We start from the raw sequence: 54740 nt of genomic DNA on the forward strand, positions 1-54740 counted from the left end.
GCTTTCGTACTGGAACACGCCGAGATCGGCGAGCACGAATTCGCTCCAGTCCTGATGCAGATTGCCGAAGAACATCAGCCGCAGCCGGTCGCACAGCGCGCCGACCGTCACGCGCAGCACCCGGTCGCCGGACTGCGCGCACCACGCGTCGAGCGGTTGCGCGACGTCGTGCGCGGGCCGCAGCCGGTCGAGCCAGTCGGCCTTGCGTTCGCCCGCATGCGCGGCGAGCGACGGAAAGATGCGCAGCAGCTCGGCCTTGGTGGACAACGCGAACAGCGCGTCGAGCGTGAGCGCCGGGGCCGGATCGACCCACCCGACGGCGACGAGCGGCGCGACGGCGTCGAGCGTGCAGCCGATCTCGTCGTACACGAGCTTGCTCGCACGGAAATCGGACCCGTTGCGCATCAGCATCCGCACGAGCAGCGCGCGCGACGCCTGCGGCAGCGTCGCGAACTGCCGCACGAACGCGTGCTCGTGCGCGTCGAACAGGTCGTCGTAACGCTCGCCGAGCCAGGCCAGCGCGCGTTCGAAATTGGTCAGGTAGTAAAACGCCGGAGGCGTCGGCGAGGCAGGCGTCACGGGGATCGATCACTGTACATTTGTACAGGTCGAAATCATATCAAATATGACGGGCAATGCCGCACGCGGCATCGCCCTTCCGCTGCCCGGCCCCGGTCAGAACTGGTAATTCACCGACATGTCGAACACGCCGTTGGTCGACTGCTGCGTGATCGGGCTGCGCGCCGCGCGGCCGACGAGCTGCTCGATCGCGCCGTCCATCGTGACGAACCAGTGCTTGTTTACGAACCACACCATCGTCACACCGAGGCCGGCCGATTTGATCCCGGCGCCTGACGAATAGGCCGGCAGCCCCGAGCGCGCGGATGCGCCCGGGTTCACGCCGAACCAGCTGTTCATGTAGCGGGAGTCTGCGAACGACACGGTCGGCCCCGCGAACCAGAAGAAGTGTTCGTTGCTGCCCGGCATCGGCATGTACGCGGAAAAATCGCCGGTCCAGCCGTTCGACCCGCCGATGCTGCGCCGGACGTCCGCCCGCAGCACGAGCGGGAAATCCTTCGAGACCACATAGTCGGCCGCGAGCTTCATCACGGGCGCCGCGTTGATGTTGTCGAGGCCGTTCAAGTGGCCGAGATCGTCGGCCGAACGGCGCCCGAGGTCATAGCCGACCGACAGGCTCACGCGCCAGTTCGGCCCGCGCAGCACGTTCGCGCCGAGACCCTCGCCCGTCGACAGGAAGAACAGGTCGCGATAGCGGATGTCGAAATTCGGCCCGCCCATCACGCGATAGCGGTCGGAGCCCGCGTAGCGCGGCTGCAGCGTCATCGCGGCGCCGACGCTCACCTGCCAGGTGGGAACATTCGGATCGAAGAGTTTCTGGAGCGGGATGCCCGCCGTGTATTGCCATTCGCCGAGCGGCGAAGGTGTCTGGGCCGACGCCTCGCGAGCGCCGGCGGCGAGCGCCGCGACTGCGGACAGGCCGGATACGAACCGGCGGGCGCCGGGTGACAGCAACAGGCGAGCAACTGTGGTCAAGGCGGTCTCCGTCGGCTGCACGAAACGAACCTGAAGGAAAGCGCGTCGCGCTTCATCGGCTGCAACAGCCCGCAGCCTGCTGCGCGAACGTAGTGTGCGCTGAATTAACGGACATCCTACGCGACACGCGCGCAGACGCAAAGCGCCCGTTGTGCACGGGCACTTTGCCGGAATCCGGCACGAGCCGGGGGATGATTGCGGAATCAGAAACGCTCGACGTGGTAATCGCCGGCGAGCGCGGCCGGACTGCGCGTCGACATCATTCGCGAGAAGCCGTCGGCGAGCCGGCCGAGCGCGAGCTGTTTCTGGCTCGCGTCCCAGTGCGTATAGGTGTCGTACGCGGCATCGTCGAACGAAACGGTGACGGCGACCGGGCGGCCGCTGGCGCGAAAGCCGATCTGCAGCACGCCGCCCGGTAATTCCTCGATGTGATAGTGCAGCGAACGCGATTCGAAATAGCGGCCCAGTACCTGAGCGATCGCGCGCTTGTCTGGCGATTGCACGTGAATGTCCATGACGGTCCTCCTTTTCTAGTTTCGCGCGGCCGGTTGCGGCGCACTGCCCTCGCCCGGCATCCGCATCGGCGGCGGGTTCGACGGCGGATCGCCCTGCGGCAGCCCGTCGGGCACGGGCGGATCGACCGGGTCGTCGTGCCCGGGCGGCGGCGGATCCGGATCGACGTCGGGTGTCGTCGGTTCGGGGCGGTGCAGCATGGATGGCGTCTTCATGTCACTCCTGCGCGACGGCGCGCGCATCTCGATGGCGAAGCGACCGCCCGCAAGCGCCGTACCCGCTATCACGCCATGCCCCGCGGCCGCCGGGTTCAGTCGTCGTAAGCCGCCATGACGAGCCATATCCTGCGCCCCTCGGCGCTCAGCTGCACGGCCAGCGCGAACGGGTCGGACGGTTCGCATCGCGCAACGAGCACCTGCTGCGCGCGCTCCGGGCCGTCGTACACGGTGTCGTTCAGTGCGCGTACCTCGTCCTTGCCGTCGAACATGCGCCGTTCCGGCCGATAGACCCGCGATTCGCGCTTCCACGTGTCGAAACGCTCGCGCACCTGGCCGAAATCGCCGCCGCATACGTTCGCGTCGTAACGTATTCTTTCCCTGGCTGCATTCATCACGATGTCCTCTCGTCCATACCGGACGCACGCGCGTCGTACCCGCATGCCCGGCCGGTTCTCGCCGGCTTGCAAGCGCCATGCCGCGGCTGCCGCGGGTATGTCGCTTGCGCCTTCATCGACAAGGAGGTTCGACCATGACCGTTCACGCCCCCGGCCGCCGCGACGCCGTGTCACCGGCTGCCGGACTGCTCCGGCTCGCCACGTCGCGTCCGCCGTCCGAAGACAAGACGGAGGAGCGCATCGACGAAGGGCTCGAGGAGACGTTCCCGGCCAGCGACCCGCCCGCCGTCGGCGGTGCGAGCCGTATCGAACCCGCCAAGCCGTCCGGCGAGCGCGAACGTCGCGCGCCGCACGCCCCTTCCCCGCCCCGCGATCACGGCTGACGGCGGCACCCGGCGCGCGGTGCGTGGCAGTGCACCGGCGCGCCGGCGAAATCAGGAGCGATCCGATGAAAGTCCTCGAACGCAGATGGCATGAAATCAGCGGCGCGGCCGGCGTCGCGGCGCTGGCCGCGATCGAAAGCGCGGTGGTATTGGCAATCGTCACGATGACGGGTATCGGTCACTGACGTCCCGCACCGACCGGCCGCGGCTGCCGCCGTGGAAGATGTACAAGCAGGGTGGCAAATTTGTCCGTCGCCCGGCCGCCCAGGCCCGGCGTGCGCGCGTCGTGCGCGGCACGCGGCCTGCTCCCGTATCGTTCCGCTCACGAAGGAGGCGTTCATGTATCGCGTCAACGAGATCATGTCGCGCGACGTAGTGTGCGTCGCGCCGACCGACACGATTCGCCATGCGGCCGAATTGATGCAGCGCTTCGACATCGGCGTGCTGCCCGTTTGCGAGGGCACCGAACTCGTCGCGATCGTGACCGACCGCGACCTCGCGGTGCGAGCGCTGTCGCACGGCCATTCTCCCGATACGCCCGTGCAGGCGGTCGCGTCCCGACCCGTGCAATGGTGCGTCGAGGACGACGGCGTCGGCGACGTCCAGCAACGGATGGCCGACGTGCAGTTGCACCGGCTGCCGGTGCTCGACCGCCACCTGAAGCTGGTCGGCATGGTGTCGCTCGGCGACATCGCGACCCGTGCCGGCGGCCCGGCGCGCGACGAACTGGCCAATACACTCGAGGACGTATCGCTGCCGCGCCGCCGCTGACCGGCGGGCTCATCCCTTCGCGGCCTGCTTCCCCCGGCGCAATACCGGCGCCATGCATTCGCGTGCGGACCGGGTTGCCGCTTCGATCAGGAGGTTTTCGATGACAACGGACAAACCGTCGCGCGACGCCGCGCGCATCGTCGGCACGAATCCGCGTACGGCCGTCGGCGGCCCGGGCCCCGACGTGATGGCCGCCCGCACGTTCGAAGGCGATCGCGTGCTGACGATGGACGGCGACGACATCGGCAAGATCACCCACATCATGCTCGACGTGCGCGCCGGACGCGTGGCGTACGCGGTCGTGTCGTCGGGCGGCCTGCTCGGAATCGGCGACAAGCTGCTCGCGGTGCCGTGGAACGCGCTCGTCCTCGATGCCGGGCGCGAATGCTTCGTGCTGCCCGTCGACACCGCGCGGGTGCGCGAGGCGCCCGGCTTCGACAAGGGTCGGTGGCCGGCGATGGCGGACCCGGAATGGGCTGAAGCCCTGCACGCGTACTACGGCCGTTCGCCGTACTGGCTGATCGAGGAAGGCGAGACGGCGCTCGATTCGCCGCCATACGAGGCGTCGCCGGGCGGCCCCGAAGACGGCACGCGACAACACTGAAGCCTGCCGGCCGAAAGGCGGGTCACTGCGCGGCGGCCACCGTCTTCGCGAGTTGCCGCGCGGCGCTCAGGTGCGCATTCAACGTCGGCAGCGTGCGAGCGGCGAATGCGCGAAGCTGCGGGTCGCGGCCTTCTTTCGCCTCCGTTTCGTAAAGCCGGACCGCCGCTTCGTGCGCGCGCGGCCCCGCCAGCGCCACATACGCCGTATCGAACGCGCGCCCGTCCTTCGAACGCAATGCCGTCACCGCCGGATCGACGAGCATCCGCGTCTGGACCGGCACGCCCTTTTGCGCACCGATGTGCCGCAATTCTTCCGCGATATGCGCGTGATCGTCGACCATCCGGCGAGCGAAGGCCTTCACGTCCGCGTTCGACGAGCGGTCGAGCGCGAGCTGGCCGGCCTGCCGCTCCACCTTGCCGATCATGCCGGCCTTGTCGACGAATTCGGCATCGATACCGATCGGCCGTTGCGTCATGCCGGCCTCGTCGGCGGTCGGGCCGGGGCGCACGACGCCCGGCGCGACCTGCGCGGACGAAGCGGGCGGCGCCTGCGCGTGCGAGAGCGCGAACGCCAGCGCGCCGGCGGTGGCGGTCAGTACGATTGCCACCGTTCGGCGCCCACATTGCTTCATCCAGTTCGTTTTCGTCATCGGGGCCTCCGTGTCGGGCGACGGAGCGGGCCGTCACGCGGGACGATGGGCCGACGTGAAGAAATCGGTCCATGCGCCGTTGTGCCATGCGCCCTCGGTGCGCTCCACCGACAGCGCGCCGGCGGCGAGCATCGTCCGCTCCGCGAACGTGATCGTGCGCCGCGTCACATGCGCGGCGAGCACGACGCCGTTTTCGCATTGCTTCAGCGCGCCATGCCCCTCCGGCGCATCGCCGCGCATCCGGCCGAGCGCGCCGCACAACGCGCCGACGTAGCCGCCGACGAGCGGCACGCCGATCCACGCGAGCGGGGAATGAAGACCGCCCAGGTAGAGCAGCGCGGCCCCGGCGAGCCCGACGATCGCGCCGATGGCCACGCCTTCCAGCGCGCCGAGGCCGCCCGGCCGCGCGGCGGAGTCCGCATAGACGTCGCCGCCGAGCCAGAACAGTGCGTGCTGTCCGGGCGGATTGAGAAAGAAGACTTTCACGTCGTCCCGGTGGATGGCGTGGCCGCGCAATTGCTCGGCGCAGCGTTCCGCCTGCTCGAGCCGCGAGAAACGGCCCGCGATGATGGTGTCCATGTCGAACCTCCTGCCCGGTGACACGCAGGGCCGCGGGCGCGCGACGCCCGATCGGCCCGGCGCTGGCCCGCGCATCACGTTACTTCCGGCGGATCTGCAGCTTGTCGCGCACGCCGCTCACGCCGCTGACGTCGTGCGCGATGCGGATCGCGGTCGCGCGTTGTCGCTCGTCGGGCACGTTGCCCGTCAGTTCGACCACGCGATCGCGAACCTGCACGTCGATGTCGCCGGAGGCCAGCCCGCGTTCGGCGACGAGCGCGGCCCTGACTCGGCACGCGAGCGTCGCATCGCAGATCTGGGCCCCCGACGGCCGACGCCTGGCTCGCCAGCTTCGCACGCGTGCCCTCCTCGGCCGATGCGTAGCGGGTGTCGCGATCCATGCACACGACAGCATCAGTATGCTCGCGATCGGCACGACCGGCGTCCTGCGTCTGGTGCGTGCCCGCTTGCCGCCGGTACCGTCGCGCCGCGTGCTTTCCGTTGCTCCATCGTGTCTCCTTTCCCGTACGCGGCCAGGCGGCCGGACTGCCGCGCCGTACGTGCGCCGCTACCGCTCGCGCGGTTTTCCGTCGCCCACGTCGTTCGGTACGACGTCGACGATCACGCTCGCGAGCGTCGGCATGTCGACCGGCTTGCACAGATACGCATCGAACCCTGCGGCCATCACGCGGTGCCGGTCGGTCTTGCCGGCATGCGCGGTCACCGCGACGACCGGCAGATGTCCGCCGCCGTTCGGCAAATGCCGGATTCGGTCGAGCAGCCAGTAGCCGTCGCCGTCCGGCATCGCGAGATCCGACAGCACGACGCTCGGCTGCTGCCGCTCCACCGCGTCGAGCGCATCGTGCCCCGACCGCGCGGTCGATACCCGCGCGCCCATCGTCTCGAGCGCCGCCGCGAGGCTGGTCCGCGACGTCGCGTCGTCGTCGACCACCAGTACGCGCTGGCCGTCGAGCGCGGCCGTAGCGGGCTTGTCCTTCGCGCTCGACGGCTGCGCCACCGGATCGTCGTCCCAGCCGGCCGGCAGCGTCACCGTGATGGTCGTTCCGCGCCCGGCGCCCGCGCTCGTCGCGACGACTTCGCCGCCGTGCAGTTGCGCGATGTTGCGCACGATCGACAGGCCGAGCCCGAGGCCGCGCTTCGGGGACGTGAACGCGCCTTCCGGCCGGCTGAACGTGTCGAACAGGTGCGGCAGGTATTCCGGCGCGATCCCTTGCCCGGTGTCGGAGACGGACAGCCGCACGCGCTCGCCCGCGCGGGTCAGCGACACGTTGACCCGCCCGCCCGGCGGCGTGAACTTGATCGCATTCGACAGCAGGTTCGACAGGACCTGGCGCAGGCGCTCGCCGTCCGCCGGGATCACGCAGGCCGGCATCGCATACGCCGTCGACAGCACGAGCCCGTTCGCCTGCGCCGTCGCGTCGAGTTCGCGCGTGGCGTCGCGCACGATCCGCACGAGATCGACCGGCACGCGTTCGAGGCGCAGCCGGCCGGTCGCGAGCGACGATGCGTCGAGCAGGTCGGCGACCATGTGCGACAGCGACCGCGCGCTGCGATCGATCGCGTCGACGGCCTGCTGCGCGAAGCCCTGCCCGTCGGCGTTGCGCAGTACCTCGACCCAGCCGTAGATCACGTTCAGCGGCGTGCGCAGTTCATGCGACACCGTCGCGAGCAGCTCGTCCTTCAACCGGTTCGATGCGTCGGCCTGCACGCGCGCGTCGCGCGCACCGCGCAGCGAGCGAAGGTGGTAGCGTTCGTTGCGGCGGCGTTCGCCCGCTTCGCGCAGTGTCAGCGACAGGCCCGCGCAGTTGCCCTGCGCGTCGAGGATCGGCGAGGCGACGAAGGTGGCGCGAAAACGAGCGCCGTCGCGGCGCACGCCCAGTACGTCGAGCGGCCCGACCGGCGCGCGCAGGTCCGCGAACGACGCGGGCACCGCATGCCGGCGCAACCAGCGCGGTGCGATCATCGTGACGACGTCGCGTCCTTTCGCCTGGGCCGCATCGAGGCCGAAGATTCTTGCCGCGGCCGGATTCCAGCTGGTGATCCTGCGCTCGGCGTCGGTCCCGACGATCGCATCGGACGACGCGTCGACCACGCGGCGCAGCAGCCCGTCGTCGGACCCGCCCGCGACGGACGACGGCTCACGGTGCGGCGGGTACGGGTCGCCGTCGTCGTCATCGATCTCGCGCAAACGATCGTTCGCGAGCAGCGGCTTCACCGTCGTCACCAGCACGCATTCGACGAAACCGATCGCGACGAATGCACCGGCTTGCGCCAGCAGCGTCGCCAGCGGCGCGTCACGCCACCACAGTGCGGCGATCACGCCGACGCTCGCCGCGGTCGCGACGAGGCCGCCGCCGAACGACGTCAGCCATGCGGCAGCCGCCACGCCGGCATAAAAAGGCAGCGGCGCAAACGGCGCGTGCTCGCCGACGGCCTGAATCGCCCACGCCTGCAGCGCGGACGCCAGCCCGACGGCCAGCACGACCCATGCACCCTGCCGAAACAGCTCACGGGTCAGAGTCCTCATTGCATCCTTGCATCGCGCCGGCTCCCGTCATGGGCGGGGAGATGCCGTTTCGCGGCATCCTGCATCCCGCCGGGCGAGCGTGAAGGCATCAGCAAACAACGTACCCGGCGCCGGCTGCGAGCGCGTGCGCGGTCACGAATGGCCGCGGCTTAGTCCGCGTCGGCCGCGAGCCGGGCGGATGACTATCGGCCTCGCCGCACGCACCGCCGCAGTGGATCGGTAGCCGCTTTTTTTCATCAGGTTTCTGTAAAAAACGCCGGTTGTGCCCGGATCGCGGCAGCGCACCAAGGGCGTGCGGAAGGCTCATCGCCTGTTCCTCTCGCTCATGCCGCACACATTGGAATTTTCTATATAGCGGCACCTTCGTGGTCGTTTCGCTGTCGATGATAAATATTGCAATCAACGGAGCGCGCGATGCCGTTTTTCAAAACGGCCCGTGAACGCCTATGGGTGAATCTGCAAACCGGACGAAGCATCGCGCAGACGGTCGCCGGCTATCCGGCAGGTCCGCCGCGATGCGTACGCTGCTCGGCCGTATCGAGAAAATCGCGCCGACCCGCGCGAGCGTGATGATTGCCGGCGAAAGCGGGGTCGGCAAGGATATCGTCGCACGCCGGCTGCACGATCTGAGCGCGCGGCATGATGGCCCGTTCGTGCCCGTGAACTGCGGCGCGATTCCGGCCGAGCTTGCCGAGGCGCAATTGTTCGGGCACGAGAAAGGGAGCTTTACCGGGGCGACCACGCAGCGCGAAGGTTTCTTCGAAGCCGCGCGCGGCGGCACGCTGCTGCTCGACGAGATCGCGGAAATGCCCGCGGCGCTACAGGTGAAGCTGCTGCGGGCGATCGAGTCGAACACGATCGTGCGCGTGGGCGGCACCGAATCGATTCCGCTCGACGTGCGGTTCGTGTCGGCCACCCGCCACAATCCGGCCGACGCCGTGCGCGACGGCCGGTTGCGCGAGGATCTGTTCTACCGGCTCGCCGCGTTCGCGATCTACGTGCCGCCGCTGCGCCAGCGCGACGGCGACGTCGAGACGATCGCGCAGGAATTCGTCGACACGCTGAACGCGCGGCATCGCTCGCACAAGCGGCTGACCGACGCGGCGATCGCCGCGTTGCGTGCGTATTCGTGGCCCGGCAACGTGCGCGAGCTGCATAACACCATCGAGCGCGCGTACATCCTGTCGGACGAAGGCATCGACGTCGCGTTGCCGAAGCAGCCGATGCCGCCGGTCGACAGCACGTCGGACGGCGCGATGGCGCTGCCGCTCGGCGCGACGCTGCACCATGCGCAGCAGCGCTTCATCGTGGCGACGCTGCGTCACTTCGACGGCAACAAGCCGCGCGCGGCCAAGGCCCTCGGCATCAGCCTGAAGACGCTCTACAACCGGCTCGCGCTGATACGCGACCAGGGCGGTTCATGAACGGCGCGGCCCGCCAGCCGCGGCTGCGTCAGGCGACCTTGAACTGACCGACCGTCGTCGCCAGCGCGTTCGCCTGCGACTGCAGCGCGGTGGCCGCCGCGGTCGACTGTTCGACGAGCGCCGCATTCTGCTGCACCATTTCGTCGAGCTGCGTGACCGCGCGGTTCACTTCCTGGATGCCGCGCGTCTGCTCGTTCGCCGCGTGCGTGATCTCGGAGATGATGGTCGTCACGTTCGACACGTTGGACACGATCTCGCGCATCGTGTCGCCGGCCTGGCGCACCTGCCCGGACCCGGCCGACACGCTCGCGACCGTCGACTCGACCAGTACCTTCACTTCGCGCGCGGCCTGCGCGCTGCGTTGCGCGAGGCTGCGCACCTCCTGCGCGACGACCGCGAAGCCGCGGCCCTGTTCGCCCGCGCGGGCCGCTTCGACGGCCGCGTTCAGCGCGAGGATGTTGGTCTGGAACGCGATCCCGTCGATCACGCCGATGATGTCGCCGATCCGGCCCGACGCTTCCTCGATCTTCCCCATCGTCGCGACCACATCCGACACGACCACGCCGCCATGCGACGCGATCCGCGACGCGGCTGCCGCGCGTTCATCGGCCTGGCCGGCGGCTGCCGCCGACTGGCCGACGGTCGCGGTGATCTCTTCCATCGACGCGGCGGTTTCCTCGAGGCTCGCCGCCGCCGATTCGGTCCGCGACGACAGGTCCTGGTTGCCCGCCGCGATCTCGTTCGCGGCCGTGCGAACCGATTCACTGGCATCGCGGATCTGGCGCATCACGTCGTTCAGCTTGTCGACGAAGCTGTTGAACGAGCGCGCGATGTCGGCGACTTCGTCGCGGCCTTCGGCCGGCAGGCGCTGCGTCAGGTCGCCGGCGCCCGAGCCGATCGCGGCCATCGCCTGGCGCACCTGCGACAGGCGGCGAAACGCGGTCGCGGTGATCGCGCCGATGATCAGCGACGCCACGCCGACGATCACGATCAGCGTGATCAGCGACGCGGTCAGCAGCGAACGCATCCCGGCCGTCGCTTCGGTCTTGTCGAGCAGCACCAGCGCGTACCAGTCGGTGCCCGGCACCGGTTTCGCGCGCACCAGCTTCGCGTCGCCGCCGACGGCGACCTCGACCGGCGTGTTCGCCGCCGCGATCGATGCCACGCCCAGCGAGCCGAGTTCGGGCGATACGTCGGCGACCGGCTTCAGCGTGAGCTTCGCGTCCGGGTGCGCGACGACATGGCCGTTGCTGTCGATCAACATCCCGAAGCTCGCCGGCGTCGGGCGGATCGACTTGACGTTGGCGATCACGCTGTCCATCGACACGTCCGCGGCGACGACGCCCTTCAGCGCGCCGTCGCGCAGGATCGGCACCGCGAACGTGACGACGAGGTTGCCCGTGCCGGCATCGACATACGGAGGCGTGACGACCGGCTTGCCGGCCTGTGCGGCCTGCTTGTACCACGGGCGGCCGGTCGGGTCGTAGTCGGGCGGGATGCCGGTCGGGTCGGAGAAGTGGAACGCCTTGTCGGCGTAGCCGGCATAGACGTTCGTGAAGCCGCCGGCCGCGGCCATCTGCTTGAACACCGGCAGCGGATCGGGCGTCAGCGCGGCGTCCTGCAGCGACGCGATCATCCGGCTGCGGGTCGCGACCCAGTCGGCGATCCCGACCACGTGACCGCTGGCGACGGAGGTCAGATTGCGGTCGATCGCGTCGTCGTTGTATGAGTGTGCGATGAAATAGTTGATCAGCGTCGTGGCGACGAGCGCGAATACGACGATGGCGACGCACGCAGCGAGAATGCGGGCGCGAATGGACGAGAACATGGCAACGACTCTGTAAGGGAGCGGGAACGCCCGGTGGAAGAATTCACCGGGTAAACGGCAAATCGCACCGCTTACTTGAGCTCGTCGTGACAATTCAATGAAACGTATGACGAAAGGCGCCGGCGACTGTCGGCGAATCGTCAGGATGGCCGGGTTCGACCGGTGTGCCGCGCGCCTGCGCGGTGCCCGGCCACCACCCGCTACAGCCGACGACCCGGGCGCGGATCGGTGTCCGCCGGCGCCGCATCGTCCTGAGTGTCGCGATCGAAATCGTCCTTCTGGCGCATCCGTTCGCGCAGGTGCCGGATCGCGAATACGTGGATGTAGTCGTGCACGCGCGCATCGGACGACAGCGCGCGCACTTCGTCGTCGAGCATCGCACGCAACTGATCCGCGCCGATCGCGCGCTGTTCGGCGGCTTCCTTGAGTGAATCGAGCATATTGTCCTTGGACATCGACGGACTCCTGACGGTCGAGGAACGAAAAAGATGACGTTACTGGAAGTTTAGGACTGGACGGACGCGCGGCGTACGATGCGCCGACGCGTGTTTGCGCGCGATCAACGGCACGTTGCGTGCCGCCGCGCCGATCCGTTTCCGACCCGGCCGCGCAAGGTTCGCGGTGCACATGGCCCGCGAACGAAACTGGAGATCCTGCCACGCCACCCCGGGCGCGGCACCGGCGACGGCGACGGGTGGAAGGCCGCGCGATGCCGATGCAGTGGGGAAACTTAGACCGGCCGAAATCATGCGTCAAGCGCCCTGCCATTCGTCCGACGAACGCGTCGGATCGGCCGGTCGGCCGCCGCGCGTGTCAGCGGATTCCGATACGCGTCGCGCAATTTCCTGACAGCGACTTCAGCGCGCGCCGCTTGGCAGTACGCCATCGCCACACGATACTGATCACATGAACCAGGCGTTCATACCCGAACATCGCTCAGCCGGCCATCGAGCCGGCACGCGGGGTTCGGCGCAGGAGACCAACCATGGCACATCGCAACTTACCGGGCCGGGACGGCCAGCGGCGCGCGTCGGGCAACGCGCGCGCCCTGCCCGCCCGGGCCGCGTCGGCCGACAACCGTCCGTCCGACGACCTCGACACCTTGCTCGCGCTCGCACGCGAGGCCGGGTTGCTCGTCACGCTCGACGGGCAGATCGGCCGCGAAAAGTATCAGAGCGTCGTGGGGTCGGTCCTCGCTTTGCAGCGGTTCGCCGCGGCACTCGACGCGCGAAACGCGGCCGACGTACCGGCCGGGCCGGAGCTGCGTCGCAAGGCGCGGCCGGGCTGGCCGCATGCGAATCGTTTGCGCAGCCGCACATACAGTGCCTGCGCGCCGCTCCATGCCGTGCGTCCGCATTCGCGGGTACGACGCGGCGCGGGCCGCCGACACGACCTGCGATCGATTCTTCGTGCACTCTGATCGGCGCACGTAACCGGCGTAACGGGTGTACGTAACCAACGCACGGCATGCGGCCGTGCAATGGTTGCGCGCGCGTTGATGCGCTGCTCGACGCAGCCGCATTCGACATCATTCCTGCGGGGAAGTGAATTCGACGGGGCCACGCGGAAAGCGGACGGGGTGACTTGCACCCCGCCCGTCCTCCAAGGCAACCGTCGGTTGCCTACCCTCGTGCCAGAGAGTTCCCGGTCGGATGACGCGCCGGACAAACGCGCGGCGCAGCTCCTTAAAATGATGTGACGGCGGCGAGTGCGGCAGTGATCGCTTGTTGCATGCAGGCGCGGCCGGGATCGCGCATGCACGACAGGCCTGCCGCGTCGCCCGACGTTCCTTCACTGTCTCACGCGACGTGCGCAGCGTTTCTGATGCAGGTCAATCCAAACCCGCTTCGACCGCGATAACGCGGGATTCATTCCGCACCACGCACCAGCAGCACGGGCACCTGCGCGAGATGCGCGACCCGCCGCGCGACGCTGCCGATCAGCCAGGCGGCGATGCCGCGACGGCCATGCGTGCCGACCACCAGCAGTTCCGCCCGCCAGTGCACGGCCTCGCGCATCAGCGCATGAGCCACGTCGTCGCTGGTCGGACGCGTTTCGACGATGCCGCGCTTGGTCGGATTGCCCGTCGCGTGGAACAGCGGGCCGATCTTCGCGAGCGCATCCTCGCCCTCCGCGCGGTACGCGTCCTCGAGCGCGCGCACCGGCACGACATCGGTCAGACGCACCGCGCGATCGATCACGTACGCTGCATACAGCAACGTCGTCGGCGCCGCGAAGCCGAGGCCGACGCGCAGCGCGTGCAGCGACGGCTCGCTGCCGTCGACCGCGAACATCAGCCGCTGCAGCGCACCGTCCGACGGCCGTGCATAGGCACCGGGCACGATCAGCAGCGCGCAGCGCGCGCGTTTCGTCAACGTGTCCGACATCGCGCCTTCGACGAGTCGCAACAAGCCGTGATGCGGATTCGCGCCGATCACCAGCACGTCCGCGTGCCACGTCGACGTGTCGTTCACCAGTGCGTCCGCCACCGAGCCGCCCGTGATCGACGTATCGACGACCGTTTGTTCGACGTCGATGCCGCTGTCGGCGAACAGCGCCGCGATCCGCGCGCAGATGGCCTGCGCTTCGCGCATCATGTCCTCGCGCGCGGACGTCAGCAGCGCGTCGATGCGCGGAATGTCGGGCAACACGAGGCGCGGATTGTCGATTGCGCACACGATGCGCAAGCGCATGCCGGGACGCAGCAGCGTGCGCACGTAACGTGCGGCGGTCGGCGATTCGGGCGTCGCATCGACGGCCAGCGCGATCCGCGCGAGCGTCGGGATGGGCTGGGCAGTTTGCATGGCGAAGGTCTCCGGGCGTGCACGTCGTCGCTGAACGACGACGGGGCTTCGCGCGGCAGCGGCGCTGCGGTGGCCGGTCAGCCGCCGTGGCTGCAGGCAGCATCGGCGGGATGTCATGCGAAGCGCGGACAAGCAATGCGTTCGTTCAGCATAGGCCGTTCGGCCCGCGCGTGCATGATCGCGATCAACGATCGCGCGGCACTCTGCCCGCGCGGCTTACGACTTCGTCGGCATCGATGCGGCCGGACGGTTCGCATGGAACAGCGCGTACGCGATGCCGAGCAGCACGATCCATATCGGCCCGATCACGAGTGCGATGCGCGTATCGGGCGTGAACGCCATCAGCACGACGACCAGCACGAGAAAGCCGAGTGCAACGAACGAACCGAGCGGATAGAACGGCACGCGGATCGGCAGGCGCGCGATCTTGTCGGCCGACAGCGTGCGGCGAAAACGCATCTGCGCGATCGGGATCACGCGCCACGTCCAGATTGCGCCGAACGTCGACACCGAAGTGAGTTGCCCGAGTCGGTGGCCAGTTCGATGTCTGCGTCAGGCTCTACGGCCGCTTCTTGAATCGCTCCTTCACATCGCCGAATGACGCTTGTGCCTTGCCGACGACCTGTTCGGTCTTGCCCTTCAATCTGCTCGTTCGGTTTCCCATGATCTTGCCGACCACTTCCTTCAGCTTGCCCTTTGTTTCCTTGATGCGGCCTTTTACCTGATCTTTGTTCATGACATTCCTCCTTCAAATTGACGGACGCCCGAACTGGGGATGCTGTCCGACACGCTGCGCCGAATCGCGATGGTGCAGGCACGGCGCTTGCGCCGGTTGAAGCATTCGCGCTCGAGGACAGCGGACCGACGGCCAGCGTGGCCGAACGCTTGAAGCTTGTCAGGCTCAGGTCGCTGTAACGGGTGCCGAGGCACGGGCAGGTGTCCACTCATTGTCAATCTTGCGGAGGGAGCATGCACATTCTCACTAGCGCCGGCCCGCTGGTTTCGCTGATCGCCGGCATTCTCATCCTCGCAGTACCCCGCCTGCTGAATTACATCGTTGCTATCTATCTGATCGTCATCGGACTGCTCGGGTTGTTCGGCGGACACGTCCATTGAGCTGATTCGCTGCCTGCAAGCTCGCGAATTCCCGAGGATTTCGCATCCTTGCCCGACAACGATCGGCGAGATGTAGTTTTGGTCTCCGGCACGTGGCGTGACTGGGGGCGTGTCGTATCAGGTCGCTATGTGTCTGCTCATGCAGGCAAGCAAGAACATCAGGATTGGGTCGTCGGTGGCCAGCCCGGATGCGACCGCGAGTCAAACGAGATTGTCCTCGACACGCCGACGCTCGAGTTCGGCGAACTTCTCGACCACGAGCTCAGCTGCTGCCATGAGGAAGGCCGCCCTATCTCTCCAGCCCGCGAACATCGCGTAGACGCAGTCGAAGCGAGTGCGCTTTCACCAGCTTCAGGCGTAGTGACTTAGTGATTTCGTGGTGTAGTCACTTCGACAACGTCGCCCGCACCGTATATTCGCCTTCTAGCCCACCCTGCTCGGGCCGCACGAAATAACGCGACGCATCGAGATCCGCCGGCAGCGGCTCGACCGGATAACCGTGCTTTTCCCACGCATCGAGCCCGCCCTTCAGCGCCCGGATGTTGTGGATCATCTTCTTGCGCTGCATCTTCGCGATCAGCCGCTTCGCGGTCGCCTCGTTCGGGCACACGCAATAGACGACGATCGGCCGCTTCAGCACTTCCGGGTCGAGCAGGTCCGGCGAATCGAGATCGACCGGCACCGCGCCGGCGATCCGGTACGGCTCGCGTTCGCGAATCGCTTTGGGCCGCGCGTCGAAGATCAGGGGCGGTTCGTCGGACGTCATCATCTCGACGAGCTGCGGCGGCGAGATGCGCACCTGCGCGAGATAGCGGCGGAACTGCACGCGGCGCACCCAGCGGTACAACAGGAACGTGATGAAGATCGCGAGGAACGCGTCGAGAATCGTACCGCCGCTCGCGCGCACCCACAGCACGAACTGGACGATCTGGTCGTGAATGGCCGCGCCGCCGATCAGCCAGAACGCCGCCCACAGCGACGCGCCGGCCAGATCCCAGAACAGGAACACACCGATGCCGATCGCGGTCGTGCCGAGCAGCGGCGCCGATACGAGGCCGAGGCCCGGCAGGAACTTCGACAGCACGAGCAGCGGCGCGCCGTATCTTTCGAATACGTTACGCGCGAAGCGCAGCGTCGTGTCGAGCGACAGCGAGAAGCGCACGAGGCCGTTCAGCAGGCGCCGGCCGCGCGTGCGGCCCATGAAGAACCACAGCGAATCGGCCAGCATCGTCGCGCCGATCGCCGCCGCGAACATGCTGACCCAGGACGCCTGCCCCATCGCCGCCATCGTGCCGCCGAGAATCAGCATCGGCACGGCCGGCACCGGCACGCCGAGCTGCGTGATCAACACGCTCGCGAACACGGCCCACGGGCCGAGCGACGATGGAATTGCAATGGGAAAGTGCCACACGGCGGCGCTCCTGGAAGACATGCGGGCCGCGCGACGAGGCCGTCGGTACGGCGGTGCAACGGCCGCCGCGGAACGTCCGCGACCGATCGGTGCATCACGGGCATTCTAAACGGGTTTGGCCGCGATCGCGCTGAACACCGGCCATCGGCACGGGCTTTCCGGCCGGCGTGACGCGACCGTGACCGTCACACGTCGGAGCGCTGCGCGAGTTGCGCGACGTGTTCCGCGTAGTCGGGAAACTCGGCCGCCAGCGCGGCCGCATCCGCCAGCTCGAATTCCGCGAACTCGAATCCGGGCGCGACCGTGCAGCCGACGAGCGCGACGTGCTCCGGCGACGCGCAGCGCGCACCGAACCAGCTTCCGGCCGGCACGACCGTCTGGAACACGGTGCCGGGATGCGTGAGCGGGTTGCCGAGCCGGTGGATCGTCAGTCCGTCGCGCGCATCGAGCACCCACACTTCGATCGGATCGCCCGCGTAGAAATGCCAGACCTCGTCGGAACGGATGCGGTGCCACGACGAATACGCACCGTCGCACAGCAGGTAGTAGATCGCGGTCGACGCGGCACGGGGCGCGCCGTCGGCCGGACGCACGACCGAATCGGTCGCGCGGTAGGTTTCACGGAAATAGCCGCCTTCGGGATGCGGCTGCAGGTCGAACTGGCGAATCAGGTCGGTCGCGGAAATCGGCATGGCAGATGACGTCGGTAAGGTAGGAAACCGGCATCCGGCGAACTGCCCGATCTCGATTCACGCGATCGGGCGCCGCCGGATGTCCCTGCGTCGGTCACCGCGGCCATGCGCGCGGCGAACGAGCGGACACCGGCCGATGCTGCCAGAACTGCGTGCCGGGATGCAACCGTCGACGCGCATTCACGCACCGGCGAGCGTATCGGCGGCGCCCGCCGCGCGGTGTTGGGCGACGCGACGACGCAGCATGCCCGCGCACGCAAGACATCCGGAATGCCGCGCGGCAGCCTGCCGACTGCGAGCGCTCGTGCGGTATCGGCGCGCCGTACCGCGTCGATTACGCGGCCGCCGACGCCCCCGCCTCGTCGTGCCTCACCAGCAGCACGGGCCGGTCCGCCGCGCGCAGCAGCGATTCCGCCACGCTGCCGAGCAGCAGCCTGCGCAGGCCGTGCCGCCCGCTCGTGCCCATCACGATCAGATCGGCGTCGGCTTCGGCCGCCGTGCGCATCAGCACCGTCGCGATGTCCTCGCCGTACGCATCGAGCGCGCGCACCGTGCCCCGCACATGCTGCTGCGCGAGCACCGCTTTCGCAGCGTCGAGCACCGGCGTCGCGGCATCGGTCGCGGCAACATCGCCGTCGCGCTCGGCCGCGAAGCCGGCATCGACGTCGACGAGCTGCGGACGATGCTCGACGACGTACGCACAGGTCACTTCACCGCCGGATGCCGTCGCGATCCGGATCGCCTCGTTCAGCGCGAGACGCGCGCTCGGGCCGCCGTCGAGCCCGACGAAAATCCGCTTGTACATGGTCCGTCCCTCCGACCGGGCGGGCGTCGCGCACTGCGCCACCACGACCCGTTACCGCAAGCCGGCCCGATGCCGGCTTGCCTGCCGAACAGTCTGCCCCACGGGCCGACGCGCGCGTTGACGCGCGTCAAGCGCGGCCGGCGCGTCCATCTTCTTCCCCTGTTTGCCGCAATTTCAACCGACCCCATTACAAAAAATGTGTAAAACGCGCACAATTTCATCTTGAAAATAGTCGTTGCACGCAGCCGGTGCGAGTTTTCCTGGTTTTTGCCGCGCTGCCCGAGTGCCCCGGGTAGCCCGAATAACAGAATGGCCATCGAATGACCGCCAGTGGAACCCCGACGCGTGACGCCCGAGGGCCCACGCACCTCCAGACCATGTTACGCCAGCCGTTCGCGGCCGGCGTCGTTGCGCTGTGCGCGGGCGCGGTGCTGTCGCTCGGCGTCGCGCTGCTGGTGCGCGAGCAGTGGCAAGGCGCCGTTCATACGCGTTTCGAACGCCGCACGACGCACGTGACCGCGATGCTGCGCCACGAGCTGCAGGCCAGCGGCGCCGTGCTCGAAAGCGCGCGCGGCGCGTTCGGCCTCGTCCTCGACATGACGCCTGCCCAATGGCGCCGGTATGCGGAGACGCTCGATCTCGACAGCGGCCGCTCGCCGGTCCGGCAGATCGGCTATGCGCCGCTGACGCCCGCGGCGCGCGGCGCGCTGGCCGGCACGAAGCCGCTGCCGGCCGATCCGCTCGCGGCAGCGACGCTCAGCGCCCCCGCCTCGAGCTCACCGGTGGTGCGCTTCGGCGCGTCCGATGCGGCGCCGCTCGCGCGCGCACTGCGGACCGGCGATATCGCGCTCGGCGTCCACCCTGCCGACGACGACACCTCCCGCGACGCCCGTACCCTGACGCTGTTCCTGCCCGTGACGACCTCCCCGGGCGCCGCCATCAAGCCGTCCGGCACGCGCGAAGCCGGCGCCGACGGGATGCTGTTCGCGGCGCTGAGCCCGCGGCGCCTGGTCGAGCGCGCGCTCGACGCGGAACGCGGGATCGACTTGTGGATGACCGCCGGCGGCGATTCGCGCGCGATCGTCAGCATCGAGACGACGACCGACGAAGCGTCGGCGTCGCCCGACCTGATGCGGCGCACCGATGTGCTGAATTTCGGCGGCACCGCGCTGACGCTCGCCTATTCCGCGGACGGCCGGCCGAGCGCGACCGGCGCGCAGCGTGCGGCCGGCATCGTGCTCGCAGCGGGGCTGATCGCGTCGTTCGCGTTCGCGGCGCTCGTCCATGCATTGCTGCGCGGGCGCGCCGATGCCGGCGCGAGCAGCCGCGGCATCCTCAACGAGGCGCGGATGATGGGCATCATCCGCTCGTCGATGGAAGCGATCATCACGATCGACGAGAAGCAGACGGTCGTGATCTTCAATCCGATGGCCGAGCAGGTGTTCGGCGTGTCCGCGATGGAGGCGATCGGCGCGCCGCTGTCGCGCTTCATTCCCGAGCGGTTCCGCGCCGCGCACGGGAAGCACGTCGACCAGTTCGGCGTGACGGGCGTGTCGGAGCGGCAGATGGGCCGCCAGCGCGTGCTGTTCGGGCTGCGGGCCAACGGCGAGGAATTCCCGATCGAGGCGTCGATCTCGCAGATCCGCGACGCGTCGGGCAAGCTTTATACGGTGATGCTGCGCGACATCACCGAGCGGCAGCGGGCCGAGAACGCGCTGAAGCAATCGCGCGAGGAATTGCGCGAATTGTCCGCGAACCTGCAGAACGTGCGCGAAGAGGAAAAAACCCGCATCGCGCGCGAGCTGCACGACGACCTCGGGCAACAGCTCACCGCGTTGAAGATGGACCTGTCGGTGGTCGAGCAGCAACTGCGCATGCCCGGCCTCGCGCCACCCGACGAAGGCGTGCAGTCGCATCTACAAGGCATGCGGCGGCTGATCGACGCGACGGTCGCGTCGGTGCGGCGCATCGCGGCCGACCTGCGGCCGGTGATGCTCGACGATCTCGGCCTGGTGCCCGCGATCGAATGGCTCGCGAACGATTTCACGAACCGCTACGGGATCGATGTCGAGCGCCACATCGAAACGGGCGGCCTCACGTTCACCAGCGCGGGCGCGACCACGCTGTTCCGCATCGTCCAGGAGGCGCTGACGAACGTCGCGCGCCATGCGGATGCGACGCGCGTGGCGTTGCGGCTCGACATCGAGGAAGGCTCTTGCGTGCTGCGCGTCGCGGACAACGGCCGCGGCGCGGCGCCCGGCGGTCCGGCCCACGAGGACAAGTCGTTCGGCCTGATCGGCATTCGCGAACGCGCACACATGCTGGGCGGCACCGTGACGATCGATACCGCACTCGCGCGCGGCTTTTCGATTACCGTCGCGTTTCCGCTCGCCACCGTTCAACAGGACACGCTCATCACATGATCAAGGTGCTCATTGCCGACGACCATACGCTCGTACGCGACGGTCTGCGGCACATCCTCCAGAACGCCACCGGATTCGAGGTGGCCGGCGAAGCCTGCGACGGCCCGTCGACGATCGCGCTGGTGCGTGCGACGCCCGCGCAGGTACTCGTGCTCGATCTGTCGATGCCGGGCCGCAACGGCGTCGAGCTGATCAAGCAGATCAAGGACGAGAAACCCGCGCTGCGCGTGCTGGTGCTGACGATGCACGCGGAGCAGCAATACGCGGTACGTGCGTTCCGCGCGGGCGCATCCGGCTATCTGACGAAGGAAAGCGCGAGCGCGGAGCTGGTCGGCGCGGTCACGAAAGTGGCGTCGGGCGGCGTCTACGTGAGCCTCTCGATGGCCGAGCAGTTCGCGCAGAGCCTGAACGAGCCGGCCGAAACGCTGCCGCACCAGCGGCTGTCCGACCGCGAATTCGACGTGTTCCGACGGATCGCCGCCGGCCAGACGCTGACCGAGATCGCGAATGCGCTGTGCGTGAGCGCGAAGACGGTCAGTACCTACAAGACCCGGATCCTGGAAAAGATGCAGATGCCGCATGAAGCGGCGCTCGTGCGTTACGCGATGCGGCACAAGCTGCTCGACGAAACGGACGACGTGTAACGGACGACGTGTAACGGACGACGTGTAACAGAGGACGTGTAACAGAGGACGTGTAACGGACGCCGTGTAACGGACGACGTCTAGCCGGCGTCGTGCGGGCCCGGCCGGGCCCGCGCCTGATCGTTACTTCGCGGGCACCGGGCACGCGAGGTCGCCCTCCTCGCAGGACAGATAGCCCTTCAGCGTTTCGGTGCGCACTTTCGTCAGATCGTCGAGGCAGGTCGATACGACCATCGGGTACGCACTGCCGCCCTCGGCATTCGCGCTCGAGAAGTGGCATTCGGCATCGCGATACGCGAGCCACGCGCGCTGCGCGTTCACGAGCTTGTCGGCAAGGGGCTGCACGTCGCGCAGGCGCGCGGTGACAGCCTGGTAGGTCCGGTTCAGCTCCCCGTCGGATTTCTTGTACGCGCGATCGGCACACGCCGTCATCGTCGCCTGATCCGTCGCGTCCGCACAATTCGCCTGCGCATGGGCGACGCTCGTCACCAGCGCCAGCAAGCCCAGCAGACCGGTCATGACACGCATGGATGCTCCTTGTTGTTCGTTGAAGTGTGGAACCCGGTGCCTTGCTGCGCCCCGTGTGGATTGGCCGCGCTACCCGCGGCGACATCGATCGCGATGCTAGCGCACGCGCGGCGGATTGTCAGCGGGGGACGGGCCGACGCCCGCGACGCGCGATTTCGCCGGTTGCCGTGTTTCCCGATGGCGAAAGCCTCGCATCGTTACGCACCATTGAAAAAGCCCGCACGCGATACGCGTGCGGGCTTTCTCGATACGCTTCGGCCGCGGCCTTCACGGCCGCGAGACAACGGCTGGCTTAGTGGCCGAAGTACACCGACGAGCGGTCGCTCACGGCCGGCACAACCGCGCGCTGGCCCGACTGCGACGTCGCGACCGGGTTCGAACCGTAGCCGGTTGCGTCGGCTTGCGCGCCGGTATTCTGCGCGGCGGCGATCTTGGCCTGGGCGGCCTGGATGTTTTCCGGATAGTTGATCCAGTCGTTCGGGTTGTAGCCGGCCTTTTCGAGCTGGACCAACTCGGCGCGCACTTGCGCGCGGGTCAACGGCTGCTGGTTCGATTGGGCAAACGAGACGACCGGTGCGGCCACCAGGGCGGCCAGTGCAACTGCCTTGATCAGCGATTTCATGATGCGTTACCTCCAGGATTGTTTTGTCAGGCGCTTCGGACTCGAGGTCGTTGCGCATAAGTAGAAGTCTAGGAGGGGTGGCTATCAGGGTAAATACTTAAATCGCAAATTCACTGTTGTTCGAAACCATACAATCGGGCAGGAATAAGTCGTTTCATCGGACGATTGCCGGCGTTCGTACACTGAATGCCACGACGGCCGCCGGCACGCTCCGGCCGCACGTTCAACGCGCGCGGTCGCTCTCCGCCGACGCCATCTGCCTGTCGAACAGCAGTGCCTTGAGGCGAATGAAATCGTCGGCATCGATGTCGCCGAACGCCGCGTGATGCAGCGTCAACGCGGGCATCGCCGGGTCGGTATGCACGGCCCGCACGGTGCCCTCGAGCGCCAGCCGCTCGATGCGGCCGCCGGTTTCATACGGAAGCAGCACGCGTAATGGCTCGCCGGTCGCCGCGATCGGCCGGTCCACGGCGATCGACAGCCCGCTCAGGCTGATGTCGTGCACGACCCCGAGGCCTTCCGCCCCCTCCGCTGCGCCGCTGCAGCAGGCCGCGATGCGCACCGGCACGCGCGGCTCCGCGCGCGTGCGCAGCCGGTCGACGAAACCGGGCGGCGACAGAATCATGAACGGCGCGGCGCCCGACGCCTGCACCGAGTCGACCGTTGCGCCGAAACGGGACACCGCGGCACGACCGATCGCCACCGCTTCGATGTCGTCGCCGCGTGCGAAGTCGAGCACGGCGGCATGCTGCGGCTCGACGAACAGCGCACCGGACGTACCGACGCCGATCAGCCGACAGCGCTGCAGCGCGCGCGTCGTACCGACCCGACGGCGAATGCCGATCGCGGTCCCCTCTGACAAACCCATGCGTGTGGCGGGCGCGGCCGCCGCCGCGGGCATGCGCGGATCGGCGTCGGCGTCATCGCGTCGGCGCACGGGGCGGAAATGGTCGAACAGGAAAGCGTGCTGCGTCGGGTCGCGCAGCGTCGTGCCGGCCGGCAGCAGTGCGGCGCCGTCGGCGTCATAGAGATCGAAGCCGAGCGGGACGTCGGCTGCAAGATCGTCGCGCACGAGCGCGACGTAGTCGGTGGAAAGCCTCATCGGAGAAGCGCGGAGCGGCCGCGCGAGCTGTCGTGACAACTTGATTACGGCAGCATCGCGCGGAATCTGAACGGCTTCGTTACTGCGAAGCGCCGGTCGCATCGGGCGCGGCCGGCACCGGCGACGGCGCAGCCGGCACGGCCGAAGGAGCGACGCCGATACCGGCGCTGCTTCCGCTCGTCGCACTGGCGCCCGCCGGCGGCTGCGCGGGCTGCGGCTGCGATGCGCCCGACGACAGCGCCGCGGCCGATGCGGCCACTTCGGACGCCGGCACCCATTCCTCGACGATGCCGCCGGAGGCGGCATCCGGCGCCGAGGCAGCCGAAGCCGCCGACGCCCCGCCCTCGTCGACCTCGGCCGGACGCTCGATACGCTGCGTCCTGACCGGCGCGGGCGCCTTCTTCGGCTCGGGCGGGAACCACGTGTCGAACAGGTCGGTCGCGCGCTCGCGCAGCGACGCGAACCAGCCCGGCGACGGCTCGGTATCGAATTTCGCCTTGGTATCGACGATCCGGGCGCGCTGCGCGCGCTGGAAGAAATCGCCGACGATCGGCAGCGCGCTGTGCGCGCCCTGCCCCCAGTAATCGCTGCGCAGCGTCACGCGGCCGTCGTCGAATCCGACCCACGCGCCGGCGACGAGGCCCGGCTGCATCAGGATGAACCAGCCGTCCGCGTTGTCCTGCGTCGTGCCGGTCTTGCCGGCCACGTCGCCGCGGATGCCGAAACGCGTGCGGATGCTGCCGCCCGTGCCGCGCGTCACGACATCGCGCATCACGTCGAGCAGCGTCTTGTCGGTTTCGGCATCGAGCGCGCGTTCGGGCGGCGCCGGTGCGTATTCCGCGAGCACGTCGCCCTGGCGATTCTCGATGCGCGTCACCATCTGCGGCTCGACGTACAGGCCGCCGTTCGCGATCGTCGCGTACGACGCGACCATTTCCTTCAGCGTGACCGGGCTCGTGCCGAGCGCGAGCGACGGCACGCGTTCGAGCGGGCTTTCGCGCACGCCCATGTCGTGCGCGAGCCGCGCGACGGCCGCGGGTCCGACCTTCTCCATCACCTGCGCGGTGATTCGGTTGCGCGACAGCGCGACGGCATCGCGCAGCGTCATCGGCTTGCCCGTAGGCGGCACGTCGTCGTTCGGCCGCCAGATCTCGCCGCCTTTCAAAGGGATCTCGACCGGCTGGTCGATGAACGTGTCGTCCGGCTTCATCCCGCTCGCGAACGCGGCGCCATAGACGAACGGCTTGAACGTCGAGCCCGGCTGGCGCCGCGCCTGCGCGACGTGGTCGAACGGCTCGCGGGTGAAGTCGCGGCTGCCGACCCACGCGCGGATCTGCCCGTCACGCGGATCGATCGCGAGGAAACCGGCCTGCACGTCGGTCTTCGCCTTGCATAGCGCGTGCAGGAAGCCGCGGTCGGCCGCGAGCAGCTTCATCGCCGCCGCGTCGTCCTTGCCGGCGTCCTGCGCGGCCTTGTACTCGGGCGATTCGCGCATGAAGGTGCGGAACACCTCGTTGTCGGTGCCGCAGCCGTCGCGGCCGCTCCATGCGTTGTTCGCGATGCCCTGCAGCTGATTGCCCTGCAGCGTGAGCGCCTGCGTCGCCATCTGCTGGAGGCGCGAGTCGATCGTCGTGCGCACGATCAGCCCGTCCGAGTAGATGTTGTAGTCGTTGCGGTCGGCCCATGCGATCAGCCATTTGCGCAACTGCTGCGCGAAATGCGGCGCCGGCCCGGGCGGCTCCTTCTGGCGCTCGAAGTCGATGCGCAGCGGCCGGCGCTGCAACTGCGCGAACTGCGCCGGCGACAGCTTGCCGTACTTGACCATCTGGCCGAGCACCGTGTTGCGCCGCTGCAGCGCGCGCTCGGGGTTCAGCACCGGGTTGTAGTAGCTGTTGCCCTTCAGCATCCCGACGAGCGTCGTGCTGTCGAGCACGTCGAGTTCGTCGGCCGACTTGTCGAAATAGGTGCGCGCGGCCATCTCGACCCCGTACGCGTTGTACAGGAAAGGCACCGTGTTCAGGTAGGTCTCGAGGATCTGGTCCTTGCTGTAGACGGCCTCGATCTTCAGCGCGGTGATCGCCTCCTTCACCTTGCGCGTGAGCGTCGGCGCGCGGCCGATCTCGTCCGGATACAGGTTGCGCGCGAGTTGCTGCGTGATCGTCGAGCCGCCCTGGCGGCTGCCCGAGAACGTATGCAGCGCGGCCGACGCCGTGCGCTTCCAGTCGAGGCCGTGGTGCGCGTAGAAGCGGTGATCCTCGGTCGCGATCAGCGCGTCGACCATGTGCGGCGAAATCTGCTTGAGCGACACCCATTCTCGGTTCGACGGCTTGAATTCGGTCAGCAGCTTGCCGTCGGCGGACAGTACCTGCGCGGGCTGGTCGACGCGCGCCTTGCGGATGTCGCCGATGCCCGGCGTGAACGGGATGAGCACGACCACGTACACCGCGAACAGCGCCGGCACGGCGGCGGCCGTGAGCAGCACGCCCCGGCGCGTCGGGTGGCGGACATGGTGCCACGCGGTGGCGGCGAGAGGCTTGACCCGCGCGACGGCGGCCGCCGCGACAGGTTGGGCGCGCGCGATCCATCTGGCACACAAGGCACGCACTGACGACATGTTTCGGCGATTCACGCGGGTGGAGCTCGGCTGAAAAGGCTGCATCGTACCAAACTCGCGCGGCCGGCCGACCCGCGGCGGCGTTGGGCCGGCGCGCGTGGTGCGGTTTCGCGGCGGCGCCGACGCAAAAAAGGCGCGTGCTCCGCAACCGGAACGACGCGCCAAACCTGGTACGACAACCTGAACGCCGCGCGACGGCAGCGCGACCGGCGCCGCGGCTCAGCGCACGAGAAATCCGTACGTGAGCGGATCGCGCTCGTCGACGATCCAGTTCGCGAACCCGCAGATATGCGCGCTGCCTTCCACTTCCGGGATCACGGCCGGGATGTCGCCGACCGTCGTTTCGCGCAGCACACGCCCCTTGAAGACCGTGCCGACGATCGACTCGTTGACGAGCGTGTCGCCCGCCGCGAGCAGCCCGCGCTGGTAGAGCTGCGCGACGCGCCCGCCGGTGCCGGAACCGGTCGGCGAGCGGTCGACCTCGCGATCCGCGAACACGCAGCAGTTCGCCTGCGTCGAACCCGCATGGCGCGGCGCGTTCGCGATGATCGTGCCGTAAATGTGGTTGATTTCCGGGATCTCCGGATGCACGACCGGATACTTCGCGTTCGCGGCCGCCTTCACTTCCGCGCCGAAGCGGATCAGTTTTTCGACCGCCGATTCGCGCACCGGCAGGTCGAACGGCGCGCCGTCGACATAGAAATAAAACGCGCCGCCATACGCGATGTCGCCGGTCACGGTGCCAAACGACGGCGTCTCGACCGACACGTCGCGCCGCCAGATGAACGACGGCACGTTGACGAAGCGCACGGGCCCCGCATGTTCGCCGTCCCACTTGACGAAGGCCTCGATGAAGCCGCACGGCGCGTCGATGCCGACTCGCGTCTCCGGCACCGTGCGCTGCACCCAGCCGAGTTCGACGGCCGCCGTCGACAGCGCGATCACGCCGTGTCCGCAATGGTCGCTGTAGCCTTCGTTGTGGACGAAGATCACGCCGAAATCGGCGTTCGGCGACACGGGCTCGGTCAGGTAGCCGCCGTACATGTCGGCGTGGCCGCGCGGTTCGAACATCAGCGCGCGGCGGATCTCGTCGGCGTGCTCCTTGAGCCACGCGCGGCGCTGGACGATCGTGTCGCCGGGCAGCCGCGGCAGCCCGCTCGTGACGATGCGGAACGCCTCGCCGCCGGTGTGCACCTCGACGGTGGAAAGGGAGCGGGAAATTTTCATGGTCGATGGGAATGCGTTGAAACGAAGGACGGCGGCTGGCCGCCGTCCGGTGACGGGCGGTGCGGCAGTTACTTGGCGTACGGTTGCGGCAGCCCGTTGCGGATCACGTAGACGGTCGTCGGCGCGCCTTTCAGGTCGCCGTTCGCGTCGAACGAATAGGTGCCCGCGACGCCCGCGTAGTTCGACTTCGCGAGCTGCGCGATCAGCTTCGGCTTGTCGGTGGTCGTGCCGGCCTTGACCATCGCGTCGGCGAGCAGCTTCACGCCGTCGTAGTAATTGACGCCGTAGACCTGCGTATCGGTGTGATACGCGTCGTGGTACTTCTTCAGGAATTCGCGGCCGGCCGGCGTCTTCTCGAGCGCGACACCGCCCTGCGCGCAATAGACGATCGACGCCGCCTCGCCCGCGACCTTGCCCATGTCGGCCGAGCAGATGCCGTCGCCGCCGAGCAGCTTCGCGCGCAAGCCCCGCTGCTTCATCTGCTTGGCCATCGGTGCGCCCTGCGCCGCATAGCCGCCGAGGAAGATCACGTCGGGGTTGCTCGCCTTGATCTTGGTGAGAATGCCAAGGAAATCGGTGGCCGACGAATTCGTGTATTCCTGGTCGACGATCCGGATGCCGTTCGCCTTCGCGACGTTCATGAACTGCTCGGCGACGCCCTGCCCGTATGCGGTGCGATCGTCGATCACGGCGGCGGTTTTCGCGTTCAGCGTCTTCGCGGCGAACGTGGCCATCGTGCCGCCGAGCTGCTCGTCGCTCGCGCCGATCCGGAAGATGTTCTTGAAGCCCTGCTTCGTCAGCGCCGGGTTCGACGCGACCGGCAGGATCGGCACGCCGGCGTTCGCATACACGCGCGAGGCCGGAATCGCGACGCCCGAGTTGTACGGTCCGAGCACCGCGACGACGCCCTTGTCGACGAGGTTCTGCGCGATCTGCACGCCGGCCTTCGGATCGGCCTGGTCGTCATCGGAAACCAGTTTGAAGGTCACGGTCTTGCCGCCGACCTTCACGCCGGCCTTGTTGAGCTCGTCGACCGCGAGCCGCGCACCGTTTTCGTTGTCCTTGCCGTTGGCGGCCTGCGGGCCCGTCAGCGGCGCCGAATGGCCGATCGTCACGACTTCCTGCGCGTGCGCGGAAGTCAGCGCACCGGCGGCAATAGCCACCGAAAGCGCGGTCATGAGGTGTCGCATGATGTCTCCTGATTGGTTTTTTGTGAAACCAATGTAGGACACGTATGGTCACGGCGCAAGCAATTTCAAAATAATTCCGGATGTTTTGGTCACGTTAAAGACCAGAACGAACGCGCGTGCAGGCGTACTACTTCGGCGCGATATCGCGCCGCACGCGGCGAATGTGCTGTTCGACATAGAACGCAGCCGCATCGGCATCGCCGGACACGATCGCCTCGTAGATCAGCCGGTGCTCGGACACGTAGAGCCGGATCCGGCCCGCGTCGTAGATGCCGTCGTCCTTCAGCCGCTTCCACAGCGGCTGGTCCATCGTCTTCGCGACTTCGTCCGCGATCTTCACGATCAGCGCATCGCCGGTCATCAGCGCGAGCTGTCGGTGAAACAGCCGGTCGCTCTCGTTCCACAGCGCGCGCTGATGCGGATCGTCGACGTCGGTGATGGTTTCCATCTGCGCGAGATAGAGCTCGGCGCCGGGGTCGGCGCGGCCATGGGCGGCCGCGAGGCGCGCGATCGCAGGCTCCAGGATCAGCCGCACGTCGAGCGTCGAAGTCGGGCTGAAGTCGGCCTCGGACGCCGTGTGCGCATCGCCGCGCTGCGCGAGCACGTCGAGCGGAGCCGCGACGACGTAGGTGCCCGAATTGCGCTTCGTGAACACAAGCCCTTCGTTCTGCAACGCGCCGAGCGCTTCGCGCACAGCCGGCCGGCCGACCTGGAACAGCGCCGCGAGCTCGCGTTCGGACGGCAGCCGCGATTCGGCCGCGTAGCGTCCCGCACGGATCTCGTCGCGGATCTTTTCGGCTACCTGCTCGTAGATCTGCAGCGGCCTGAAACCGCCTTCGAGTGAATCGGGACGCGCGGACATCATCGTGTGGCTCCTGCCCGTTCGCGGGCGTGGATCTGGAATGGGTTCGCACTATACCGGAGCGGCGCGGGCAGCGCGGCAGCGGCGAGCCTTCTGGCCAGATATTAGAACCAAAATCCACGAAGTGCTTTATTTTCTGGGTTGCAGGCGCGCCAGCAAGTGGTATAGATTCGATCCACACTGCCCTGTGCCACGGTATCCGGCAGACCTGCGGCGGGCGCGGCATGCGTCCGCCGTTCACGCTCACCGACGCCCACGACGGACACGATGACCGCCATTTCCCCCATTCCCGTTTTCGACGCGGCCGATACGGCCGCGCTGCTCGACTACCCGGCGCTGCTCGCCACGCTCAGGCAAGCGGTCGCCGAGTATGCGGCGGGCGACATCGTCAGCCCCGAACGCCTGGTCGTGCCGCTGCAAGGCGGCGGCGTGATGCTGTCGATGCCGTCGAGCGCGCACGACCTGGCGAGCCACAAGCTCGTGAACGTGTGCCCCGGCAACGGCGCGCGCGGGCTGCCGACGATCCTCGGCCAGGTCACCGCGTACGACGCCACCACCGGAGCCATGCGCTTCGCGCTCGATGGGCCGACCGTCACCGGCCGCCGCACGGCGGCGATCACCGCGCTCGGCATCCAGGCGCTGCATGGCGCCGCGCCCCGCGACATCCTGCTGATCGGCACCGGCAAGCAGGCGGCCAATCACGCGGAAGCGCTCGCGGCGATCTTTCCGGAGGCGCGCCTTCACGTGCGCGGCACGAGCGCGGTCGGCGCGGCCGCCTTCTGCGCCGCCCATCGCACGCATGCGCCGCGACTCGCGCCGCTCGACGGCGACGCGGTTCCCGATGCGATCGACGTGGTCGTCACGCTGACGACGAGCCGCACGCCCGTCTACCGCGACGCCGCGCGCGAAGGCCGGCTCGTGGTCGGCGTCGGCGCGTTCACCGCGGATGCCGCCGAGATCGACGCGAGCACGGTGCATGGCAGCCGGCTCGTCGTCGACGATCCGGCCGGCGCGCGCCACGAAGCCGGCGACCTGATCGTCGCGCAGGTCGACTGGCAGCACGTCGCGTCGCTCGCCGACGTGCTGAACGGCACATTCGCCCGCGGCGGCCCGCTGCTGTTCAAGAGCGTCGGCTGCGCCGCGTGGGACCTGGCCGCGTGCCGCACCGCGCGCGACGCGCTGGCCGCGCGCGGCGCCGGCTGACCCGGCCGCGCAACCACTGGCGCCGCTCGCGCGGCATCGCATCGCCCGCGGCCACGCCGGCGATTTCCCGTACGCGGTGTAGGAAACGCCCTACACCGCGTCGAAGCGGCCTACACGAAGTTCCAATTCGGCCGATTTCAATTTCGGCGGCGCAACACGATACTGCCGGCATGAATGCCAGCCTGTCACCCGCCGCGCTCAGGGTGTTCCTCGTCGATCACGCTGTGGCCGTCCGCCAGCGGATCGCGCTGCTCGTCGGCGCGATCCGCGGCGTGGTCGTCGTGGGCGAAGCGGAAGACGGCCAGGACGCGTGGCCGCAGATCCGCAGCAGTCGCGCGGACGTGGTGATCGTCGACGTGCGGCTCGCGGACGGCAGCGGTCTCGACCTGATCGGGATGCTGTCGAAGGCCGCGCCGCGCATCGTCACGATCGTGCTGACGAACCACTCGGCGCCGGCATTCAGAGAGGCATGCGCGACGGCGGGAGCCGACTACTTCTTCGACAAGACCGTCGAATTCGACGCCGCGTGCCGTGTCATCGAATCCCTGGTGCACGCTCGCGTGCACCGCCCCTGACGAGCCGGAGCGACTCATGTCCACCGCCACCGCCTGCGCCGCCGACGTGTCCGTCGTATCCCGGCCCACGATTGCCCTGCGCCCGACCGCGCGTGCCGACGCCGCCAAGCATCCGGCCGCCCGCTGCTCGGCCTGCGCGATGCGCTCGATGTGCCTGCCGCCGCACCTGACGGCCGCCGAATACGGCCGCCTCGACGCGATCATCTGCACGACGCGACAGGTTCGCCAGGGCGACGCACTGTTTCGCACCGACGATCCGTTCCAGAGCATCTATGCGGTGCGCGCGGGGTCGTTCAAGACGGTGATGATGCACCGCGACGGCCGCGAGCACGTGACGGGCTTCCAGATCGCCGGCGAAACGCTCGGGATGGACGGCATCGGCGGCGGGCAGCACTGCTGCGATGCGATCGCGCTGGAAGACAGCGTGGTGTGCATCATCCCGTTCGGCGCGCTCGAAGCCGCGTGCCGCGAGATGAAGCCGATGCAGCACTTCCTATACCAGATGCTGAGCAGCGAGATCGTCCGCGAATCGAGCCAGATGCTGCTGCTCGGCACGATGTCGGCCGAGCAGCGCGTCGCGCATTTCCTGCTGAACCTGTCGTCGCGGTTCGAGGCGCGCGGCTATTCGGCAACCGAATTCAACCTGCGGATGACGCGCGAGGAAATCGGCTGCTATCTCGGGATGAAGCTCGAAACCGTCAGCCGAATGTTCTCGCGGTTCCATCGCGAAGCGCTCGTCGAAACGCGCGGCAAGCGCGTGCGCATCATCGACACGCAAGCGCTCGCGCGGGTCTGACACACGGCGCCGGATCGCCGGCGCGCGGCCTCACCGCATCGCGTCGCCGATCGCCGCGTCGCGCAGCGTCGCCGTTGCTGCGCCCGCCTGCCACGCGATCAGCGCCTGTTCCGCCTGGGCGAACGCGCGGCGCAGCGCATCGTCCACGTCGGCGCCGACGCACGGCGGCAGCGACGTGAGCGCCGCGTCGTGCATCACCAGGTCGAGCCGCACGTCGTACAGGCGGGCGCCATCGGCCGCCATGCGCGATTCGATCGCGAGATGGCAGCCGTCGATCAACGCGCGAAACCGTTCCAGCCGCACCAGTTGCGCGCCGGCTTCGGCCTCGACCGCTGCCGAACCCGTGAATCCGAGGCAGGCGATCTGCATGCCCACGCCCATGTCGTCTCTCCTGACGAGGCCGCCCGCTCGTCGACCGCCTTGCATGTGCCGGCCGCCTCACGATCGGGCGGCACGTGTTTCCCGTGGCGCGGCGCGCATTTTTCGATCGCGGCCGGCCGATAATCTGCCCGCGCCTGGCCGGCGCGGGACCGTTCATACCTTGAAGACCTGCGACGCCTTCATCTCGATCCACGTCATGCCGGCCCGCAACCCTTCGATCATCGCCTCGCGCTCGGTCGGATACGCGTGGCTGTGCTCGAACGTATGATGAAACCGCGCGGCGCCGGCGCCGTGCTCGACCGACACGCGGCAGCGGAACTCGCCCGATTCGCACGGGCGCGTCTCCACTTCGACCGACCAGTCGCGTTCGTGAATGTTGCCCTGCAGTGTCATGCGCCCTCCTGCGGTATCAGCCTTCGAGCCGGAAGTGCCCGCTGTGCAGCAGCACCGGCCGGCCGCCGATTTCCTCCAGCATGCGTCGCGCCATCGCCTCGATGGCCGGCCGGTGCGCATCGAATGCGCTCAGCAGATCGCGTTCGAGCAGCGACCGCGCGCCGAAATGGTCTTCCAGCGCCTCGGCGGTGACCGCGCACTGGACGCAACGCCCGTCGACCAGCGCGGAAAACGCGACGACCAGGTCGCGCGCGCAGTATTCCGGCGGTTCGGGCGGGAAAGTAATGTGCATCTGTCGGTCTGTCATCGTCGTGATGGCTCCATGACGAGAGCATAGTGGCGCGCGCGACCGCGCGCTTGACCCACGTCAACGGGTTCGCTGCACTGCACGATCACGGCGCCGTCGCTTCAGCCCGCTTCAGTCTCGATCGCCGCGCCGCGCTCCGCGAGCAGCTCGCGCAGCACGCTGCGGTGGCAATGGCGCTCGTCGTCGCAGTAGCAGCCGATCGAGAACGCGGTGGTCGCCGACAGCGCGGCCAGCAAATCCAGCACCTTCGCCGGATCGCCGTGCGCCATCTCCGCGCGGAAGTGGCGCTTGAACGCTTTCCATTCGGCGTCGGTTTCGGCGGCCTGCGCCTGCGCGACGAGTTCGGGGCTCGGCGACAGCGTCGGCAACCATACATCATAGTAGTTGCGCGTCGCGAATTCCGCCTTCGGCACGCCGCGCGGCGGCCGCCGCACCGTGCCGATCCGCAGGCCTTCGCCGGCCGCGCGCGGCGTGCCGAGCTGGATGATCCGGATGCCCATGTCGCTCCTCTGCTCCTCTGTATTGCGTACGATCCCGTGATCGTACCGCCGCGCCTGCCCGTGCGTCAGCCGGGCATCGCACATGACGGCCGCGCAACAAAAAACCGGCTGTTCCCGCGACGGGACGCAGCCGGTTCCGCATCGTGGCGCGTCGCCGCGCCGCGTTCAGACGCCGCTCTTCAGCACCTTGCCGATCGCATCCGCGACGATGCCGACGTTCGAATCGTTCAGGCCCGCGACGCACATGCGGCCCGAGCGCAGGATGTACACGCCGTGCACCTCGCGCAGCGCGTCGACCTGCGATTCGGTCAGGCCCGTGTACGTGAACATCCCGCGCTGCTTCACGTAACGCGTGAGGGCTTCGCCGCTCACGTGGTCGCGCAGGCCGTCGTGGATCGACTGGCGCATCCGCGCGATGCGGCGGCACATCGCCGACAGCTCCTCTTCCCACTGCTTGCGCAGCGCCGGCGTGCCGAGCACGGCCGCGACGACCTTCGCGCCGTAGGTCTGCGGGTTGCTGTAGTTCGAGCGCACGGCGCCCGCCAGCTGGCCGAGCACGCGCTCGGCCGCGGCCGCGTCTTCGCAGACGACGCTCAGGCCGCCCACGCGCTCGCCGTACAGCGAGAAGTTCTTCGAGAACGAGTTCGCGACGAGCGTCGGCACGCCGCGGCGGGCCAGTTCGCGCACCGCGAACGCGTCCGCGTCGAGGCCCGCGCCGAAGCCCTGGTACGCCATGTCGACGAACGGCAGCAGCCCGCGCGCCTCGATCGCGTCGATCAGCTTCTCCCACTGGCCTTCGTCGAGATCGACGCCGGTCGGGTTATGGCAGCACGCGTGCAGCAGCACGATGCTGCGCGCCGGCAGCGCGTCGATCGCCGCGAGCATCGCGTCGAACTTCAGGCCGCCCGTCGCCTCGTCGTAGTACGGGTACGTGTTTACCGTGAAGCCGGCGCGCTCGAAGATGAAGCGGTGGTTTTCCCAGCTCGGATCGCTGAGCCACACCTGCGAATCCGGGAAATAGCGCTTCAGGAAATCGGCGCCGACCTTCAGCGCGCCCGAGCCGCCGAGCGTCTGCAGCGTCGCGATGCGGCCGGCCGCGCGGGCCGGGTGATCGGCGCCGAACACCAGCGATTGCACGGCCTCGCGGTACGCGGCCAGACCGACCATCGGCAGGTACGGCTTCGGGCCGCTGTCGCGCTGCAGCGCGGTTTCGGCTTCGCGCACGGCGCCCATCACCGGAATCCGGCCTTCGGCGTCGAAATAGATCCCGATGCTCAGGTTGACCTTCTGATCGCGCGGATCTTTCTGGAAGTTCTCGTTGAGCGTCAGGATCGGATCGCCCGGGTACGCGTCGATGTGTTCGAACATGGCTTGAGTCGGTCTCGTTTGGAAGAAGGGTCGTCGTGGCCTGCGTCAGCGTGCGGAGGCGCCGTCGTGCACCGCAAAGCCCGCATTCTTCTGACGGAAGCGATACCCGATCGCGAGCACCGCGAGCCATACCGGGATCAGGTACACCGACAGGCGGAGATCCGGCGTCAGGTACATCACGACGAGAATGCCGGCCATGAATGCCAGGCACAGGTAATTCGTGAAAGGATAGCCCAGACTGCGGAAGGAAGTCTCCTCCCCGGCAGCACGCTTGGCCTGGCGGAACTTCAGGTGGATCAGGCTGATCATCGCCCAGTTGATGATCAGCGCCGACACGACGAGGCCCATCAGCACCTCGAACGCCTTGCCCGGCATGAAGTAGTTGACCAGCACGCACACGCCGGTCGCGAGCGCCGACGCGCCGAGCGCCGCGAGCGGGATGCCGCGCTTGTTCACCGAGCACAGCACCTTCGGCGCGTTGCCCTGCCGCGCGAGGCCGAACAGCATCCGGCTGTTGCAGTACACGCCGCTGTTGTAGACCGACAGCGCGGCCGTCAGCACGACGACGTTCAGCACGTTCGCGACCAGATTGCTGCTCAGCGCGTGGAAAATCAGCACGAACGGGCTGCCGCCGCTGACGACCTTCTCCCACGGGTACAGCGACAGCAGCACGGCCAGTGCGCCGATGTAGAAAATCAGGATACGGTAGATGACCTGGTTGGTCGCGCGCGGGATGCTGCGCTTCGGATCGTCGGCCTCGGCCGCGGTGATGCCGACGAGTTCGAGCCCGCCGAACGAGAACATGATCGCGGCCATCGACATCACGAGGCCCGACACGCCGTTCGGGAAGAAGCCGCCGTGCTGCCACAGGTTCCGGACGGTCGCTTCCGGCCCTGCGTGACCGCTCGCGAGCAGCCAGCCGCCGAAGCCGATCATCCCGACGATCGCGGCAACCTTGATGATCGAGAACCAGAATTCCGTCTCGCCGTACGACTTCACGCTGGTGAGGTTGATCAGGTTGATGACGACGAAGAACACGAGCGCCGACACCCAGGTCGGCACGCCCGGCCACCAGTACTGCACGTAGATCCCGACGGCCGACAGTTCGGCCATGCTGACGAGGATGTACAGCACCCAGTAGTTCCAGCCGGACAGGAAGCCGGTGAAGTGGCCGAAGTACTTGTTCGCGAAATAGCTGAACGACCCCGCGACGGGTTCGTCGACCACCATCTCGCCGAGCTGGCGCATGATGAAGAACGCAACGATGCCGGCCACCGCATAGCCGAGCAGCACGGACGGGCCGGCCATCTTGATCGTCTGCGCGATGCCGAGGAACAGCCCCGTGCCGAGCGCGCCGCCGAGCGCGATCAGCTGGATGTGCCGGTTCTTCAGCCCGCGCTTCAGGCCGTCGCTCTCGTTTCCAGAAACCATGTCTTCTCCACTCTGTCCGCCTCCGCCGGAAGCGGTGCGGCGCGCCTCGGTGTGCCGGGCGCTGTTTTGCTGTGCCGGCGGCCGTTCGTGGAGCCGCCGGGTTGGGGACTGCAATCCTCGCGTGGCGGCATCCGATTCGCGTCGGCGTGCGGCCAGATCGACCGCCGACTCGTCCGCCCACGCCGCATTGCCGCGGCCGCACACGAAAATCCGGCGTCAGTTTAGCGTCGCGACGGCGAAATCGGGTTGCGTAACCCGCTCATGCAAACCCTACATTATGAGATAAGATTGCATCCAGGAGACAAATGAGGAAACAAAAATGCCTGAACCGGTTCTCGATCGCATCGATCGCCACTTGCTGTCGGTGTTGCAGGAGAACGGCCGCGCGTCGAATCTCGACCTGGCGAAAGCGGTCGGCCTGTCGCCCGCGCAGACGTTGCGACGCCACCGGCGGCTGGAGGAGATCGGCGCGATCCGCCGTTACGAAACGCGGCTGTGCCCCGATACGCTCGGGTTCGGTGTCACCGCGTTCGTGCACGTGACGATGGAGCGCGGGCATATCCGCGATTTGTCGAAATTCCAGAAACTCGTGTCGGATCTCGCGCAGATTCAGGAGTGTTTCTCGGTGACGGGCGACATCGACTATGTGCTGAAAGTCGTCGCGCACGATCTGAAAGGGTTGTCGCGATTCCTGCTCGAGACGCTGATGCGCATTCCCGGCGTGAGCGGCGTGCATTCGAGCGTGTGCCTCGACGAAATCAAGTGTACGAGTGCGATGCCGCTGGAAGGCTGACACGCTCCGCTCGGCGCGCTGGGCCAGTGCGTTCAGCTCACCGCCTCGAACGCACCGATCAACAACGCCCCCGTCGCGATCACCGCGCAACCGGCCGCCCGGCGCGGCGTCAGCCGCTCGCCGAGATAGACGCGCGCAATCAGCGCCGCGAACACCACGCTCGTCTCCCGCAGCGCCGACACCGGCCCCATCGGCGCGCGATCCATCGCCCAGATCACGATGCCGTATGCGAGCGCCGCGAACACGCCGCCGCACGCGGCCTTCGCCGTCTCGCCGACATCCTGCGTCAACCGCAGCGGCCCCGCCCGCAGCCGGTAGTACGCGGCCATCATCGCACCCGTCAGCACGAACATCCACGCGGTATAGCCGACCGTGCTGCCGCTTTCGCGCACACCGATCCCGTCGACCACGCTGTACGCCGCGATCGACACGCCGGTCGCGACCGCGGTCGGCAGCACCTGCATCATCCGGTGTTTCGCGCCGCGTCCGCGCTCCAGCCCGATCGCCATGATGCCCGCGCAGATCAGCACGAGCCCGCATTGCGCACCGATGTTCAGACGCTCGCCCGCGAACGCCGCCGCGCCGAGCGTGACGAGCAGCGGCGCCGTGCCGCGTGCGACCGGATACGCGACGCTCAGGTCGCCGTGCTCGTACGCACGCACGAGCAGCAGCGTATAGACGACGTGGGTCACGGCCGACGCGACGACGCAGAGCCAGCTCGCCGCCGCGATCGGCGCGGCAGCCGGCAGGAACAGCAGCGCGAACAGCCCGATCGCGATCTGCAGCACCGTGGCCGAGCGCAGCCGGTCGCCGCTGCTGCGCACCAGCGCATTCCATGACGCGTGCAGGAACGCCGCGCACAGCACGGCGAACAGAACGGGAATCGGCACGCTGAAACCTCCCTGACGGTCAAGCTGCGCGATGCGCGGCAGGCGTTCATCGTATGAATGCGTCACCGGATTGTCAAAAAAGCGACTTGCGGTCCGCCGTACAGGAGTCGGCCGCCTGTTCCCAGTCGCCCGCCCTGCGCTGCGTTCGCCGCAAGCGGCCCGCACCCCGCGACATGTGACGCGGAGGTTGCCGGCGGTCCGCCCCTTACCGTTCTCTTTCGTATCGCACCGCGTCGTAATGAAATCGATACCGCAGCGCAACCATCGCGAAAACACTCCGTCCCCATATCTTCATACGCGGCTGTTCCAATGCGCGTGCCCCCTCACGAGCTCTGCGCCGAACCGACACGGCGACGGGGCCGTTCTCCACCATCGAAGGCCTTACCTGGAGTTTCCCGATGTTCCGTCAAGCCTTGCTCGTCACTGCCTGCGCAGCCGCAGCGCTGGCGCTGTTCGCCTGCGGCGGCAGCGACGATTCCACGCCGACGCCCGCCGTGTCGTCGCAGGATGCGCTGCAGACCGCCACGCCGATCAAGCACGTCGTCGTGATCTACGGCGAAAACATCTCGTTCGACCACTACTTCGGCACCTACCCGAACGCGACGAATCCGTCGGGCGAACCGGCCTTCACCGCGAAATCCGGCACGCCGACGCCGAACGGCCTGACGGGCACGCTGCTCACCGCGAATCCGAACTTCACGAACACCGCCAACGGCACCGACGCGGCGAACCCGTTCCGCCTCGACCGCACGCAGGCCGCGACCGCCGACCAGAACCACGCGTACACCGCCGAACAGCAGGCCGAGGACAACGGCCTTGCGGACCTGTTCCCGAAGTACACGGGCAAGGGCTCGTCCGGCGGCGCCGGTGCGTTCGGCACGAAGGGCCAGGTGATGGGCTACTTCGACGGCAACACGGTGACCGCGCTGTGGAACTACGCGCAGCGCTTTGCCATGAGCGACAACACGTTCACGACGGTCTACGGTCCGTCGACGCCGGGCGCGCTGAACGTCGTGGCGGGGCAGACCAACGGGATGCAGATCGTCAAGACGTCGAAGCAGCCGTCGACGCTCGCCGCCACCTCGTACTACATCAACGACGGCCAGGGCGGCTTCACGATGATCAACGACGTCGACCCGGGCTTCGACGTGTGTTCGAGCACGACCGACCAGGCGATGATGACCGGCAAGAACATCGGCGACCTGCTGAACGCCGCGAAGATCACGTGGGGCGGCTTCATGGGCGGCTTCAACCTGGCGACGACGAACGGCAACGGCACGACGGGCTGCGCGCGCAGCACGGTCGCCACCGCCGTGAACGCCGCGACGTCCGACTACATCCCGCACCACAACTGGTTCCAGTACTACGCGTCGACCGCGAACCCGCAACACACGCGCCCGAGCTCGCTCGCGGCGATCGGTTCGAGCGTGGAGACCGACGGCAAGACGGCCGAACCGGCGAACCACCAGTACGACACGGACGACTTCTTCGCCGCCGTGAAGGCCGGCAACTTCCCGTCGGTCAGCTACCTGAAGGCGCCGGCCGCGCAGGACGGGCATGCGGGCTATTCGGATCCGCTCGACGAGCAGGCGTTCGTGACGAAGGTCGTCAACTTCCTGCAGCAGCAGCCGGACTGGCAGAACACGGCCGTGATCGTCACCTATGACGACTCGGACGGCTGGTACGACCACGTGTACACGCCGCCGACGCACGCATCGTCGGACCCGGTCGACCAGCTCAACGGCGCCGGCAAGTGCGGCACGGGCGGTTCCACCGGCGTGAACGGCGCGACCGTGAACGGCCGCTGCGGCCCGGGCGTGCGCATTCCGCTGGTCGTGATCTCGCCGTATGCGAAGCAGAACTACGTCGATCACACGATGCTCGACCAGTCGTCCGTCGTGCGCTTCATCGAGGACAACTGGCTCGGCGGCCAGCGTATCGGCGGCGGCTCGTTCGATGCGACGGCGGGCGACCTGCGCAACCTGTTCGACTTCTCGTCGAAGCCGAACACGACGCCGCTGTATCTCGACCCGACGCTCGGCACCGCGTTGAGCGCCGCACCGTCGATCTGACCGTCACGGCCTGACCGCATGGCCGGCGCATGATGCGCCGGCCGTTTCCATTTCTGCGCGCCGCTTCGTGCGACGCCCGTTTTTCGATCGACAGCATGACAGCTCGCCCCGCGTTTCCGTCTCCCGATGCCTCCGGCACGCCCGCGCCGCGCGCCCCTTCCCGCCTGCTGCGCCGCGCGGCATTCGTGCTCAGCGCGGCCGTGATCGGCTATGGCGCGTTCGCTATCGCGTTTCCCGCGCAGGTACCGGCGGCGATCGGCACCGTGGTCGCCGACTGGACCGGCGCGAACCCGCATCCGGTCGTGCTGCAACGGCCCGCCGCGCAGCCGCTGTCGGCGGTCGCGCAGCTCGGGCGCGCGCTGTTCCACGATCCGTCGCTGTCGGCGTCGGGCAAGCAGTCGTGCGCGTCGTGCCACAGCCCCGATCATGCGTACGGCCCGCCGAATGCGCTCGACGTGCAGCCGGGCGGCCTCGCGATGGCGCAGCAGGGCTATCGTCCGCCGCCGTCGCTGATGTATCTGTACCGCCAGCCGAATTTCAGCATCGGCCCCGATGCCGGTGAAAACGACGCCGCGCCGAGCGTCGCCCAACAGGCCACGGCGGCGGCCGGCGTCGTCAAGGCGCAGAAGGTGGCCGGCACGTCGGCCGCGCCGCAGCTCGTGCCGCAGGGCGGGATGTTCTGGGACGGTCGCGCCGATACGCTGCAGCAACAGGCGTTCGGCCCGCTGCTGAATCCGGTCGAAATGGCCAACGCGAGTGTCGACGACGTCGCGCACAAGCTCGCGCAATCGTCGCATCGCGCGCAACTGGAACAATTGTTCGGCGCGCGCGTGTTCGACAGCTCGCAACTCGCGGTGTCGGAAGCGATGTTCGCCATCGCGCGCTATCAGGTCGAGGATCCGTCGTTCCATCCGTACGACAGCAAGTACGACCGCTGGCTCGAAGGCCGTGCGCGTCTCACGCAGGCCGAACTGCGCGGGCTGCGCCTGTTCAACGATCCGGACAAGGCGAATTGCGCGGGCTGCCACTTGTCGAAACCCGGCAAGGACGGGCTGCCGCCGATGTTTACCGATTACCAGTACGAGGCGCTCGGCGCGCCGCGCAACCGCGCGCTCGCGCAGAACCGCAACCCCGCGTTCTACGATCTCGGCGTGTGCGGGCCGTTCCGCGACGACCTGAAGGACCAGACGCAGTACTGCGGAATGTTCCTGACGCCGACGCTGCGCAACGCGGCGACGCGCCACGTGTTCTTCCACAACGGCGTGTTCCATACGCTCGACCAGGTAATGGCGTTCTACAACGAGCGCAGCATCTCGCCGCAGAAGTTTTATTCGCGCGGCGCGGACGGCAAGGTGGACGAATACGACGACATTCCGCCGAAATATCGCGCGAACGTCGACGTGACCGATGCGCCTTTCGATCGCAAGCCGGGCGACAAGCCCGCGATGACGGCGCAGGACATCAAGGATATCGAAGCGTTTCTCGGCACGCTGACGGACGCGCCGGCGCAACACTGAGCGCCTGCCAGGCGCAGCGCCGCGTCAGCGGCGCGCGCGAATGCACAGAAAGGCCGGCGCCAGCGACAGCTCCGCATGGAGCCGTTCCGACACGGCTTTCATCTCGGGCAGCGGTGTCGGTTCGACGAAGCGGTCGAGCCGCCAGCCGCCGTCGGCGAGCGCATTCAGGATGTCGGCAAGCGGCCGCCGCCACGCTTCGACGTACGGCCTCGGCTCGCCGAACCCCGACCAGTGGAAACCGAAACGGGACGTGTCGAAGTACGTGCCCTCCCCGCGCGTGCGTTCGTCCATCCAGTCGCGCATCGGATGCGCCATCGAGAACACGAGCGTTCCCCCCGGCCGCGCGACGCGTCTGAATTCGCGCAGCGTCGGCGCGAGATCGCGCACGTAGTCGAGCGCGAGCGAGCACAGGACCTTGTCGACCGACGCGTCGGGCAGCCACGCGAGCGGCGCCTCCAGGTCGCCTTCCCTGACGTCGACCGCCAGCCCGGCGCAGCGCGTTCGCGCGAGCGCGATCATCTCCGGCGTCACGTCGAACGCATGCACGATCGCACCGTGGCCGGCGAGATGCGCGCTGCAGATGCCGGGCCCGCAGCCGGCGTCGAGCACCGTCAGGCCGTCGACGTCGCCGAGCAGTGCCAGGGTCGCCGGACGCTCGTAGAGCGCGTTGTGCGCCTTCGTCGGCGCGATGTCCGCATAGCGTTGTGCGAAGCTCGCGTAAGCGCGGCGGCCGGGTGGTTCGTTTGGTTCGTTTGGTTCGTTTGGTTCGTTTGGTTCGTTTGGTTCGTTTGGTTCGTTTGGTTCGTTTGGTTCGTTCGGTTCGGTCATGCGGCATCCGTCGGTCGAAACTGGGCAGGCCGATTCTGCCCGATCGGAATGCGGATGGCGACTGCCGTCGCGGCTGCGTCAGGACAGGCTGTCGAGCAACCGATACCAGGCGACCCCGGCGGCGATATAGAAGCGTTGCAGCCCGTGCAACGGAATCGGCCGGATCGGCGTGACGCGGAACGGCAGCGGCAGTTGCGCATCGCCCGACAGATGCGCGGCCAGATGCTTGCCGAGCGTCGTCGCCATCGCGATGCCGCGACCGTTGTAGCCGAGTGCGATCGTCACGCCCGGCGAGGGCTCGTGTACGTGCGGCAGGAAATCCGCGGTGATCGCGACGCGGCCTGCCCAGCGGTATTCGAACCGGACACCCTTCAGTTGCGGATACAACAGCGTCGTCGCGCGTTCGAGATGGCACCAGTCGCCCGGCGCGCGAGGTTCGGCGAACGGGCCGCGGCCACCCATCAGCAGGCGCCCGGCCGCGTCACGGCGGAAGTACAGCAATAGACGCCGCGCATCCGATGCGACCTCGCCGCCGGCGAGGATGTCGCGACCGAGATCCGGCGCGAGCGGTTGCGTCGCGACGATGAAACTGTTCGCGGCGATCACCGACTGACGCAAACCGGGCCACAGCCCGTCCGTGTAGCCGTTGGTCGCGATCACGACACGCTCCGCCGACAGCGTCGCGCCGCCGGACGTCGCGATCCGCCAGCGGCCGTCGGCGCGCGTCAGCCCGACGGCGCGGGTCAACCCGTGCACGACCGCCCCGCTCGCCTGTGCGGCGCGCACGAGGCCGCGCGTATAGCTGAGCGGCTGCACGCTGCCCGCGCGGCGATCGATCCAGCCGCCCGCATACGCTGGCGTGCCGAGCCGCCGCGCGACGTCGTCGCGGTCGAGCACGTCGACCGGCGCGCCGCGCGCGGCCCACTGCTGCGCACGGCGGGCAACCGTGTCGAGCATCGCGGCGGTCGGCGCCGGCTGGATCCAGCCCTGGCGACGCGCATCGCAGTCGATCGCGTGCCGCTCGATCAGGTCGAACACCGTGTCGGCCGCGCCGCCGACGATGCCGGCAAGCTGCTCGCCGGCCTCGTCGCCGAACCGGCGGACGAGTTCGTCCGGGTCGTATTTCAGCCCGGGGATCACTTGCCCGCCGTTGCGGCCCGATGCGCCCCAGCCCGGCTGCGCGCCGTCGATCACGCGAACGTTCACGCCGCGTTCGGCCAGGTGAAGCGCGGTCGACAGGCCCGTGAAGCCGGCGCCGACGATCGCCACGTCGCACGACACGGACGCATCGAGCGCGGGCGTATCGGGCGCCGGCGCGGCGGTCGCCGCCCACAGCGAATCCGGCCACGGCGAGTCGGGCCATGCGGGTGCCGCGTTCGTTGCGCTCATGTTCGATCCGGGTTGTCGGCACCGTCCGACACCAGCAGGCGGCGCAGAAATTCCTGCGTGCGGGGATGGGTCGGCTGCGTGAGCACGATGCGCGCCGGTCCGCTTTCGCAGATGGTGCCGTCGTGCAGGAAGCACACGCGGTCGGCCACCTCGCGCGCGAATGCCATTTCGTGCGTGACGACCACCATGGTCATTCCGTCGCGGGCGAGCCCGCGCATCACGCCGAGCACTTCGCCGACGAGCTCGGGGTCGAGCGCCGACGTCGGCTCGTCGAACAGGATCGCCTGCGGCTCCATCGCGAGCGCGCGTGCGATCGCGACGCGCTGCTGCTGCCCGCCAGACAGCTCGGACGGATACGCATTCATCCGGTGCGCGAGTCCGACCTTGTCGAGCAGCGCGCGGGCCTGCTCGCGCGCCTGCGCGGCCGGCATGCGCCGCACGTGCACGGGCCCTTCCATCACGTTCTCGAGCGCCGTGCGGTGCGCGAACAGGTTGAAGCGCTGGAACACCATGCCGACCCGCATTCGCAGCTCGTGGATCCGCTTCGAATGCGCATCGACCTTCACGCCGTCGATCGTGATCGACCCTTCGTCGTAGGTCTCGAAGCCGTTGATACAGCGCAGCACGGTCGACTTGCCGGAGCCGGACGGTCCGATCAGGCATACGACCTCACCCGGCTGCACGTCGAGGCTCACGCCCTTCAGTACCGCGTGTTGCTGGAAGCGTTTGTGTATCGAATCGATCAGGATCATGCGCCTCTCCTCAGGGCGAGCCGCTTGCCGAGCCGGTTCACGCCGAACATCAGCGGCAGGCCGAGCGCGAGATACAGCAGCGCGACGAGCGTGTAGACGCTCATGTTCTGGAACGTCGACGACGCAATCAGCTGGCCGGCGCGCGTGATTTCCGCGACGGTGATCGTCGACGCGACCGACGAATCCTTCAGCAGCATCACCAGCGTGTTGCCGTACGGCGGCAGCGCGATGCGGAACGCCTGCGGCAGCACCACGCGCCGCATGATCATCGGACCGCGCATGCCGATCGCGTGCGCGGCCTCGATCTGGCCGCGGTCGATCGCCTCGATGCCCGCGCGGAAGTTCTCGGCTTGATACGCCGAATACGCGATGCCGAGGCCGAGCACGCCGGCCTGGAACGCCGACAGTTGCACGCCGAGATCGGGCAGCACGAAGTACATGTAGAACAGTTGCACGATGATCGGCAGCCCGCGGATCACGTTGACGATCGTGCTGCCGGCCGTCGATATCGCACGATTGCGCGACACCTTCAGCAACGCGAGGATCAGCCCGAGCACGGAGCTGAGCACGAACGCGCATGCCGTGATCTCGATCGTGACCACCGCGCCCTTCAGCAGGATCGGCAGGAAATCGATCGCGTTCTGAAAAAACATGAGGTCTCCTATGCGACGTCCTGACGGCTCGCCGCGATGGATGCCCGCGACGCACGGGCGATGTCGGCCGGGAATCGCGCGACGGCGCTCAGCTCATATGCCACTTCTGCAGGATCTGCTGCAGCGTGCCGTCGCCCTTCATTTTGCGGATCGCGCCGTTGAGCTGTTCGAGCGTCACGGTGTCGCCCTTGCGCACGATGAAGCAAACCTGCCCCTTCACGACGCTCTGGTATTCGGGCACGAGCCGCACCTGGCGATTGACGCCGTGCTCGATCTGGTACGCGACGATCGGCTGGTCGGCGAAGCCGGCCTTGATACGCCCGAGCGCGACGTCGCGCATGATGTCGGCGATCGAATCGTAGGTCCGGACTTCCTTGAAGATGCCCTTCTTGTTGAGCGCGTCGACGAACGCCGTGCCGACCTGCGCGCCGACCACCTGCCCCTTGAAATCGTCCATCGACGTATAGCGGCCCGGGTCGTCGGCCTTCACGATCAGGCCTTCGCCGAACGTGTAGACGGTGTCGGAGAAATCGACGACCTGCTGACGCGCCGCCGTCTTCAGCATCGCGGCCGAAATGATGTCGATCTTCTGCGTGGTGAGTGACGGGATCAGCGCCGAGAACACGGTCTGCTGCACGTCGACGCGAAACCCGGCCGACTTCCCGGCCGCGGTGATCGCATCGACCATCATCCCCTGGATCGAATTGCTCTTGACGTCGAGAAACGTGAACGGCACGCCGGTGGCCGTCGCCCCGACCTTCAGCGTCGGCTCGGCCGCAACGGCGCTCGCCGAAGCCGTGGAGAGTGCAATACAGGCGGCGAAACCGGCGGCCAGTGCGCCGAACCGCTTGATGAACGAAACCATGTTGTCTCCTTCTCGAATAACCCGGTGCGCCGGCCGGTCGCTGATCGACACCGCGACGATGACTCGATCTTAAAACGAATCAAAAATATCGCAAATAGATTTTTGCGTATCGATATTCGATACGATATGATGCGATATCGAATCGATCCCGCTCCTCGCCATGGAAACGTCACCCGATCAATCAACCGATCTGCTCTTCAACCAGTCGCTGGAAAAAGGGCTCAACGTGCTGCGTGCATTCAGCGCGAAGCGGCGCACGATGACGCTGGCGGAAGTGGCCGACGCGGCGGGGATGACGAAAAGCTCCGCGCAGCGGATGGTCTATACGCTCGAGAAGCTCGGCTACCTCCGCAAGCATCCGGTCACGCGGCGGTACCAGCTCACGCCGCACGTGATGCGGATCGGCTTCAACTATCTCGCGGCGGATACGTTGATCGACGTCGCGAATCCGTTCCTGTCCGAGCTCACGAACCTGACCGGCGAAACCACCAACCTCACCGAGCCGGACGAGGACGAAATGGTGTACGTCGCGCGTTTCGTGTCGACGAAGTTCGTGCCGATCCACATGCCGATCGGTAGCCGTATCCCGATGTACTGCACCGGCTCCGGCCGCGCGTTCCTGAGCGCGTTGCCGCCCGGCGACGCGCGCGCGCGGCTCGACGGCATGGTGCGCACGCCGCATACGCCGCGCACGGTCACGGCGCTCGACGATCTCGTCGCGCTGCTCGACAGTGCACGACGCGAAGGCTACGCGACCAACCAGGAAGAACTGTTCATCGGCGACATGTCGATTGCGGCGCCCGTGCTCGGCAGTCAGGGGCAGCCCGTCGCGGCCGTGCACGTGGTCGCGCCGACGAGCCGCTGGACGTTCGACGATGCGCGCCGCAAGCTCGCGCCGGCGGTGATCGACTGCGCGCGCGGCATCAGCAATTCGATCAGAACGCTTGAATAGCGTCGATGAAATGGCACACGGCGCGCCGCTGCATCGCGCAACGGCGTTTGATCGCTACCGCGGCTTTGGCGAATGCTCGGTCCGATAGGTACTGTTCGGGTGCAATACGAGGCGCTTCGCCGCGGCGTCCAGTTCCTTGCCGTGATATAGATCGATGCACTTCAGGAAGTCGAACTTCACGTCCCTCACTTCCGCATCGACAACCGGATTGCGATAGTCGCGAGCGAGATACTTCGCGACCAGCGCGCGAATGACGTCCGGCGCATGTTCCATGTCGTAGTAGGTCCAGTCGCGCAACGCACTGGTACTGCTGCCGATGTCCTTGCTCACGCCCGACGCCGGGGTGTAAGCGGTCGCCAGACACTCGGCCAGCACCATGTCCTTGAAGTTCTGGAGGTACGTGCGTGAGCCGGCCTGCGGCGACGTTTGTGCGGCGTCCTTCGCCATAACCATCGCCGGTTGAAGCGCGATGCACGCCAACACGGCAGCGATCCGGGCTCCCCTCATGACAGGCTCCAGAAATTTGCGCGATCGGTACGATACCGCGCGCCCGGTTCGTTGAAGTAGCAATGGTCGTAACACGTCCGCCCGTTGAACAGCGTGGCGTGGCCCTGCGCATCGCTCCACCCCGACACCTCGAACAGGATGACACCCTGTCGATCTGCAAGTGGCCCTCCGTTCGACGGCGGGAATTCGACACGCTCTGCCTTTCCCCATCGTTGCTCGAGAAAACGAATCAAGTCCCTGACACGAAAGAAGTATTGCCGATTGTCTCTGCCCGACACCGTTTGCCCGGGAATTCGAGGCATCACCATGCCGGCTTCGCCGAGGATATAACTCATCCTCACCGCGCAGGTATTGCTCCATCGCTCCGTCGGACTCGGATTGTTGACGTTCTTCTCGACGTATCCACCTATCACTTTCGCCACGCGCTCACCCGAACGTGCCGGGTCGTAGATTCGCTGAGATGCCGCCCACGCAACGGCAAATGACGGTCGTTTCACCTTGACTCCTTGTTGTTGGAATGAATTCGACTCGAGGAACCGCATCGAAGACTGGCAACGGCTCATGTGCTCCGACTACCTTCGAATCCATCGAATCAGTGCGTCATGATGCGCGATCCGAAAGTATTTTGTAATGATAGAGACTTCCGGACGCCGATCCTCCTTCTATTTCGCCCCCTGGTTTTCCCCAACCCCGTCCGACTTGACTGCGCTGCGCCGATCGTCAAAACTTCGCACATCGTCAGTGTGATCACAGATCGCAGATCAAACCCAGGAGAACCCCGCCTTGCCGCCTCGTATCGTCCCGCCCGCACTGAAAGTCATCGAACAGGAAACGATGGCCGACAAGGTCTACCAGCAACTGCGCGAAGCGCTGATGAGCGGGCGCTTCGCGCCTGGCCAGGCGCTGAGCCTGCGCAGCGTCGCCGAGGCCGTCGGCTCGTCGACGATGCCCGTGCGTGCCGCGCTCACGCGGCTGCGCGCCGAACGCGCACTGGTCGATGGCCCGAATCGGGCGCTCGTCGTCCCGCCGATGACGCTCGACATGCTCGACGAACTGCGCGACGTGCGGATCGCGCTCGAAGGCTGCATCGCCGAGCGCGCGTGCGCACGGATGACCGATGCGCAGATCGCGGCCGTGCGCAAGACCTGCGAGACGATGCAGGCGCACGTCGAGGCCGGCCGCTCGCGCGCCTACCTGCAAAGCAATTTCGCGTTCCACAGCGCGATCTACGCGCACGGCGCCAGCGAAAACACGCTCGCGATCGTCGAGAACCTGTGGATGCGCGTCGGCCCGTTCCTCAACATGGTCGCGCTCGACATCCCGCACATGCGGCGCTCGATGGATGCGCACCGCGCGATCGTCGATGCGCTCGAACGGCGCGACGGCACGGGCGTGCGGGCCGGCATCGCGCTCGACATCGGCGGCGCCGCGCACGATCTCGCCGAGACGCTGCGGGCCGAACAGACGCCGCGAACCGTGAACGCGAAACCGTAGCGGCCGCTTGCCACCGCCGCCCCTTTCATGAGCGGCCGCAATCCCACTAGATCAACGATGGAGACAACCCGCATGACAGCTTCCGACCTGCTGAAACCCTATGACGGCCTGCGCGTCCTCGTGACGGGCGGCGCGTCGGGCATCGGTCTCGAAATCGCCGACGCGTTCGCCGGATGCGGCGCGCGCGTGCACGTGTGCGACGCGTCGCAAGCCGCGATCGCGGCGCTCGCCGACCGGCCGCCGCGTGCCGGGGCCGGCGCGATCGGCGCGACGCTGGCCGATGTATCGGACCCGGCCGCCGTCGAGCGCGTGTTCGCCGACGTATCGACCCGGCTCGGCGGCCTCGACGTGCTGGTCAACAACGCGGGCATCGCCGGGCCGACCGGCGGTATCGACGAAATCGATCCCGTTCAATGGGAACAAACGGTCGCGATCAATCTGACCGCGCAATTCCAGTTCGCGCGCCGCGCGGTGCCGCTGCTGCGCGAGTCGAAACACGGCGGCGCGATCATTGCGCTGTCGTCGGTCGCCGGCCGGCTCGGCTACGCGTTCCGCACGCCGTATGCGGCCACCAAATGGGCGGTGGTCGGCCTCGTGAAGAGCCTCGCGATCGAACTCGGGCCGCAGGGCATCCGCGTGAACGCGATCCAGCCCGGCATCGTGCGCGGCCCGCGGATGCGCCGCGTGATCGAGGCACGCGCGCAGCAGCTCGGCATCGGCTACGACGAGATGGAGAAGCGCTATCTCGAGAAGATCTCGCTGCGGCGCATGACCGATCCGGCCGAGATCGCCGCGACCGCGCTGTTCCTGTGCTCGCCGGGCGGACACGGGATCACCGGGCAGGCGATCTCCGTCTGCGGCAACGTCGAAGTGCTCTGACGCCTCCTGCATCGCTCATCGAAAGGAATTCATCCATGGCAAACGCTCGCAAAGTCATCATCACCTGTGCGCCGACCGGCGCGATCCACACGCCGTCGATGTCGCCGTACCTGCCCGTGACGCCGCACGAAATCGAAACGGCCGCGGTCGCGGCCGCGCAGGCCGGCGCGGCGATCCTCCACTTGCACGCACGCAACCCGTCCGACGGCAAACCGACGCAGGATCCTGCCGTGTTCGCCGAATTCCTGCCGCGCATCAAGGCGCAGACCGACGCGGTGATCAACCTCACGTCGGGCGGCAGCCCGCACATGACGGTCGACGAACGGCTGCAGCCCGCGCTGCATTTCCAGCCCGAGGTCGCGTCGTTAAACATGGGTTCGATGAACTTCGGCCTGTACCCGATGCTCGAGCGCTTCCGCGAGCTGAAGCATCCGTGGGAGCGCGAACATCTCGAGAAAAGCCGCGATCTCGTGTTCAAGAACACGTTCGCCGACATCGAGACGATCCTCACGCGCTGCGGCGCGAACGGCACGCGTTTCGAATTCGAGTGCTACGACATCTCGCATTTGTACAACCTCGCGCACTTCGTCGATCGCGGGCTGGCGAAGCCGCCGTTCTTCGTGCAAAGCGTGTTCGGCCTGCTCGGCGGGATCGGCGCGCATCCGGAGGATCTGATGCACATGCGCCGGACGGCCGACCGCCTGTTCGGCAGCGATTACGTGTGGTCGATCCTCGGCGCCGGGCGCAACCAGATTCCGCTCGCGACGATCGGCGCGGCGCAGGGTGCGAACGTACGCGTCGGGCTCGAGGATTCGCTGTGGATCGCGCCGGGCAAGCTCGCGGAATCGAGCGCCGCGCAAGTCCTGAAAATGCGTCAGGTGCTCGAAGGCCTGTCGCTCGAGATCGCGACGCCGGCCGAGGCGCGCGCGATGCTCGCACTCAAGGGCGGCGACGCGGTGAATTTCTGATCGCCGGGTCGCGCCCCCAACACCTGCATCCGCAAGCGCAGTGACAAGGCGCCGGCCCGAGCCGGCCGGCGCCAGGACGCCCTTCATCGCCCCGCTCCGTTCGAGCGCCGCCGGCGCGGCTCCGTCGTCTGCCCATCCGCTGCCTGCACCGCAGCGGCATCCGCCGAACGCGGCGCGCCGTGCTTGCCGTGCGCGCCGGTTCGCCCTTACCGGAGTCGTCCGCATGTCCACTCATCACGCTCAGGCCCTGTCGTCCGCCGCCGGCGACGCGAACGCGTCGCTGAACCGGCTGCTGTTCCGCAAGCTCATGCCGCTGCTGATCGCCGCGTATGTGATCAGCTTTCTCGACCGCACCAACATCGCGTTCGCCAAACATTCGATGGGCGTCGATCTCGGCATTTCATCGGCCGCGTACGGGCTCGGCGCGGGGCTGTTCTTTCTCACCTACGCGCTCTTCGAAATCCCGAGCAACCTGATCATGCATCGCGTCGGTGCGCGCTTCTGGATCACGCGGATCATGATCACGTGGGGCGCGCTGTCGGTCGCGATGGCGTTCGTGAGCGGCGAGACGTCGTTCTACGTGATGCGCCTGCTGCTCGGCGTGGCCGAAGCCGGCCTGTTTCCCGGCGTGATGTTGTATCTGACGTACTGGTTCGGCCGCGAGGAGCGTGCGCGCGCCACCGGCTATTTCCTGCTCGGCGTGTGCATCGCCAACATCGTCGGCGGCCCGCTGGCCGGCGCGCTGATCGAGCTCGACGGCACGCTCGGCTTCCACGGCTGGCAATGGCTGTTCGTCGTCGAAGGCATTCCGGCGATCCTGCTCGCGTTCGTCGTATGGACCCGGTTGCCGGACCGGCCGAGCGCCGCGCCGTGGCTCGCCCCGGAAACCGGCCGCGCGCTCGAACGCAAGCTGGCCGCCGAACAGGACGCGGGCGTCGCCGCGCACGGCGGCCACGCGTTCGGCGCCGCACTGCGCGATCCGCAGATCTGGCTCGCGATCTTCGTGTACTTCTGCCACCAGTTGACCATCTACACGGTGATCTTCTTCCTGCCCGGCATCATCGGGGCGTCGGGGCGTCTTTCGCCGTTCGCGGTCGGATTGCTGACGTCGCTGCCCTGGCTCGCCGCCGCGCTCGGAGCCGGGACGCTGCCGCGCTTCGCTCGCGAGTCGCGTCATTCGCGCCGCATGCTGTGTGCGGGGCTGGTGGTCATGGCGGCCGGGATGATCGGCGCCGCGCATGCGTCGCCGTTGGCGGGGCTGCTCTGCGTGTGCGTGGCCGCGTCGATGTTCTTCGTCGTACAGTCGATCGTGTTCACGTTTCCGGCTTCGCGACTCGCCGGCAGCGCGCTGGCCGGCGGGCTCGGGCTCGTGAATACGTGCGGGTTGCTCGGCGGTCTCGTCGGGCCGACCGTCGTCGGCGCGATCGAACAGGCGACCGGCGATGCGAAGAACGGGCTGACGCTGCTGGCGGCCGCACTCGTCGTCGCGGCGTTCGCGAGCCTCGCGTTGCGTCACGGACACGAGCACGCCGACGTGCGCTCGCGCGACTGAAGTCGGGCGAGACGCCAGCCGGCAGGATGCGGGCTCACCGCCGCCCGCATCTCGTCTCGCCTCGCTTCGCCTCGTCAGAACAGATACATCCCCGCGACGAACACAACGCCCGAGAACAGCAGCGTCGTCACGCAATATCCCATGATGTCGCGCGCGGCGAGCCCTGCGATGGCGCCCCGCCGTCAATAGCCGATCCCATCATGCGTGTGCGAGACCGTGAGCCGACGAACGTCCGTCTCGCCGATTCTCTTTCGGCAGCCCCTGCCCCCGAGGGCGTGTTCACGCCCTAGCGCAGCAGCGCAACGTTCTCGTCGATTCGACGCTGAATGTCCGTCAACGTGTCTTCCGTGATGATCCCCTCGTAGCGGCGCTTCGCAATGGCCGAGAACTGGCTGGCCACTCCGCACATTGCGTCGATCATGTCGCCGGCAGCGGCTGCGGAAAGCTCCGCTTCCTTTGCCAGTCCGACCAATGCCGCCCGGTCGACCCGCAGCGCCTCGCCCATGACGTCCATTTGGTGGTAACCGCCCGGCCCCTCGCAGAATGTCACGTCGTAGGCCGGCGCGAGTTTCCACTGGCCGGATCGCGACATGACGTATGCGAAGTTTTTCGGATGATCGTCGCGATTGTTGAACGCGACATTGAAGACAGCCCGTTCCAACGCCCGCGCCTTCTCGCGTACGTCGTTGGTGCACATGTGAGTCGCGCGCAAGAAGTTCACGTAGTCCAGCGCACCCGGCGTTTTGTAATCGGCACCGGTAAACGCGGCAACGCTTTGCATGGGCACGCGCAGACCGTCCCGTCGATCGAAACGCCTGGACGCAAATGCCGCCATCCCGTCAGGCAAATCGAAATGCAGCGTGTCCGGGGTCTCGATGCCGCACATGCGCAAGCACTCGGCGTAGACCATTTCGATCGCGCACACCTCGGGATGCTCTTGCCGAGCCGGGAACTTGACCAACCATGCTTCAAAACCCGCCACCGCGGCCGTGGTAAAAACGCCGGACTGCGGATCACGATAGACCAGGGCCTTCGGCCTGGCACCCTGCGGAGAGCCGCCCACCTGCAGCAGTTGATGAAGGAATTCGCCGCCCTCACCATTGAGGACTTCCTGTACCTCGGCCGCGAGCCGGTCGAGAGGAATATCCGGCTGCGGTGCCTGGATCTCGAGCGCGACCGGCTCGAACGACATGGCGCCCATTGCGTGGTTGCCAATGTAAGCCAACCGCTCCAGCGGCCCGATGCGTGCCGCGTTGAGACCGCGGCGTTTGAACAAGCGGTCCATGAGCAACATGCCCCATCCGTCGGGCAGCGCGTCATAGACTGGGCCGGGCAATCCCAGCTGGTGGGACGGAAAGTCCTTGCGCAGCCTCGCCCCATGCAATGGGAGCGCATAAGACGACAGTTCCAGCCCCCTCTTGCGCGCGTCATCGCTATATTCGAATACGATCAACGGGCGCCCCGTGATCGCCGTCGTAGAAACCATCGACCCCCACAGCCAGTGCTCCCCCCAGCCGTCATAGTAGACATCGATCCGCTCGATCATTTCTGGTTGCCCCTCTTGACGCGCTGACGTTTGGCACTTTTTTCATACCGGTGAACGTCTTCCAGACTATCGAGCTTCGGCAGGAACAGTCCTTCGAGTTCCTTGCTTCGTCCCAGGACCATGGCTACACGAACTACCGTCTCGAAGCTCACATTGCGTCCGGCCTCCAGGTTGGACACGGTATTGGAACCGACGCCGGCACGCGCGGCTACGTCGCTCTGCGTCAGTTGCAACGCCAGCCGCTCCGTGCGAAGCCTCGCGCAAAGCAGTGTGACGATTTCATCGGGCTTGCGAAAACTTAATTCCAACATAGTGGGCCTTCCCGCGTGATATCTTTCGTAACCCACAATATCATAGAGTTACAGGAGGGATGCACTCCGGAAATATAATTCCCTGATGTTGTGTCTTATTGGGGGAATTTCCCAGATAATCTACTCCAAAACGGAATTGATGCGTCAGCGATGCATGCTCTTCCCGTACCCACCAGTCGCCCCTCCAGATACGCCATGTCGTGGATGGATCGCCGCGCTCATCGATGCGTATACGAGCCCTGGCGTGAGCCCGCTAGCGAGCAAACCGCCTCCGGCGTGCCGACGGCTGCGATCGCTGTCGCTCGCCGCTCCGCCAGCTTCTGCGCAAGCCTA

Annotated in this window: 58 protein-coding genes and 3 pseudogenes (2 of these 61 cut by a window edge); 19 read left to right on the forward strand and 42 right to left on the reverse strand. The window is 67.5% G+C overall.

The window, feature by feature from the left end; translation table 11 throughout:
- The 5 genes from C4B30_RS19270 to C4B30_RS19290 form a co-directional block, all read right to left on the reverse strand.
- Positions 1-579 carry the start of a VRR-NUC domain-containing protein gene (locus C4B30_RS19270; RefSeq protein ID WP_105132812.1) on the reverse strand. The gene continues 1116 nt to the left of window position 1, outside the view, so 579 of the gene's 1695 nt are visible here — the first part of the coding sequence; its start codon is at positions 577-579; its stop codon lies beyond the left edge, outside the window.
- A 96-nt stretch (positions 580-675) separates the two neighbouring features.
- Positions 676-1554 carry a MipA/OmpV family protein gene (locus tag C4B30_RS19275; RefSeq protein WP_105132813.1) on the reverse strand — a complete coding sequence of 293 codons (879 nt, stop codon included), beginning with the start codon at positions 1552-1554 and terminating at the stop codon, positions 676-678.
- Positions 1555-1757: 203 nt separating this feature from the next.
- Positions 1758-2069, reverse strand: a complete 312-nt coding sequence (locus C4B30_RS19280) for a hypothetical protein (RefSeq protein ID WP_006479035.1) — start codon at positions 2067-2069, stop codon at positions 1758-1760.
- A gap of 15 nt (positions 2070-2084) precedes the next feature.
- The gene (locus tag C4B30_RS19285; RefSeq protein ID WP_105132814.1) at positions 2085-2282 is read right to left on the reverse strand and encodes a hypothetical protein; all 198 of its coding nucleotides are present in this window, start codon (positions 2280-2282) and stop codon (positions 2085-2087) included.
- Between the two features lie 95 nt (positions 2283-2377).
- Entirely contained in the window at positions 2378-2677 is a 300-nt protein-coding gene (locus tag C4B30_RS19290; protein WP_105132815.1) for a hypothetical protein, read from the reverse strand.
- 137 nt (positions 2678-2814) lie between these two features.
- Here C4B30_RS19290 and C4B30_RS19295 point away from each other — a divergent pair, with 137 nt between their 5' ends.
- From C4B30_RS19295 to C4B30_RS19305, 3 genes are all read left to right on the forward strand, one after another.
- Positions 2815-3063 carry a hypothetical protein gene (locus C4B30_RS19295; protein ID WP_105132816.1) on the forward strand — a complete coding sequence of 83 codons (249 nt, stop codon included), beginning with the start codon at positions 2815-2817 and terminating at the stop codon, positions 3061-3063.
- A gap of 339 nt (positions 3064-3402) precedes the next feature.
- The gene (locus C4B30_RS19300; RefSeq protein WP_027783021.1) at positions 3403-3834 is read left to right on the forward strand and encodes a CBS domain-containing protein; all 432 of its coding nucleotides are present in this window, start codon (positions 3403-3405) and stop codon (positions 3832-3834) included.
- Positions 3835-3934: 100 nt separating this feature from the next.
- Positions 3935-4438: a PRC-barrel domain-containing protein gene (locus C4B30_RS19305; RefSeq protein ID WP_105132817.1), complete on the forward strand. Its 504-nt coding sequence runs from the start codon at positions 3935-3937 to the stop codon at positions 4436-4438.
- A gap of 22 nt (positions 4439-4460) precedes the next feature.
- On the opposite strand, the gene C4B30_RS19310 is transcribed toward C4B30_RS19305, so the two are convergent.
- From C4B30_RS19310 to C4B30_RS19325, 4 genes and pseudogenes are all read right to left on the reverse strand, one after another.
- Positions 4461-5087, reverse strand: coding sequence for a DUF4142 domain-containing protein (locus C4B30_RS19310; protein WP_027783019.1), 627 nt, complete (start codon positions 5085-5087; stop codon positions 4461-4463).
- Positions 5088-5120: 33 nt separating this feature from the next.
- Positions 5121-5666, reverse strand: a complete 546-nt coding sequence (locus C4B30_RS19315; RefSeq protein ID WP_027783018.1) for a hypothetical protein — start codon at positions 5664-5666, stop codon at positions 5121-5123.
- A 79-nt stretch (positions 5667-5745) separates the two neighbouring features.
- Positions 5746-6150 (reverse strand): annotated as a pseudogene (locus C4B30_RS36195) (BON domain-containing protein); the annotation flags it as partial.
- Positions 6151-6213: 63 nt separating this feature from the next.
- Positions 6214-8193, reverse strand: coding sequence for a hybrid sensor histidine kinase/response regulator (locus C4B30_RS19325; protein WP_105132818.1), 1980 nt, complete (start codon positions 8191-8193; stop codon positions 6214-6216).
- A 446-nt stretch (positions 8194-8639) separates the two neighbouring features.
- Here C4B30_RS19325 and C4B30_RS19330 point away from each other — a divergent pair, with 446 nt between their 5' ends.
- Positions 8640-9617 carry a sigma-54 interaction domain-containing protein gene (locus C4B30_RS19330; protein ID WP_027783015.1) on the forward strand — a complete coding sequence of 326 codons (978 nt, stop codon included), beginning with the start codon at positions 8640-8642 and terminating at the stop codon, positions 9615-9617.
- Between the two features lie 28 nt (positions 9618-9645).
- Here C4B30_RS19330 and C4B30_RS19335 read toward each other — a convergent pair whose 3' ends face one another.
- Entirely contained in the window at positions 9646-11445 is a 1800-nt protein-coding gene (locus C4B30_RS19335) for a methyl-accepting chemotaxis protein (RefSeq protein ID WP_105132819.1), read from the reverse strand.
- 200 nt (positions 11446-11645) lie between these two features.
- A complete protein-coding gene (locus tag C4B30_RS19340; RefSeq protein ID WP_027783013.1) occupies positions 11646-11900 on the reverse strand; it encodes a DUF3562 domain-containing protein in 255 nt (84 codons plus the stop codon).
- A gap of 530 nt (positions 11901-12430) precedes the next feature.
- On the opposite strand from C4B30_RS19340, the gene C4B30_RS19345 reads away from it, so the two are divergent.
- Positions 12431-12865: a hypothetical protein gene (locus C4B30_RS19345; RefSeq protein WP_105132820.1), complete on the forward strand. Its 435-nt coding sequence runs from the start codon at positions 12431-12433 to the stop codon at positions 12863-12865.
- A 448-nt stretch (positions 12866-13313) separates the two neighbouring features.
- Here the strand turns inward: C4B30_RS19345 and C4B30_RS19350 are convergent, their stop codons facing one another.
- From C4B30_RS19350 to C4B30_RS19360, 3 genes and pseudogenes are all read right to left on the reverse strand, one after another.
- Positions 13314-14249: a universal stress protein gene (locus tag C4B30_RS19350; protein ID WP_105132821.1), complete on the reverse strand. Its 936-nt coding sequence runs from the start codon at positions 14247-14249 to the stop codon at positions 13314-13316.
- A gap of 216 nt (positions 14250-14465) precedes the next feature.
- A pseudogene (locus C4B30_RS19355) lies at positions 14466-14768 on the reverse strand (amino acid permease); the annotation flags it as partial.
- A gap of 40 nt (positions 14769-14808) precedes the next feature.
- Positions 14809-14985 carry a CsbD family protein gene (locus C4B30_RS19360; protein ID WP_105132822.1) on the reverse strand — a complete coding sequence of 59 codons (177 nt, stop codon included), beginning with the start codon at positions 14983-14985 and terminating at the stop codon, positions 14809-14811.
- A 233-nt stretch (positions 14986-15218) separates the two neighbouring features.
- Here C4B30_RS19360 and C4B30_RS19365 point away from each other — a divergent pair, with 233 nt between their 5' ends.
- Positions 15219-15365: a DUF3096 domain-containing protein gene (locus tag C4B30_RS19365; RefSeq protein ID WP_080681255.1), complete on the forward strand. Its 147-nt coding sequence runs from the start codon at positions 15219-15221 to the stop codon at positions 15363-15365.
- A 385-nt stretch (positions 15366-15750) separates the two neighbouring features.
- On the opposite strand, the gene C4B30_RS19370 is transcribed toward C4B30_RS19365, so the two are convergent.
- The 3 genes from C4B30_RS19370 to C4B30_RS19380 all read right to left on the reverse strand — a co-directional run bounded on the left by C4B30_RS19370 (position 15751) and on the right by C4B30_RS19380 (position 18273).
- Positions 15751-16776, reverse strand: a complete 1026-nt coding sequence (locus C4B30_RS19370) for a DedA family protein/thiosulfate sulfurtransferase GlpE (RefSeq protein WP_027783007.1) — start codon at positions 16774-16776, stop codon at positions 15751-15753.
- Between the two features lie 185 nt (positions 16777-16961).
- Positions 16962-17468: a cupin domain-containing protein gene (locus tag C4B30_RS19375; RefSeq protein WP_027783006.1), complete on the reverse strand. Its 507-nt coding sequence runs from the start codon at positions 17466-17468 to the stop codon at positions 16962-16964.
- A 334-nt stretch (positions 17469-17802) separates the two neighbouring features.
- Positions 17803-18273, reverse strand: coding sequence for a universal stress protein (locus C4B30_RS19380; protein ID WP_027783005.1), 471 nt, complete (start codon positions 18271-18273; stop codon positions 17803-17805).
- Between the two features lie 320 nt (positions 18274-18593).
- Here C4B30_RS19380 and C4B30_RS19385 point away from each other — a divergent pair, with 320 nt between their 5' ends.
- Both C4B30_RS19385 and C4B30_RS19390 read left to right on the forward strand, forming a co-directional pair.
- Positions 18594-20696 (forward strand): PAS domain S-box protein, encoded by a 2103-nt coding sequence (locus C4B30_RS19385; protein ID WP_105132823.1) that lies wholly within the window; start codon positions 18594-18596, stop codon positions 20694-20696.
- Positions 20693-21340: a response regulator gene (locus C4B30_RS19390; RefSeq protein ID WP_027783003.1), complete on the forward strand. Its 648-nt coding sequence runs from the start codon at positions 20693-20695 to the stop codon at positions 21338-21340. The genes C4B30_RS19385 and C4B30_RS19390 overlap by 4 nt, the downstream gene beginning before the upstream one ends.
- Positions 21341-21463: 123 nt before the next feature.
- Here the strand turns inward: C4B30_RS19390 and C4B30_RS19395 are convergent, their stop codons facing one another.
- From C4B30_RS19395 to C4B30_RS19425, 7 genes are all read right to left on the reverse strand, one after another.
- On the reverse strand, positions 21464-21868 hold the full coding sequence (locus C4B30_RS19395; protein WP_027783002.1) for a lysozyme inhibitor LprI family protein: 405 nt from the start codon (positions 21866-21868) through the stop codon (positions 21464-21466).
- Between the two features lie 292 nt (positions 21869-22160).
- Entirely contained in the window at positions 22161-22490 is a 330-nt protein-coding gene (locus tag C4B30_RS19400; RefSeq protein WP_105132824.1) for a DUF4148 domain-containing protein, read from the reverse strand.
- 223 nt (positions 22491-22713) lie between these two features.
- A complete protein-coding gene (locus C4B30_RS19405; protein ID WP_105132825.1) occupies positions 22714-23592 on the reverse strand; it encodes a PilZ domain-containing protein in 879 nt (292 codons plus the stop codon).
- A gap of 79 nt (positions 23593-23671) precedes the next feature.
- Positions 23672-26251: a penicillin-binding protein 1A gene (locus tag C4B30_RS19410; RefSeq protein WP_105132826.1), complete on the reverse strand. Its 2580-nt coding sequence runs from the start codon at positions 26249-26251 to the stop codon at positions 23672-23674.
- A 174-nt stretch (positions 26252-26425) separates the two neighbouring features.
- Positions 26426-27433, reverse strand: a complete 1008-nt coding sequence (gene lhpH, locus C4B30_RS19415; RefSeq protein WP_027782998.1) for a trans-3-hydroxy-L-proline dehydratase — start codon at positions 27431-27433, stop codon at positions 26426-26428.
- Positions 27434-27501: 68 nt separating this feature from the next.
- Positions 27502-28623 (reverse strand): branched-chain amino acid ABC transporter substrate-binding protein, encoded by a 1122-nt coding sequence (locus tag C4B30_RS19420; protein WP_105132827.1) that lies wholly within the window; start codon positions 28621-28623, stop codon positions 27502-27504.
- A gap of 127 nt (positions 28624-28750) precedes the next feature.
- Positions 28751-29488 carry a FadR/GntR family transcriptional regulator gene (locus tag C4B30_RS19425; RefSeq protein WP_105132828.1) on the reverse strand — a complete coding sequence of 246 codons (738 nt, stop codon included), beginning with the start codon at positions 29486-29488 and terminating at the stop codon, positions 28751-28753.
- A 264-nt stretch (positions 29489-29752) separates the two neighbouring features.
- Between C4B30_RS19425 and lhpI the strand changes: the two genes are divergently transcribed.
- From lhpI to C4B30_RS19440, 3 genes are all read left to right on the forward strand, one after another.
- Positions 29753-30688 carry a bifunctional Delta(1)-pyrroline-2-carboxylate/Delta(1)-piperideine-2-carboxylate reductase gene (gene lhpI / locus C4B30_RS19430; protein WP_089501733.1) on the forward strand — a complete coding sequence of 312 codons (936 nt, stop codon included), beginning with the start codon at positions 29753-29755 and terminating at the stop codon, positions 30686-30688.
- A gap of 170 nt (positions 30689-30858) precedes the next feature.
- Positions 30859-31263, forward strand: a complete 405-nt coding sequence (locus C4B30_RS19435; RefSeq protein WP_027782993.1) for a response regulator transcription factor — start codon at positions 30859-30861, stop codon at positions 31261-31263.
- Positions 31264-31279: 16 nt separating this feature from the next.
- Positions 31280-32059, forward strand: a complete 780-nt coding sequence (locus C4B30_RS19440; RefSeq protein WP_027782992.1) for a helix-turn-helix domain-containing protein — start codon at positions 31280-31282, stop codon at positions 32057-32059.
- A gap of 30 nt (positions 32060-32089) precedes the next feature.
- On the opposite strand, the gene C4B30_RS19445 is transcribed toward C4B30_RS19440, so the two are convergent.
- The 6 genes from C4B30_RS19445 to C4B30_RS19470 all read right to left on the reverse strand — a co-directional run bounded on the left by C4B30_RS19445 (position 32090) and on the right by C4B30_RS19470 (position 36439).
- A complete protein-coding gene (locus C4B30_RS19445; RefSeq protein WP_105132829.1) occupies positions 32090-32440 on the reverse strand; it encodes a metal ABC transporter ATPase in 351 nt (116 codons plus the stop codon).
- Positions 32441-32593: 153 nt separating this feature from the next.
- Positions 32594-32833 carry a hypothetical protein gene (locus C4B30_RS19450; protein ID WP_027782990.1) on the reverse strand — a complete coding sequence of 80 codons (240 nt, stop codon included), beginning with the start codon at positions 32831-32833 and terminating at the stop codon, positions 32594-32596.
- Between the two features lie 16 nt (positions 32834-32849).
- Positions 32850-33140, reverse strand: a complete 291-nt coding sequence (locus tag C4B30_RS19455) for a DUF1488 domain-containing protein (RefSeq protein ID WP_105132830.1) — start codon at positions 33138-33140, stop codon at positions 32850-32852.
- Positions 33141-33241: 101 nt separating this feature from the next.
- Positions 33242-33640, reverse strand: a complete 399-nt coding sequence (locus C4B30_RS19460) for a DUF488 domain-containing protein (RefSeq protein WP_027782988.1) — start codon at positions 33638-33640, stop codon at positions 33242-33244.
- Positions 33641-33805: 165 nt separating this feature from the next.
- Positions 33806-35008 carry an amino acid aminotransferase gene (locus C4B30_RS19465; protein ID WP_105132831.1) on the reverse strand — a complete coding sequence of 401 codons (1203 nt, stop codon included), beginning with the start codon at positions 35006-35008 and terminating at the stop codon, positions 33806-33808.
- A 45-nt stretch (positions 35009-35053) separates the two neighbouring features.
- Complete coding sequence (locus C4B30_RS19470) at positions 35054-36439, reverse strand: amino acid permease (RefSeq protein WP_027782986.1); 1386 nt, start codon at positions 36437-36439, stop codon at positions 35054-35056.
- 319 nt (positions 36440-36758) lie between these two features.
- Between C4B30_RS19470 and C4B30_RS19475 the strand changes: the two genes are divergently transcribed.
- Entirely contained in the window at positions 36759-37232 is a 474-nt protein-coding gene (locus tag C4B30_RS19475) for an Lrp/AsnC family transcriptional regulator (protein WP_089501731.1), read from the forward strand.
- Between the two features lie 32 nt (positions 37233-37264).
- On the opposite strand, the gene C4B30_RS19480 is transcribed toward C4B30_RS19475, so the two are convergent.
- A complete protein-coding gene (locus C4B30_RS19480) occupies positions 37265-38122 on the reverse strand; it encodes an EamA family transporter (RefSeq protein WP_105132870.1) in 858 nt (285 codons plus the stop codon).
- Positions 38123-38520: 398 nt separating this feature from the next.
- Between C4B30_RS19480 and C4B30_RS19485 the strand changes: the two genes are divergently transcribed.
- Positions 38521-40194 (forward strand): phospholipase C, encoded by a 1674-nt coding sequence (locus C4B30_RS19485; RefSeq protein ID WP_105132832.1) that lies wholly within the window; start codon positions 38521-38523, stop codon positions 40192-40194.
- 95 nt (positions 40195-40289) lie between these two features.
- Positions 40290-41711 (forward strand): cytochrome-c peroxidase, encoded by a 1422-nt coding sequence (locus C4B30_RS19490; RefSeq protein ID WP_105132871.1) that lies wholly within the window; start codon positions 40290-40292, stop codon positions 41709-41711.
- A 24-nt stretch (positions 41712-41735) separates the two neighbouring features.
- Here C4B30_RS19490 and C4B30_RS19495 read toward each other — a convergent pair whose 3' ends face one another.
- The 5 genes from C4B30_RS19495 to C4B30_RS19515 all read right to left on the reverse strand — a co-directional run bounded on the left by C4B30_RS19495 (position 41736) and on the right by C4B30_RS19515 (position 46198).
- Positions 41736-42539: a class I SAM-dependent methyltransferase gene (locus C4B30_RS19495; RefSeq protein WP_234015441.1), complete on the reverse strand. Its 804-nt coding sequence runs from the start codon at positions 42537-42539 to the stop codon at positions 41736-41738.
- 78 nt (positions 42540-42617) lie between these two features.
- Complete coding sequence (locus C4B30_RS19500; RefSeq protein ID WP_105132833.1) at positions 42618-43928, reverse strand: NAD(P)/FAD-dependent oxidoreductase; 1311 nt, start codon at positions 43926-43928, stop codon at positions 42618-42620.
- A complete protein-coding gene (locus C4B30_RS19505) occupies positions 43925-44680 on the reverse strand; it encodes an amino acid ABC transporter ATP-binding protein (RefSeq protein ID WP_027782979.1) in 756 nt (251 codons plus the stop codon). Before C4B30_RS19505 ends, C4B30_RS19500 begins: the two co-directional genes overlap by 4 nt.
- Entirely contained in the window at positions 44677-45333 is a 657-nt protein-coding gene (locus C4B30_RS19510; protein ID WP_027782978.1) for an amino acid ABC transporter permease, read from the reverse strand. Before C4B30_RS19510 ends, C4B30_RS19505 begins: the two co-directional genes overlap by 4 nt.
- Before the next feature lie 88 nt (positions 45334-45421).
- On the reverse strand, positions 45422-46198 hold the full coding sequence (locus C4B30_RS19515; RefSeq protein ID WP_089501727.1) for an ABC transporter substrate-binding protein: 777 nt from the start codon (positions 46196-46198) through the stop codon (positions 45422-45424).
- Between the two features lie 160 nt (positions 46199-46358).
- Here C4B30_RS19515 and C4B30_RS19520 point away from each other — a divergent pair, with 160 nt between their 5' ends.
- Positions 46359-47150, forward strand: coding sequence for an IclR family transcriptional regulator (locus C4B30_RS19520; RefSeq protein WP_027782976.1), 792 nt, complete (start codon positions 46359-46361; stop codon positions 47148-47150).
- A gap of 54 nt (positions 47151-47204) precedes the next feature.
- Here the strand turns inward: C4B30_RS19520 and C4B30_RS19525 are convergent, their stop codons facing one another.
- Together C4B30_RS19525 and C4B30_RS19530 are read right to left on the reverse strand one after the other, a co-directional pair.
- On the reverse strand, positions 47205-47657 hold the full coding sequence (locus C4B30_RS19525; protein ID WP_027782975.1) for a type VI secretion system amidase immunity protein Tai4: 453 nt from the start codon (positions 47655-47657) through the stop codon (positions 47205-47207).
- The gene (locus tag C4B30_RS19530; RefSeq protein ID WP_105132872.1) at positions 47654-48154 is read right to left on the reverse strand and encodes a type VI secretion system amidase effector protein Tae4; all 501 of its coding nucleotides are present in this window, start codon (positions 48152-48154) and stop codon (positions 47654-47656) included. The genes C4B30_RS19525 and C4B30_RS19530 overlap by 4 nt, the downstream gene beginning before the upstream one ends.
- A gap of 286 nt (positions 48155-48440) precedes the next feature.
- Here C4B30_RS19530 and C4B30_RS19535 point away from each other — a divergent pair, with 286 nt between their 5' ends.
- From C4B30_RS19535 to C4B30_RS19550, 4 genes are all read left to right on the forward strand, one after another.
- Positions 48441-49151 (forward strand): GntR family transcriptional regulator, encoded by a 711-nt coding sequence (locus C4B30_RS19535; protein WP_027782974.1) that lies wholly within the window; start codon positions 48441-48443, stop codon positions 49149-49151.
- A gap of 72 nt (positions 49152-49223) precedes the next feature.
- The gene (locus C4B30_RS19540) at positions 49224-50030 is read left to right on the forward strand and encodes an SDR family oxidoreductase (RefSeq protein ID WP_105132834.1); all 807 of its coding nucleotides are present in this window, start codon (positions 49224-49226) and stop codon (positions 50028-50030) included.
- 35 nt (positions 50031-50065) lie between these two features.
- Positions 50066-50998 (forward strand): 3-keto-5-aminohexanoate cleavage protein, encoded by a 933-nt coding sequence (locus C4B30_RS19545; RefSeq protein ID WP_006482842.1) that lies wholly within the window; start codon positions 50066-50068, stop codon positions 50996-50998.
- A gap of 223 nt (positions 50999-51221) precedes the next feature.
- Positions 51222-52550: an MFS transporter gene (locus C4B30_RS19550; protein ID WP_105132835.1), complete on the forward strand. Its 1329-nt coding sequence runs from the start codon at positions 51222-51224 to the stop codon at positions 52548-52550.
- A gap of 74 nt (positions 52551-52624) precedes the next feature.
- Here C4B30_RS19550 and C4B30_RS35375 read toward each other — a convergent pair.
- The 4 genes and pseudogenes from C4B30_RS35375 to C4B30_RS19565 form a co-directional block, all read right to left on the reverse strand.
- Positions 52625-52723 (reverse strand): annotated as a pseudogene (locus C4B30_RS35375) (TIGR00366 family protein); the annotation flags it as partial.
- Between the two features lie 113 nt (positions 52724-52836).
- Positions 52837-54096, reverse strand: coding sequence for a type II toxin-antitoxin system HipA family toxin (locus tag C4B30_RS19555; RefSeq protein WP_027782971.1), 1260 nt, complete (start codon positions 54094-54096; stop codon positions 52837-52839).
- Entirely contained in the window at positions 54093-54407 is a 315-nt protein-coding gene (locus C4B30_RS19560; RefSeq protein WP_089501722.1) for a helix-turn-helix domain-containing protein, read from the reverse strand. Before C4B30_RS19560 ends, C4B30_RS19555 begins: the two co-directional genes overlap by 4 nt.
- 218 nt (positions 54408-54625) lie before the next feature.
- Positions 54626-54740 carry the end of a chloride channel protein gene (locus C4B30_RS19565; protein ID WP_105132836.1) on the reverse strand. Its footprint extends 1256 nt past the window's final position, so 115 of the gene's 1371 nt are visible here — the last part of the coding sequence; the start codon falls outside the window, past its right edge — the gene reads right to left on this strand; it ends in the stop codon at positions 54626-54628.

Source organism: Burkholderia sp. BE12, assembly GCF_002959955.1.
In the GTDB taxonomy this organism is placed as follows: domain Bacteria; phylum Pseudomonadota; class Gammaproteobacteria; order Burkholderiales; family Burkholderiaceae; genus Burkholderia.

What these genes read in the sequence shown, in the direction of transcription:
- C4B30_RS19280 (WP_006479035.1), bottom strand. Translation starts at nt 2,069, where the DNA reads ATGGACATTCACGTGCAATCGCCAGACAAGCGCGCGATCGCTCAGGTA.
- C4B30_RS19285 (WP_105132814.1), bottom strand. Translation starts at nt 2,282, where the DNA reads ATGAAGACGCCATCCATGCTGCACCGCCCCGAACCGACGACACCCGAC.
- C4B30_RS19290 (WP_105132815.1), bottom strand. Translation starts at nt 2,677, where the DNA reads ATGAATGCAGCCAGGGAAAGAATACGTTACGACGCGAACGTATGCGGC.
- C4B30_RS19295 (WP_105132816.1), top strand. Translation starts at nt 2,815, where the DNA reads ATGACCGTTCACGCCCCCGGCCGCCGCGACGCCGTGTCACCGGCTGCC.
- C4B30_RS19300 (WP_027783021.1), top strand. Translation starts at nt 3,403, where the DNA reads ATGTATCGCGTCAACGAGATCATGTCGCGCGACGTAGTGTGCGTCGCG.
- C4B30_RS19305 (WP_105132817.1), top strand. Translation starts at nt 3,935, where the DNA reads ATGACAACGGACAAACCGTCGCGCGACGCCGCGCGCATCGTCGGCACG.
- C4B30_RS19310 (WP_027783019.1), bottom strand. Translation starts at nt 5,087, where the DNA reads ATGACGAAAACGAACTGGATGAAGCAATGTGGGCGCCGAACGGTGGCA.
- C4B30_RS19315 (WP_027783018.1), bottom strand. Translation starts at nt 5,666, where the DNA reads ATGGACACCATCATCGCGGGCCGTTTCTCGCGGCTCGAGCAGGCGGAA.
- C4B30_RS19325 (WP_105132818.1), bottom strand. Translation starts at nt 8,193, where the DNA reads ATGAGGACTCTGACCCGTGAGCTGTTTCGGCAGGGTGCATGGGTCGTG.
- C4B30_RS19330 (WP_027783015.1), top strand. Translation starts at nt 8,640, where the DNA reads ATGGGTGAATCTGCAAACCGGACGAAGCATCGCGCAGACGGTCGCCGG.
- C4B30_RS19335 (WP_105132819.1), bottom strand. Translation starts at nt 11,445, where the DNA reads ATGTTCTCGTCCATTCGCGCCCGCATTCTCGCTGCGTGCGTCGCCATC.
- C4B30_RS19340 (WP_027783013.1), bottom strand. Translation starts at nt 11,900, where the DNA reads ATGTCCAAGGACAATATGCTCGATTCACTCAAGGAAGCCGCCGAACAG.
- C4B30_RS19345 (WP_105132820.1), top strand. Translation starts at nt 12,431, where the DNA reads ATGGCACATCGCAACTTACCGGGCCGGGACGGCCAGCGGCGCGCGTCG.
- C4B30_RS19350 (WP_105132821.1), bottom strand. Translation starts at nt 14,249, where the DNA reads ATGCAAACTGCCCAGCCCATCCCGACGCTCGCGCGGATCGCGCTGGCC.
- C4B30_RS19360 (WP_105132822.1), bottom strand. Translation starts at nt 14,985, where the DNA reads ATGAACAAAGATCAGGTAAAAGGCCGCATCAAGGAAACAAAGGGCAAG.
- C4B30_RS19365 (WP_080681255.1), top strand. Translation starts at nt 15,219, where the DNA reads ATGCACATTCTCACTAGCGCCGGCCCGCTGGTTTCGCTGATCGCCGGC.
- C4B30_RS19375 (WP_027783006.1), bottom strand. Translation starts at nt 17,468, where the DNA reads ATGCCGATTTCCGCGACCGACCTGATTCGCCAGTTCGACCTGCAGCCG.
- C4B30_RS19380 (WP_027783005.1), bottom strand. Translation starts at nt 18,273, where the DNA reads ATGTACAAGCGGATTTTCGTCGGGCTCGACGGCGGCCCGAGCGCGCGT.
- C4B30_RS19385 (WP_105132823.1), top strand. Translation starts at nt 18,594, where the DNA reads ATGACCGCCAGTGGAACCCCGACGCGTGACGCCCGAGGGCCCACGCAC.
- C4B30_RS19390 (WP_027783003.1), top strand. Translation starts at nt 20,693, where the DNA reads ATGATCAAGGTGCTCATTGCCGACGACCATACGCTCGTACGCGACGGT.
- C4B30_RS19395 (WP_027783002.1), bottom strand. Translation starts at nt 21,868, where the DNA reads ATGCGTGTCATGACCGGTCTGCTGGGCTTGCTGGCGCTGGTGACGAGC.
- C4B30_RS19400 (WP_105132824.1), bottom strand. Translation starts at nt 22,490, where the DNA reads ATGAAATCGCTGATCAAGGCAGTTGCACTGGCCGCCCTGGTGGCCGCA.
- C4B30_RS19405 (WP_105132825.1), bottom strand. Translation starts at nt 23,592, where the DNA reads ATGAGGCTTTCCACCGACTACGTCGCGCTCGTGCGCGACGATCTTGCA.
- C4B30_RS19410 (WP_105132826.1), bottom strand. Translation starts at nt 26,251, where the DNA reads ATGCAGCCTTTTCAGCCGAGCTCCACCCGCGTGAATCGCCGAAACATG.
- lhpH (WP_027782998.1), bottom strand. Translation starts at nt 27,433, where the DNA reads ATGAAAATTTCCCGCTCCCTTTCCACCGTCGAGGTGCACACCGGCGGC.
- C4B30_RS19420 (WP_105132827.1), bottom strand. Translation starts at nt 28,623, where the DNA reads ATGCGACACCTCATGACCGCGCTTTCGGTGGCTATTGCCGCCGGTGCG.
- C4B30_RS19425 (WP_105132828.1), bottom strand. Translation starts at nt 29,488, where the DNA reads ATGATGTCCGCGCGTCCCGATTCACTCGAAGGCGGTTTCAGGCCGCTG.
- lhpI (WP_089501733.1), top strand. Translation starts at nt 29,753, where the DNA reads ATGACCGCCATTTCCCCCATTCCCGTTTTCGACGCGGCCGATACGGCC.
- C4B30_RS19435 (WP_027782993.1), top strand. Translation starts at nt 30,859, where the DNA reads ATGAATGCCAGCCTGTCACCCGCCGCGCTCAGGGTGTTCCTCGTCGAT.
- C4B30_RS19440 (WP_027782992.1), top strand. Translation starts at nt 31,280, where the DNA reads ATGTCCACCGCCACCGCCTGCGCCGCCGACGTGTCCGTCGTATCCCGG.
- C4B30_RS19445 (WP_105132829.1), bottom strand. Translation starts at nt 32,440, where the DNA reads ATGGGCGTGGGCATGCAGATCGCCTGCCTCGGATTCACGGGTTCGGCA.
- C4B30_RS19450 (WP_027782990.1), bottom strand. Translation starts at nt 32,833, where the DNA reads ATGACACTGCAGGGCAACATTCACGAACGCGACTGGTCGGTCGAAGTG.
- C4B30_RS19455 (WP_105132830.1), bottom strand. Translation starts at nt 33,140, where the DNA reads ATGACAGACCGACAGATGCACATTACTTTCCCGCCCGAACCGCCGGAA.
- C4B30_RS19460 (WP_027782988.1), bottom strand. Translation starts at nt 33,640, where the DNA reads ATGGGCATCCGGATCATCCAGCTCGGCACGCCGCGCGCGGCCGGCGAA.
- C4B30_RS19465 (WP_105132831.1), bottom strand. Translation starts at nt 35,008, where the DNA reads ATGTTCGAACACATCGACGCGTACCCGGGCGATCCGATCCTGACGCTC.
- C4B30_RS19470 (WP_027782986.1), bottom strand. Translation starts at nt 36,439, where the DNA reads ATGGTTTCTGGAAACGAGAGCGACGGCCTGAAGCGCGGGCTGAAGAAC.
- C4B30_RS19475 (WP_089501731.1), top strand. Translation starts at nt 36,759, where the DNA reads ATGCCTGAACCGGTTCTCGATCGCATCGATCGCCACTTGCTGTCGGTG.
- C4B30_RS19485 (WP_105132832.1), top strand. Translation starts at nt 38,521, where the DNA reads ATGTTCCGTCAAGCCTTGCTCGTCACTGCCTGCGCAGCCGCAGCGCTG.
- C4B30_RS19490 (WP_105132871.1), top strand. Translation starts at nt 40,290, where the DNA reads ATGACAGCTCGCCCCGCGTTTCCGTCTCCCGATGCCTCCGGCACGCCC.
- C4B30_RS19495 (WP_234015441.1), bottom strand. Translation starts at nt 42,539, where the DNA reads ATGACCGAACCGAACGAACCAAACGAACCAAACGAACCAAACGAACCA.
- C4B30_RS19500 (WP_105132833.1), bottom strand. Translation starts at nt 43,928, where the DNA reads ATGAGCGCAACGAACGCGGCACCCGCATGGCCCGACTCGCCGTGGCCG.
- C4B30_RS19505 (WP_027782979.1), bottom strand. Translation starts at nt 44,680, where the DNA reads ATGATCCTGATCGATTCGATACACAAACGCTTCCAGCAACACGCGGTA.
- C4B30_RS19510 (WP_027782978.1), bottom strand. Translation starts at nt 45,333, where the DNA reads ATGTTTTTTCAGAACGCGATCGATTTCCTGCCGATCCTGCTGAAGGGC.
- C4B30_RS19515 (WP_089501727.1), bottom strand. Translation starts at nt 46,198, where the DNA reads ATGGTTTCGTTCATCAAGCGGTTCGGCGCACTGGCCGCCGGTTTCGCC.
- C4B30_RS19520 (WP_027782976.1), top strand. Translation starts at nt 46,359, where the DNA reads ATGGAAACGTCACCCGATCAATCAACCGATCTGCTCTTCAACCAGTCG.
- C4B30_RS19525 (WP_027782975.1), bottom strand. Translation starts at nt 47,657, where the DNA reads ATGAGGGGAGCCCGGATCGCTGCCGTGTTGGCGTGCATCGCGCTTCAA.
- C4B30_RS19540 (WP_105132834.1), top strand. Translation starts at nt 49,224, where the DNA reads ATGACAGCTTCCGACCTGCTGAAACCCTATGACGGCCTGCGCGTCCTC.
- C4B30_RS19545 (WP_006482842.1), top strand. Translation starts at nt 50,066, where the DNA reads ATGGCAAACGCTCGCAAAGTCATCATCACCTGTGCGCCGACCGGCGCG.
- C4B30_RS19550 (WP_105132835.1), top strand. Translation starts at nt 51,222, where the DNA reads ATGTCCACTCATCACGCTCAGGCCCTGTCGTCCGCCGCCGGCGACGCG.
- C4B30_RS19555 (WP_027782971.1), bottom strand. Translation starts at nt 54,096, where the DNA reads ATGATCGAGCGGATCGATGTCTACTATGACGGCTGGGGGGAGCACTGG.
- C4B30_RS19560 (WP_089501722.1), bottom strand. Translation starts at nt 54,407, where the DNA reads ATGTTGGAATTAAGTTTTCGCAAGCCCGATGAAATCGTCACACTGCTT.